At 71.5% G+C, this 55,723-nt stretch carries 55 protein-coding genes and 4 pseudogenes (1 of these 59 cut by a window edge); 19 read left to right on the top strand and 40 right to left on the bottom strand.

Annotation, left to right across the window (positions count from 1 at the left end):
- Positions 1 to 400, bottom strand: the 5' end (the start) of a protein-coding gene (locus ABEB12_RS22670) for an AMP-binding protein (RefSeq protein WP_185060078.1). Its footprint begins 1,169 nt before the window's first position; 400 of the gene's 1,569 nt are visible here — the first part of the coding sequence; the start codon lies at positions 398 to 400; its stop codon lies beyond the left edge, outside the window.
- 99 nt (positions 401 to 499) lie between these two features.
- Here ABEB12_RS22670 and ABEB12_RS22665 point away from each other — a divergent pair, with 99 nt between their 5' ends.
- The gene (locus tag ABEB12_RS22665) at positions 500 to 1,312 is read left to right on the top strand and encodes an SPFH domain-containing protein (protein WP_185060077.1); all 813 of its coding nucleotides are present in this window, start codon (positions 500 to 502) and stop codon (positions 1,310 to 1,312) included.
- Here ABEB12_RS22665 and ABEB12_RS22660 read toward each other — a convergent pair.
- Both ABEB12_RS22660 and ABEB12_RS22655 read right to left on the bottom strand, forming a co-directional pair.
- Positions 1,272 to 1,460, bottom strand: coding sequence for a DUF1707 domain-containing protein (locus ABEB12_RS22660; RefSeq protein WP_185060076.1), 189 nt, complete (start codon positions 1,458 to 1,460; stop codon positions 1,272 to 1,274). The genes ABEB12_RS22665 and ABEB12_RS22660 overlap by 41 nt on opposite strands.
- 31 nt (positions 1,461 to 1,491) lie before the next feature.
- Positions 1,492 to 2,214, bottom strand: coding sequence for an FCD domain-containing protein (locus ABEB12_RS22655; RefSeq protein ID WP_185060075.1), 723 nt, complete (start codon positions 2,212 to 2,214; stop codon positions 1,492 to 1,494).
- 295 nt (positions 2,215 to 2,509) lie between these two features.
- On the opposite strand from ABEB12_RS22655, the gene ABEB12_RS22650 reads away from it, so the two are divergent.
- Together ABEB12_RS22650 and ABEB12_RS22645 are read left to right on the top strand one after the other, a co-directional pair.
- Complete coding sequence (locus tag ABEB12_RS22650) at positions 2,510 to 2,995, top strand: mycothiol transferase (protein WP_185060074.1); 486 nt, start codon at positions 2,510 to 2,512, stop codon at positions 2,993 to 2,995.
- A 52-nt stretch (positions 2,996 to 3,047) separates the two neighbouring features.
- Entirely contained in the window at positions 3,048 to 3,281 is a 234-nt protein-coding gene (locus tag ABEB12_RS22645) for a hypothetical protein (RefSeq protein ID WP_185060073.1), read from the top strand.
- Positions 3,282 to 3,294: 13 nt separating this feature from the next.
- On the opposite strand, the gene ABEB12_RS22640 is transcribed toward ABEB12_RS22645, so the two are convergent.
- From ABEB12_RS22640 to ABEB12_RS22605, 8 genes are all read right to left on the bottom strand, one after another.
- Positions 3,295 to 4,608, bottom strand: a complete 1,314-nt coding sequence (locus ABEB12_RS22640; protein ID WP_185060072.1) for a right-handed parallel beta-helix repeat-containing protein — start codon at positions 4,606 to 4,608, stop codon at positions 3,295 to 3,297.
- Positions 4,605 to 6,821, bottom strand: coding sequence for a right-handed parallel beta-helix repeat-containing protein (locus tag ABEB12_RS22635; RefSeq protein WP_185060071.1), 2,217 nt, complete (start codon positions 6,819 to 6,821; stop codon positions 4,605 to 4,607). The genes ABEB12_RS22640 and ABEB12_RS22635 overlap by 4 nt, the downstream gene beginning before the upstream one ends.
- Entirely contained in the window at positions 6,818 to 8,149 is a 1,332-nt protein-coding gene (locus ABEB12_RS22630) for a glycosyltransferase (protein WP_185060070.1), read from the bottom strand. The genes ABEB12_RS22635 and ABEB12_RS22630 overlap by 4 nt, the downstream gene beginning before the upstream one ends.
- Before the next feature lie 4 nt (positions 8,150 to 8,153).
- Positions 8,154 to 8,993, bottom strand: coding sequence for a hypothetical protein (locus tag ABEB12_RS22625; RefSeq protein ID WP_345703051.1), 840 nt, complete (start codon positions 8,991 to 8,993; stop codon positions 8,154 to 8,156).
- 247 nt (positions 8,994 to 9,240) lie between these two features.
- Positions 9,241 to 10,041 carry a polysaccharide lyase family 7 protein gene (locus ABEB12_RS22620; RefSeq protein ID WP_185060068.1) on the bottom strand — a complete coding sequence of 267 codons (801 nt, stop codon included), beginning with the start codon at positions 10,039 to 10,041 and terminating at the stop codon, positions 9,241 to 9,243.
- Positions 10,038 to 10,781 (bottom strand): hypothetical protein, encoded by a 744-nt coding sequence (locus ABEB12_RS22615; protein WP_185060067.1) that lies wholly within the window; start codon positions 10,779 to 10,781, stop codon positions 10,038 to 10,040. The genes ABEB12_RS22620 and ABEB12_RS22615 overlap by 4 nt, the downstream gene beginning before the upstream one ends.
- Complete coding sequence (locus ABEB12_RS22610) at positions 10,778 to 11,584, bottom strand: hypothetical protein (RefSeq protein ID WP_185060066.1); 807 nt, start codon at positions 11,582 to 11,584, stop codon at positions 10,778 to 10,780. Before ABEB12_RS22610 ends, ABEB12_RS22615 begins: the two co-directional genes overlap by 4 nt.
- Positions 11,585 to 11,603: 19 nt before the next feature.
- Positions 11,604 to 12,218, bottom strand: a complete 615-nt coding sequence (locus ABEB12_RS22605) for a TetR family transcriptional regulator (protein ID WP_185060065.1) — start codon at positions 12,216 to 12,218, stop codon at positions 11,604 to 11,606.
- Between the two features lie 347 nt (positions 12,219 to 12,565).
- Here ABEB12_RS22605 and ABEB12_RS22600 point away from each other — a divergent pair, with 347 nt between their 5' ends.
- Entirely contained in the window at positions 12,566 to 13,360 is a 795-nt protein-coding gene (locus ABEB12_RS22600; protein WP_185060064.1) for a right-handed parallel beta-helix repeat-containing protein, read from the top strand.
- Positions 13,361 to 13,716: 356 nt separating this feature from the next.
- On the opposite strand, the gene ABEB12_RS22595 is transcribed toward ABEB12_RS22600, so the two are convergent.
- A complete protein-coding gene (locus tag ABEB12_RS22595; RefSeq protein ID WP_185060063.1) occupies positions 13,717 to 13,932 on the bottom strand; it encodes a hypothetical protein in 216 nt (71 codons plus the stop codon).
- Between the two features lie 439 nt (positions 13,933 to 14,371).
- Here ABEB12_RS22595 and ABEB12_RS22590 point away from each other — a divergent pair, with 439 nt between their 5' ends.
- Entirely contained in the window at positions 14,372 to 16,132 is a 1,761-nt protein-coding gene (locus tag ABEB12_RS22590) for an HlyD family efflux transporter periplasmic adaptor subunit (protein WP_185060062.1), read from the top strand.
- 27 nt (positions 16,133 to 16,159) lie between these two features.
- Positions 16,160 to 16,570: a hypothetical protein gene (locus tag ABEB12_RS22585; RefSeq protein ID WP_185060061.1), complete on the top strand. Its 411-nt coding sequence runs from the start codon at positions 16,160 to 16,162 to the stop codon at positions 16,568 to 16,570.
- 85 nt (positions 16,571 to 16,655) lie between these two features.
- Here the strand turns inward: ABEB12_RS22585 and ABEB12_RS22580 are convergent, their stop codons facing one another.
- Complete coding sequence (locus ABEB12_RS22580; RefSeq protein ID WP_185060060.1) at positions 16,656 to 17,054, bottom strand: nuclear transport factor 2 family protein; 399 nt, start codon at positions 17,052 to 17,054, stop codon at positions 16,656 to 16,658.
- Between the two features lie 57 nt (positions 17,055 to 17,111).
- Here ABEB12_RS22580 and sigJ point away from each other — a divergent pair.
- A pseudogene (sigJ, locus tag ABEB12_RS22575) lies at positions 17,112 to 17,921 on the top strand (RNA polymerase sigma factor SigJ); the annotation flags it as partial.
- A 14-nt stretch (positions 17,922 to 17,935) separates the two neighbouring features.
- On the opposite strand, the gene ABEB12_RS22570 reads toward sigJ, so the two are convergent.
- Entirely contained in the window at positions 17,936 to 18,571 is a 636-nt protein-coding gene (locus ABEB12_RS22570) for a TetR family transcriptional regulator C-terminal domain-containing protein (protein ID WP_185060059.1), read from the bottom strand.
- A gap of 80 nt (positions 18,572 to 18,651) precedes the next feature.
- Between ABEB12_RS22570 and ABEB12_RS42190 the strand changes: the two are divergent.
- Positions 18,652 to 18,999: pseudogene (locus tag ABEB12_RS42190) on the top strand (nuclear transport factor 2 family protein); the annotation flags it as partial.
- 127 nt (positions 19,000 to 19,126) lie between these two features.
- The gene (locus ABEB12_RS22565; protein WP_345703050.1) at positions 19,127 to 19,720 is read left to right on the top strand and encodes a hypothetical protein; all 594 of its coding nucleotides are present in this window, start codon (positions 19,127 to 19,129) and stop codon (positions 19,718 to 19,720) included.
- 2 nt (positions 19,721 to 19,722) lie between these two features.
- Here the strand turns inward: ABEB12_RS22565 and ABEB12_RS42185 are convergent.
- The 10 genes and pseudogenes from ABEB12_RS42185 to ABEB12_RS22515 all read right to left on the bottom strand — a co-directional run.
- Positions 19,723 to 19,806, bottom strand: a pseudogene (locus tag ABEB12_RS42185) (helix-turn-helix domain-containing protein); the annotation flags it as partial.
- 160 nt (positions 19,807 to 19,966) lie between these two features.
- Entirely contained in the window at positions 19,967 to 21,268 is a 1,302-nt protein-coding gene (locus ABEB12_RS22555; RefSeq protein WP_185060058.1) for an ATP-binding protein, read from the bottom strand.
- Between the two features lie 3 nt (positions 21,269 to 21,271).
- The gene (locus tag ABEB12_RS22550) at positions 21,272 to 21,958 is read right to left on the bottom strand and encodes a response regulator (RefSeq protein ID WP_185060057.1); all 687 of its coding nucleotides are present in this window, start codon (positions 21,956 to 21,958) and stop codon (positions 21,272 to 21,274) included.
- Between the two features lie 65 nt (positions 21,959 to 22,023).
- Complete coding sequence (locus ABEB12_RS22545; protein WP_185060056.1) at positions 22,024 to 22,518, bottom strand: hypothetical protein; 495 nt, start codon at positions 22,516 to 22,518, stop codon at positions 22,024 to 22,026.
- A 162-nt stretch (positions 22,519 to 22,680) separates the two neighbouring features.
- Positions 22,681 to 22,917, bottom strand: coding sequence for a hypothetical protein (locus tag ABEB12_RS22540; protein ID WP_185060055.1), 237 nt, complete (start codon positions 22,915 to 22,917; stop codon positions 22,681 to 22,683).
- A 254-nt stretch (positions 22,918 to 23,171) separates the two neighbouring features.
- The gene (locus tag ABEB12_RS22535) at positions 23,172 to 24,623 is read right to left on the bottom strand and encodes an FAD-dependent oxidoreductase (RefSeq protein ID WP_185061245.1); all 1,452 of its coding nucleotides are present in this window, start codon (positions 24,621 to 24,623) and stop codon (positions 23,172 to 23,174) included.
- The gene (locus ABEB12_RS22530) at positions 24,616 to 26,391 is read right to left on the bottom strand and encodes a DUF3556 domain-containing protein (RefSeq protein WP_185060054.1); all 1,776 of its coding nucleotides are present in this window, start codon (positions 26,389 to 26,391) and stop codon (positions 24,616 to 24,618) included. The genes ABEB12_RS22535 and ABEB12_RS22530 overlap by 8 nt, the downstream gene beginning before the upstream one ends.
- A gap of 3 nt (positions 26,392 to 26,394) precedes the next feature.
- Complete coding sequence (phaZ, locus tag ABEB12_RS22525) at positions 26,395 to 27,189, bottom strand: poly(3-hydroxyalkanoate) depolymerase (RefSeq protein WP_345703049.1); 795 nt, start codon at positions 27,187 to 27,189, stop codon at positions 26,395 to 26,397.
- Positions 27,186 to 28,877 (bottom strand): alpha/beta fold hydrolase, encoded by a 1,692-nt coding sequence (locus ABEB12_RS22520; RefSeq protein WP_185060053.1) that lies wholly within the window; start codon positions 28,875 to 28,877, stop codon positions 27,186 to 27,188. Before ABEB12_RS22520 ends, phaZ begins: the two co-directional genes overlap by 4 nt.
- Positions 28,874 to 30,856, bottom strand: a complete 1,983-nt coding sequence (locus ABEB12_RS22515) for an acetoacetate--CoA ligase (RefSeq protein ID WP_185060052.1) — start codon at positions 30,854 to 30,856, stop codon at positions 28,874 to 28,876. The genes ABEB12_RS22520 and ABEB12_RS22515 overlap by 4 nt, the downstream gene beginning before the upstream one ends.
- Before the next feature lie 93 nt (positions 30,857 to 30,949).
- Here ABEB12_RS22515 and ABEB12_RS22510 point away from each other — a divergent pair, with 93 nt between their 5' ends.
- From ABEB12_RS22510 to ABEB12_RS22495, 4 genes are all read left to right on the top strand, one after another.
- The gene (locus ABEB12_RS22510) at positions 30,950 to 32,212 is read left to right on the top strand and encodes a helix-turn-helix domain-containing protein (protein ID WP_185060051.1); all 1,263 of its coding nucleotides are present in this window, start codon (positions 30,950 to 30,952) and stop codon (positions 32,210 to 32,212) included.
- A 9-nt stretch (positions 32,213 to 32,221) separates the two neighbouring features.
- Positions 32,222 to 32,989, top strand: a complete 768-nt coding sequence (cobF, locus tag ABEB12_RS22505) for a precorrin-6A synthase (deacetylating) (protein WP_185060050.1) — start codon at positions 32,222 to 32,224, stop codon at positions 32,987 to 32,989.
- A gap of 132 nt (positions 32,990 to 33,121) precedes the next feature.
- Positions 33,122 to 34,522 (top strand): amidase, encoded by a 1,401-nt coding sequence (locus tag ABEB12_RS22500; protein ID WP_185060049.1) that lies wholly within the window; start codon positions 33,122 to 33,124, stop codon positions 34,520 to 34,522.
- Positions 34,523 to 34,577: 55 nt separating this feature from the next.
- Positions 34,578 to 36,443, top strand: coding sequence for a hypothetical protein (locus tag ABEB12_RS22495; RefSeq protein WP_185060048.1), 1,866 nt, complete (start codon positions 34,578 to 34,580; stop codon positions 36,441 to 36,443).
- A 32-nt stretch (positions 36,444 to 36,475) separates the two neighbouring features.
- Here the strand turns inward: ABEB12_RS22495 and ABEB12_RS22490 are convergent, their stop codons facing one another.
- The 6 genes from ABEB12_RS22490 to ABEB12_RS22465 form a co-directional block, all read right to left on the bottom strand.
- A complete protein-coding gene (locus tag ABEB12_RS22490) occupies positions 36,476 to 37,279 on the bottom strand; it encodes a hypothetical protein (RefSeq protein WP_185060047.1) in 804 nt (267 codons plus the stop codon).
- 83 nt (positions 37,280 to 37,362) lie between these two features.
- Positions 37,363 to 37,881, bottom strand: coding sequence for a CGNR zinc finger domain-containing protein (locus ABEB12_RS22485; RefSeq protein WP_185060046.1), 519 nt, complete (start codon positions 37,879 to 37,881; stop codon positions 37,363 to 37,365).
- A gap of 4 nt (positions 37,882 to 37,885) precedes the next feature.
- Positions 37,886 to 38,176 (bottom strand): antibiotic biosynthesis monooxygenase, encoded by a 291-nt coding sequence (locus ABEB12_RS22480; RefSeq protein ID WP_185060045.1) that lies wholly within the window; start codon positions 38,174 to 38,176, stop codon positions 37,886 to 37,888.
- Positions 38,110 to 39,774 (bottom strand): bifunctional 3-(3-hydroxy-phenyl)propionate/3-hydroxycinnamic acid hydroxylase, encoded by a 1,665-nt coding sequence (locus tag ABEB12_RS22475; RefSeq protein WP_185060044.1) that lies wholly within the window; start codon positions 39,772 to 39,774, stop codon positions 38,110 to 38,112. Before ABEB12_RS22475 ends, ABEB12_RS22480 begins: the two co-directional genes overlap by 67 nt.
- A complete protein-coding gene (locus ABEB12_RS22470) occupies positions 39,771 to 40,790 on the bottom strand; it encodes a VOC family protein (protein ID WP_345703048.1) in 1,020 nt (339 codons plus the stop codon). The genes ABEB12_RS22475 and ABEB12_RS22470 overlap by 4 nt, the downstream gene beginning before the upstream one ends.
- A complete protein-coding gene (locus ABEB12_RS22465; RefSeq protein WP_185060042.1) occupies positions 40,787 to 41,671 on the bottom strand; it encodes an alpha/beta fold hydrolase in 885 nt (294 codons plus the stop codon). Before ABEB12_RS22465 ends, ABEB12_RS22470 begins: the two co-directional genes overlap by 4 nt.
- An 87-nt stretch (positions 41,672 to 41,758) precedes the next feature.
- Between ABEB12_RS22465 and ABEB12_RS22460 the strand changes: the two genes are divergently transcribed.
- Entirely contained in the window at positions 41,759 to 42,430 is a 672-nt protein-coding gene (locus tag ABEB12_RS22460) for a TetR family transcriptional regulator (protein ID WP_185060041.1), read from the top strand.
- Positions 42,427 to 43,383 (top strand): amidohydrolase family protein, encoded by a 957-nt coding sequence (locus ABEB12_RS22455; protein ID WP_185060040.1) that lies wholly within the window; start codon positions 42,427 to 42,429, stop codon positions 43,381 to 43,383. Before ABEB12_RS22460 ends, ABEB12_RS22455 begins: the two co-directional genes overlap by 4 nt.
- Here the strand turns inward: ABEB12_RS22455 and ABEB12_RS22450 are convergent.
- A complete protein-coding gene (locus ABEB12_RS22450) occupies positions 43,354 to 43,764 on the bottom strand; it encodes a VOC family protein (protein ID WP_185060039.1) in 411 nt (136 codons plus the stop codon). The two genes, ABEB12_RS22455 and ABEB12_RS22450, sit on opposite strands and share 30 nt — an antisense overlap.
- 46 nt (positions 43,765 to 43,810) lie before the next feature.
- Positions 43,811 to 44,503, bottom strand: a complete 693-nt coding sequence (locus tag ABEB12_RS22445; protein WP_185060038.1) for a WHG domain-containing protein — start codon at positions 44,501 to 44,503, stop codon at positions 43,811 to 43,813.
- Between the two features lie 124 nt (positions 44,504 to 44,627).
- On the opposite strand from ABEB12_RS22445, the gene ABEB12_RS22440 reads away from it, so the two are divergent.
- On the top strand, positions 44,628 to 45,083 hold the full coding sequence (locus ABEB12_RS22440) for a nitroreductase family deazaflavin-dependent oxidoreductase (protein WP_185060037.1): 456 nt from the start codon (positions 44,628 to 44,630) through the stop codon (positions 45,081 to 45,083).
- Here the strand turns inward: ABEB12_RS22440 and asnB are convergent.
- A complete protein-coding gene (gene asnB, locus ABEB12_RS22435) occupies positions 45,073 to 46,626 on the bottom strand; it encodes an asparagine synthase (glutamine-hydrolyzing) (RefSeq protein WP_345703047.1) in 1,554 nt (517 codons plus the stop codon). The two genes, ABEB12_RS22440 and asnB, sit on opposite strands and share 11 nt — an antisense overlap.
- A 68-nt stretch (positions 46,627 to 46,694) precedes the next feature.
- Positions 46,695 to 47,897 (bottom strand): helix-turn-helix domain-containing protein, encoded by a 1,203-nt coding sequence (locus tag ABEB12_RS22430; RefSeq protein WP_185060035.1) that lies wholly within the window; start codon positions 47,895 to 47,897, stop codon positions 46,695 to 46,697.
- An 86-nt stretch (positions 47,898 to 47,983) separates the two neighbouring features.
- Here ABEB12_RS22430 and ABEB12_RS22425 point away from each other — a divergent pair, with 86 nt between their 5' ends.
- A complete protein-coding gene (locus tag ABEB12_RS22425; protein WP_185060034.1) occupies positions 47,984 to 48,949 on the top strand; it encodes a fatty acid desaturase in 966 nt (321 codons plus the stop codon).
- Here the strand turns inward: ABEB12_RS22425 and ABEB12_RS22420 are convergent.
- Positions 48,898 to 50,067: an aminotransferase class V-fold PLP-dependent enzyme gene (locus ABEB12_RS22420; RefSeq protein WP_185060033.1), complete on the bottom strand. Its 1,170-nt coding sequence runs from the start codon at positions 50,065 to 50,067 to the stop codon at positions 48,898 to 48,900. The two genes, ABEB12_RS22425 and ABEB12_RS22420, sit on opposite strands and share 52 nt — an antisense overlap.
- 64 nt (positions 50,068 to 50,131) lie before the next feature.
- Here ABEB12_RS22420 and ABEB12_RS22415 point away from each other — a divergent pair, with 64 nt between their 5' ends.
- Positions 50,132 to 51,547 carry an amino acid permease gene (locus ABEB12_RS22415; RefSeq protein ID WP_185060032.1) on the top strand — a complete coding sequence of 472 codons (1,416 nt, stop codon included), beginning with the start codon at positions 50,132 to 50,134 and terminating at the stop codon, positions 51,545 to 51,547.
- Here ABEB12_RS22415 and ABEB12_RS22410 read toward each other — a convergent pair.
- The 4 genes from ABEB12_RS22410 to ABEB12_RS22395 are packed head-to-tail and all read right to left on the bottom strand — an operon-like array spanning position 51,507 to position 54,522.
- The gene (locus ABEB12_RS22410; protein ID WP_185060031.1) at positions 51,507 to 52,196 is read right to left on the bottom strand and encodes a cupin domain-containing protein; all 690 of its coding nucleotides are present in this window, start codon (positions 52,194 to 52,196) and stop codon (positions 51,507 to 51,509) included. The two genes, ABEB12_RS22415 and ABEB12_RS22410, sit on opposite strands and share 41 nt — an antisense overlap.
- Positions 52,193 to 52,615 (bottom strand): OsmC family peroxiredoxin, encoded by a 423-nt coding sequence (locus tag ABEB12_RS22405; protein WP_185060030.1) that lies wholly within the window; start codon positions 52,613 to 52,615, stop codon positions 52,193 to 52,195. The genes ABEB12_RS22410 and ABEB12_RS22405 overlap by 4 nt, the downstream gene beginning before the upstream one ends.
- A 42-nt stretch (positions 52,616 to 52,657) precedes the next feature.
- Entirely contained in the window at positions 52,658 to 53,194 is a 537-nt protein-coding gene (locus ABEB12_RS22400; RefSeq protein ID WP_185060029.1) for a cupin domain-containing protein, read from the bottom strand.
- 23 nt (positions 53,195 to 53,217) lie between these two features.
- Complete coding sequence (locus ABEB12_RS22395) at positions 53,218 to 54,522, bottom strand: cytochrome P450 (protein ID WP_185060028.1); 1,305 nt, start codon at positions 54,520 to 54,522, stop codon at positions 53,218 to 53,220.
- Positions 54,523 to 54,687: 165 nt separating this feature from the next.
- Here ABEB12_RS22395 and ABEB12_RS22390 point away from each other — a divergent pair, with 165 nt between their 5' ends.
- Entirely contained in the window at positions 54,688 to 55,494 is an 807-nt protein-coding gene (locus tag ABEB12_RS22390; RefSeq protein ID WP_185060027.1) for an alpha/beta fold hydrolase, read from the top strand.
- On the opposite strand, the pseudogene ABEB12_RS22385 reads toward ABEB12_RS22390, so the two are convergent.
- A pseudogene (locus tag ABEB12_RS22385) lies at positions 55,491 to 55,723 on the bottom strand (S-(hydroxymethyl)mycothiol dehydrogenase); the annotation flags it as partial. The gene ABEB12_RS22390 and the pseudogene ABEB12_RS22385 sit on opposite strands and share 4 nt — an antisense overlap.

The raw sequence follows: 55,723 nt of genomic DNA, 5'->3' as shown, positions 1-55,723 counted from the left end.
CCCGGACCCGGCGCGGCGGCCGCGCCATGCCGTCCACCACCGCGTCGACCAGCTCGTCGAACACCGGGTCGTGCACCAGCACCGCGGCCCGCGAGTGCTCGAGGATGTAGCGAACCTCGCCGGCCGACAACCGGGTGTTCACCGCGACCAGCGGCACCCCCGCCCACGGCACCCCGAAGTTGGCCTCCAGCAGCACGTGGGTGTTCGGCGCCAGCACCGCCACCGGCCGCCCGCCGGCCAGCGGCGCCAGTACACCGGCCAGCCGGCCGCAGCGGTCGTGCAGCTCCGCGTAGCTGAAGCGCCGCCCGCCGTCCACCACCGCGGTGCGGTCACCGTGCGCGGCCGCCGCCCGGTCCAGGTAGGAAACCGGGGCCAACGGCTCGAACGACAAAGCGTGCATCTCAGTTCCTCCCGAGAACAGCATTACCCCACCCCTCGGCGGGGCTACACTCGAGGTCAGCCCAGCAAGACACCTCGATGACCGAGGAGGGCACCCGCCGTGGCCATCCTGCTCACCGCGATCGCGATCATCGCCCTGGCCGGTGTGGTACTCGCCGGCGCCTCGTTGCGGCAGGTACAGCAGTACCAGCGCGGGGTGGTGCTGAGATTCGGCCGGCTGATGCCCCAGGTCCGCGATCCGGGGCTGCGGATGATCGTTCCCTTCGCGGACAAGATGATCAAGGTGTCCCGCCGGACCGTGGTGCTGGACATCCCGGCGCAGAGCGCGATCACCCGGGACAACGTCAGCATCGGGGTGGACGCGGTCGTCTACTTCCGGGTGGACGACGCGGTCAAGGCCGTGATCAACGTGGAGAACTACCTGCAGGCCACCTCGCAGGTGGCCCGCACCTCGCTGCGCTCGGTGATCGGCCGGGCGGACCTGGACACCCTGCTGTCGGACCGGGAACAGATCAACGGCGAGCTCAAGGGCGTGCTGGACACCCCCACCGACGACTGGGGCATCCGCATCGACCGGGTGGAGGTGAAGGACATCTCCCTGCCGGAGGGGATGCGCCGCTCCATGTCCCGGCAGGCCGAGGCCGAGCGAGAGCGGCGGGCCAGGGTGATCGCCGCCGACGCCGAGCTGCGCGCATCCACCAAGCTGGCCGCCGCCGCGCAGGCGATGTCCGCCACCCCCGGCGCCCTGCAGCTGCGGCTGCTGCAGACGGTCGCCGACGTGGCCACCGAGAAGAACAGCACCCTGGTCATGCCCTTCCCGGTGGAGATGCTGCGCTTCTTCGAGCACGCCACCGGCACCGCCCCGGCAGTGGTTACCACAGACCTCCGGGAAGATCCCGAATCAGCGCGGTGAGCTGCCGATACGTCTTCGCCTGGTAGGCCGAGGCCACCCGCTGGTCGAACTCGTCGGCGGTCAGGCAGCCATCGCTGAATGCCCGACGCAGTCGGTCGACCGTGCTCTGCCGGTCGGCGTCGGAGGCCCTCGGGTCAACCCCGTCCATCTGGCACCTGACCAAGGTTCGGCTGGTCGTCTCAGTCTACGGCGGGCCGCCGGGCGGTCAGGTCGTTCCGCTCGGCGTAGGCGATCAGCTCGCGGGGGGCGCACTCGATGTGCTCGGTCAGCAGCGCGATGCCGGCGTCGGCGTCCCGGGAGACCGCCAGGTCGCGCAGCCGGGCGTGCTCGGCCGGGATGTCCCGGGAGCGGTCGTCGGCCAGCGCCCAGTACCACCGCCGGTACAGCTCCGCGCTGTCCCGCAGCGCGGTGGCGATCTCCTCCAGCCGGGGGCTGCCGCACCCGGCCAGCAACGCCTGGTGGAAGGCCCGGTGCACGACCGACCAGCCCTCGTTGAACTTGCCGTCGGGGAGCATGGCGGGCGTGCGCTCCAGCGTGTGGTGGGTCGCCACTATGGCGGTTTCCCACGCCACGTCACCGTTCCGTACGGCCTGGCCGAACGCGAGCGACTCGATCTGCACCCGCACCTGGGTGAGGTCGGCCAGGTCCTCGACGGACAGCTCACGCACGCGGAACCCGCGCTGCGGCGACGCGACCAGCAGGCCCTGCTCGGCGAGGCGGGTCAGCGCCTCCCGGACCACCGAGATGCTGACCCCGAACCGCTCGGTCAGCTCGGCCAGCTTCACCCGGTCGCCGGGCTGGTACCCGCCGTTGAGGTCCAGGAGCTCGGCCCGCAGCTGGTCGAAGACCTCCTCGGTGCGGGTGCTCCCGCTCCGTTCCGTGGCTGTTCGCTGGGCCGGCATCCGCGTAGGCTAGCCATAATTCCGCGCTTCTGTCGATATTTACCCGGATGTGTCCCTCGAAGGCGCGCGCTCGACGCCACCGTGGAATAATCGACGCGACATCGTCGCCAGATCTGTCCGGCGGCTGACTTCGGATGCGGTGCCAATCTGCCCGCATCGGCATGCGATCCGCGCCTCAAAGCGGCGAGCCCATCGGAAGCCCCGCCATTACCAGGTCGTTCCCAGTTCTGGACGCATCGTCCGCGGTCAAATCGCCAACCAGGCAAACCACGCACGAGAATGGAGTGAAAAGCCCATGAGCACCGACCGGATCACCAACGGCGCCGAGCGAGCGCTCATCGAGGACATGCTCGACCGCAATCGCGAAGCCCTGATCGAGACCGCGCGCGGCCTCTCCGAAGCCGACGCCCGCCGGCGACTCGTTGCGTCACTGACCACACCAATCTCGTTGATCAAGCATGCCGCCGCCGCGGAACGGATCTGGTTCCAACGGTTCTGGGCGGGACTCGACGAATCCGAGTGCGACGGCTACTCGGCCCGGGACGAGGGCACCTTCGCCGTCGCGGACGACGAGTCCTTGGCCGACGTGATCGTCGAGTTCGAGCGCGCCAGCCAGCGGTCGCGGGCGATCGCCGCCCGCTTCGATCTCGACGACACCAAGGACATCCCCCGGGAGGGAACGATCAGCATGCGCTTCACCTTGCTGGCCATGATCGAAGAGTTCGCCCGGCACGCGGGGCACGGCGACATCCTGCGCGAACAGCTCATCTCGACACCGTGATACCCCTCACCAGCGCGGACTCTCACTCATCGGCTGATGCATTCTGTACTTCATGCACTACCAGACCGTCGCCCCCGACAACGCAGAGATGGTCGCGAGCGTCGTCGACGGCTACTACTTCGAGTGCCCCGACGTCGCCACCCTCGATGCGCACCTCGTGGACCTCCGCCACCGGTTCCTCGGGCCCGACTCGAACACCACCGACGAGCGCAAGGCCAAGGCCCGCGCGGACATCGACCGGCTCCTCGAGCGGCGCCTGTACCTCCAAATGGCCGACGCCGCCTGACGACGCTCGCGGGTCAGCGGACCAGCAGGTCGCCCTCCCGGTTGTCCCGCATGGTGTTGTCGCCGGCTGGTTGTTGGTCGGTGTTCTTGAGCATCATCCCGACCTGGCTGCCGAAGATGGTGTTGCCGGTGATCTCGAACGGTCCGCCGCCGTCCACGTACACGCCGTAGCGCGCGTTGTCGCCGATGATGTTGGCCCGCACCTGGGTCTGGGTGGCGTCGCTGACCAGCCGGATGCCGTCCTGCTCGTTGGCCCGCACCTCGTTGCGCTCGACCAGGTTGGTGGCCGACGTGGCGCCGACGCCGATCCCGGACTCGCCGTTCTGGTACACCCGGTTGCCCCGCACGGTGTTCTCGGCCGACTCGTTGATGTTGATCCCCTGCGCCGTGTTGCGGAACGACTCGTTGTCCTCCACCGTGTTCCGGTTCGAGCCCTGGTAGAGCACGATCCCGTGGTGGTGGTTGCGGTACAGGACGTTGCCCCGGATGACGCTGTCGGTGCAGTCCTCGGCGAGGATGATCCCGTGCTTGCCGTTGTCGTGCACCACGTTGCGCTCGATCAACAGCTTGCGTGAGCCGGTGTGCGGGTCGATGCCGTACAGGGTGTTGTCGTGGAACTCGCTGTCCTGCACGGTCAGGCCGGTCACCCCGTAGCTGTAGAAGCCGAAGTGCAGGTTCGACACCACGCTGTGCCGGACGTGCCCGCCGCTGCCCTCGGTGCGCCAGGACAGCCCGTACGACTCGTTCTCCCCGTAACCGAGAAAGCGCAGCTCCGAGCCGTCCACCTCCATCCGGCCGCCGTCGCGGGCCAGCAGGAAGGCGCGCCCGTCGGCCTCCTCGGTGTCGGCCCGCTGCGCGGCGGGGTCCCAGCCGGTGACGCAGGTGCCGTTCAGCCGCAGGGCACCGCCCAGTGCCTTCACCGCCACGAACGCCCCGGGGCCGCTGCGCAGCTTCAGCCAGCGCACCTCCGGCGCGGCCAGGTACACCGACGCGCCCGGCATGATGTCCAGCCCGGCACCGAGCAGCCACTCGCCCGGGGCCACCTGGCGCAGCGCCGCCGGGTTGCCGACCGCCCGGCTCAGCGCGGTCAGCGTGACGTTCCGCCCGTCGGTGAGCCGGATCCGGCCGCCCGCGAATGTCGCCCGCGCCCGCGTCGACTCCGGCAGCTCGGCCGGCTCCGGCTGCCGGATGCACGGCCGGACGGGGTCGATCTTGCCCGGCGCGGCCACCTCCCGGGGACTGAACGGCGGCCGGTCCGGCGTGCAGGCGTTGAGCGGCACGAGCAGCAGCAGGGCGACCGCCGCCGCGCGCAGTATCCGGCCGGTCATCCGGCACCCGCCGGGACGGGCACCGACGGCCGCGGCGGCACCGGCGGCCGCGGCGGCATCGGGGGCGTCCGCCCGCGGCCGGTCCCGCCGGCGCGCACCCGCCGCTGGCGCGCGACGTGCACCAGTTCCAGCAGCAGCGCGAGGGCGATCAGCGGCACGCCGATCGCGCCGAGCACGTTCAGCGGCGGCAGGCTGAGGTCGTTGAAGCCCACCGGCAGCACCTCACCCCGCAGCGCCTCCAGGGCGTGCACCTTCGAGTCGCGCAGGTGCACCGGGCTGCCCGGCGCGGCGTCCACCCCGACGGCCAGCGCCGCCACGCCCAGCCGCTCGGCGGTCACCGGTGCGGCGCCGCGCGACCGGAGGCCGGTGTGCACCCTGGTCACGGCGGTGTCGGTGACGCTGACCGCGGCCGCCGCGACGATCCCGGTGTCGCCGCCGGTGATCCGACCGCCGAGGATCTGGGTGTCCGGGCTGAAGGTGCGCACGGCGTCGTTGCCGACGTTGTCCGCGACCAGGTCGCGCAGCACCACCCGGGTGCTTCCCGGGCTCGCCACCAGCCCGTCCCGGCCGCCGGAGAGGGACAGCCCGGCGGCGGTGAACCCGGCGGCGCCGCGCTCCAACTTGATCGCGGTGCGGGCGCCGGTGACCGACACCTTGGTCAGCGAGACGTCCCGCCCGCCCACGGACATGCCCACGCCGGCCGTCCGGTCGATCCAGGTGTCCCGCACCTGCAGGCCGGTGGTCGACTTCTCGATCAGCATGCCGCGCCGGCCGCCGGCGATCCGGGCCCGGTCGACCACCAGGCCGTTGCTGCCGACGTGGGTGAAGATACCGACCGGCTGGTCGGTGGCGGTGAAGTCGGTGACCACGGGCTGGGTGACGTTGGCCAGGCGCAACCCGCCGGCTCCGTCGCCCTCGGTGGCGATGCCGCTGATCCGCGCGCGGACCAGGCCGACCACCGCCAACCCGTAGGCCTTGTTGCCGGCGGTGCTGATCTCGCTGATCGCCCGGTCCGCCTCCGCGCCCCGGACCAGCACGCCGTTGCCGCCGTTGCGCTCCGCGCGCACCCCCCGCAGCGTGGTAGCGAGGTCACCGAGCAGCACCAGCCCGTCACCGGCCGACTCGGCCAGGGCCAGCCCGTCCAGGCGCACCGACCGGGATCCGGAGAGCCGCAGCCCGACCGTGTTGCGGGCCAGTGTGGTGCGCACCAGCGAACCGGAGGCGCCCTGGTTGAGCTGCACGCCGGTGCGCGGCTCCACGTCGGCGGGCAGGGTTCCGAGGTCGCTGAACGTGGCGTCGGTGGCGTCCAGCCGGCCGCCGTTGGTGACCACGATGAACGGGCGCCCGGCGGCCGGCGGCATGGGGTTCTCCGTGCCGGGCACGGCAGAGGTCACGGTGACCGAGCGGGCGGACAGCCGGCCGCCGCCGGTGTAGATCGACGCCGCCTCCGGCAGGGTCGCCCCGCCGTCCAGGCGCAGCGTGCGCACCCCGGCGAGGTCCAGTGCGGTGCCCGGGCCGAGCACCACCGCCGAGGACAGCCGGGCGGAGTCGCCGGCCAGCGCCACCCAGCCGGAAGGGGCCAGCCGGTTGAGGGCGCCGAGGGTCATCACTCCCCCGCCCCGGGGCACCCGCGCGGCCAGCCGGCCGCCGCTCACCACGTCGACGGTCAGCTCGCGGACCAGCAGCATCCGCCGGGGCCGGCCGTGGCTGTCCCAGGCCTCGGCGGCCCGCCGCTGCGCCGCCGCCAGCTCGGCGGCCGCCTTGGCCGCCTGAGCCGCCGCCTTCGCGGCCGCCTTCGCCGCCTTCGCCTCGGCCTCCGCCCGCTCGCGGGCCAGCCGGGCCGCCTCCTCCCGCGCCGCCTCGGCCGCCTCGGCGGCCGGATCGGGTGCGGGCCGCTGGGTGGCCCTCGGCGGCTCGGGGTCCGGCCGGGGGTCGCGGGTGGGCTCGGGTTCCGAGGTCGGCTCCGGGTTGCCGGTGGGCTCGGGCTCCGAGGGCGGGTCCGGCTCCGGGGCCGGGTCCTGGGCCGGGAACACCTGAGCCGGCCCGGCCCGCCCGGCCGCCAGTACCACCCGGTCGGCCGCCAGCGCCGGCCCGTTCCGGCCGGCCGCCGGCAGCGGCCCGGCCGGGTCGGCGGCCAGCGCCGGTCCGGCGAGCAGGCCCGCGGTCACGGCCAGGCCGGTGACCGCCACGAGGACAATGACCAGCCGGCTCACGCCGCTCCCTCCCGCTCGTGCCACATCGGGGCCGGTCCGCGCCGCTGCCGGGGGATCGGCGGGATCGCCGGCAGCTCGACGGTCGCCTCCGCGTCCGAAACGGTCGCCTCGGCGTCCGCAAAGGCGGCCGGCCCGGGGTCCGGCTCCGTGGTGGTCCGCACGACCTCGCCGTCGCGCACCGCCACCTGCCGGGTCAGCCAGCGCTGCCGGCGCACGGTGAGCAGCGCCTGGAGCTTGATCAACGCCATGATCCAGGACACCACCACGTAACCGGGGATGAAGAAGAACGAGGACGGCCGCCGGCGCAGGTGCGGCAGCATCTTGGCCGACCGGCTGATCTGCCACCAGGCGGCGAGCACCGCGCAGAACACCCAGTTCTGCACCACCAGCGAATAGATCATGAACGCCGGCCCGAACAGCAGGGTGAAGCTGCTGATGCCCTTGTCGACCATGGTGTAGGCCAGGAACGGGTGCCGCCACACCCACCGCCGGGACAGCGCGCGCAGATCGGAGCGCCAGGTGTTGCGGGCCCAGCGCAGCCGCTGCTTCCCGAACACCCGCCAGGTGTCCGGGAACGTCGACCAGACCTGCGCGGTGCGTTGCAGGTAGGTGAGGTGGCCGCGCTCCAGGATCAGCGTGGTGAGCCGCTTGTCGTCGCCGGAGAGGCAGGGCACGCCCCAGAACGTCTCGTTCATGAACTCGTGCTCGACCTCCAGGAGCAGCCGCCGCCGGTAGACCGCGGTGCGGCCGGAGAGGCAGGACATCGCCTTCCCCAGCAGGCTCTGGCTGGCGTTCTCGTCGAAGTAGCGGTGGTCCAGGAACATGTCGGTGATACGGGCCAGGAAGCCCTTCGAGCCGTACACGTTCTGCCGGGTGCCCACCCCGCCGATGCGCGGGTCGGCGAACGGCTTGAAGACCTCCGCTGCCACGTCCGGCGCCCACACGGTGTCCGAGTCGACCAGCGCGACCAGCTCGGTGCGCGCGGCGTTCCACCCCCGGCGCAGCGCGTCCCGCTTGCCCGGGACGTCGGTGACCAGGACCCGCACCGGGTAGCGGGCGGCCACCTCGCGGCAGGCCGCGTCCGACTCGTCGATCACCAGGATGACCTCGGCGACGTCGTTGGCCAGCCAGGACTCGACCGCGGCGGCGAACACCACCGGGTCCTCCTGGTAGACCGGCACGACGATGCTCATCGGCAGCCGGTACGGCTCGGTGAACGGGCGGTAGAGCACGGCGGGGATGCGCCGCACCAGCCAGCACCCCCACCTGACCAGGCCGAGCACGCCCAGCGGCGTACCCAGTACGTAGTAGTAGAGCGGCAGGGACATGACCTCAGACCGTGGCCGGCGTGCTGGCCCGGGCGAACGGGATGGACACCGCGACGTCGGCCTCCTGGTCGACCACCTCGACCATGCGGTCGTTGGTCTCCACCACCGCGCGCAGCAGCGGCATCTCCACCCCGATCTCCTCGGCGTAGCCGAGGAAGCCGCGGGTGTCCTTGGGCAGGCAGACGCCGCCGTAGGGCGCCCCGCCCCGGATGCCGTAGCGGGGGTTCCAGGAGCCCTCGGCGGCGTCGGCGACGGTGGCGGCGATGTCGTCCAGGTCCAGGTTGGCCCGGCGCGCGACCAGCCACAGCTCGTTCCAGAAGCTGATCTTCGTCGCGTTGAACAGGTTGTTCGCGCACTTCACCAGCTCGGCCTCGGCCGGGTCGGAGAACGTGCGCAGCTTGCCGCCGTACGGGGTGAGCAGGTGCCGCAGCTGCGCCACGGCGCGCAGGTCGCGGCTGCCGATGACGGTCATCCACGGGTTGCGGAAGTCCTCCCCGGCGGTCGCCGCGCGCAGGAACTCGGGGTTCGCGGCCAGGCCGAAGCCCTCGCCCTCGGTCCGCCCGGACGAGTGCTCGAGCACCGACCGGACCAGGCCGTCGGTGGTGCCGGGCGGCACGGTCGAGCGGACCACCACGGTGTGCCGCCGGTCGGTCGCGGCCAGCGCGCGGCCCACGGCCGCGGTGCCCTCGGTCAGCGCGCGCAGGTCGTACGCGAGGCCGTCGTTCGGGGTGGGCAGGGTGAGGAAGATGACCGCGTCCGCCGGCTCGTCGGTGAGGTCCAGCTTGGTGCTCGCGTCCAGGCCCCGGGCCTGCAGCTGGCGTACCCGGGACGGTGAGATGTCCACGAAACTGACCCGGTGGCCAAAGGCCCGAAAACCTTCACCGGTGGCGGTTCCGACCACACCGGAACCGACGATGAAGATTCTTGACGAATGCATGAAGGATTCCACGTTTCCACTCCTGGGGAGCTGGGAGGGGTTGGTATCCCGACTTTCGTGAGAATCTGCCGAACCGTTACATATCAACTTGCCCTAGCACATTCCGAAAAACTTATTTGCGCCCGAACGGAGTATTTCGGGAAACGCCATTTGCTCACCGGGAATGCTCCACCCGCAGGCCGTAGATCACGACCTCGCCCACCGCGTCCGGGGCGTCCCCCCGGTCCGGGTTGGACTGCAGGTACGCGCCGGTCTTGAAGTACCAACCCGACCCGCTCTTCGGCACCTCGGCCTTGCGCACGCCGTTGTAGAAGATCTCCACCCGGCCGCCGGCGGCGACCATCCGCAGCTCGTAGACCGTGCCCAGGCGATAGGCCGGGTCGAGCACCGCCTCGCTGTCCCCGTCGTCGTAGCGGACGATCAGCCGGTTGCCCTCCACCCGCACGAGCAGCACGTCGTCGTCGGCGTCGTGGATCTGCGCCGCGACGATCTCGGGTTTCGCCGGGGGCAGCCGGGTGACCGCCTGCCGGACCGTCATGGTGTGGGTCCCGTCACCGTTCGACCAGGACGCCTTCTCCTCGCCGGCCATCTCGCGCAGCTCTGAGCGGGGGTACTTGCTGCCCTTGGTGGTCACCCCGCCGGCGTTCGCGCGGAACACCACGCCGGTGCCGGCGCCGTCCAGGCGGAAGTACTCGCTCCGGTAGCGGGCCAGCGCCGGCTGCTCCACGGTGTCCGGGTCCTTGGGCTTGCCGGTGGGCAGCGTGAGGTACCAGTTCTTCAGGTCTAGAACGTCACTCGGATAGCGGTTCGACCGGTCCGCTCCCGGGTCCGGCGCGGCTATTTCCGGAGGCGTGGCCGGGGCCAGGTCCGGCGGCGGCGCATTCGGAGCAGGCGAGCCGCAGGCAATTGTCGTAACCAACAACACCATTAGCAGCAGAATGGTTTTCGGCGTCATTTTTCGGACGCTAGCAAATTCCTCCGGTGCGGGTGGCGGGAGGTGAGCGGCGCCCCGGAGAGCCATACCTGGCGCAGGTGGACGACCGCCCAGGCGCACGCGGCCACGCACAGCGCCAGGTAGGCCCAGGAGTGGAAGAACCCGCCGCCGAAGAAGCCGATCGAGGCGACCGAGTAGAGCACCGCCATCACGGTGAACCCGATCCACTCCAGCACCGACTGGCCCCGGCCGTCCGGGCGCCGGCCGAGCAGCGCGCTGCCCGACGGGCCGCCCCACAGCAGCGTGGCCATGAAGGACAGCAGATAGAGCGGGTCGTCCAGGGCGCCCTTGAGCAGGGTCCAGCTGATCACCCCGCAGGCCAGCGCGCCCAGCATCCGCGCCGCGTGCGCCGGTGCGGTGAGACCCGGCGACAGCTCGTCGCGGCCGAACCGCACGGTCTGCACGAAGAACGTGGTCTCGGCCAGGAAGGTGACCACGATGGCGAACCAGAACAGCTGCATGAACCAGTGGTCGTAGCGGCCCCACCAGTCGCCGAGGTGCAGCAGGTAGGACCCGTCGTGCGGCCACCACAGCGCGGTCATCCACAGCGCCATCGGGTAGACGCGGTCGCGGGCGCCCATCCGGGCCGCCTCCACGAAGAACACGAACATGGCCACGATCGACAACCCGCCGACCAGCACCACCGGGACGGCGTTCGCGGAGATGGCGTCCAGCGTCGCCCGGGGGTCGTAGCTGGTCACCGGGCCGCCTCGATTCGAGCCGCCGGTTGCGGGGCGTCCTCGGGCGGGCGGGCCACCAGCACGGTGAGCACCCAGACGCCGAGGGCCGCCATGCCGATGGTCAGCGCGGCCGCCAGGTACGTGCCGGGCCACGAGGCCCCGGAGCCGAGCGCGATCCACATGGGCAGGTCCAGGCCGGCGTTGACCATCCCGTCGGCCATCGGCACCAGCGGGACCACCGCGAGCAGGGGCCAGCCGTTGCCCAGCCGAGGGCGGGTGGCGTGGATCAGCGCGCCGGCGGCCATCGGCATGATGGCCTGCACCGCCGCGCACCACAGCGGGAAGCCCCACAGGTTCAGCGGCTGGTTGTCGTAGTAGACGTGGAACCCGGTGAGCACTCCCGGCGTCTCCACCGCGATGTTGGACAGCGCGTACAGCCCCCACAGCCGCCAGATCCGCCCGGCCGAGGGGCGCGAGGCGAACAGGCGGTAGGCCAGGTAGCCCTGGCCGCCGACGTACCAGGGATAGGCGAACACCAGCGCCCAGGGGATCGGCCGGCCCAGCGCGGTGAACGCCGTCTGCTGGCCGATCACCGGGAAGTACAGGTGGCTCAGCACGTCCACCACCGGCTCGGCCATCACCGCCGCCAGCCCGCCCAGGAAGCACAGCAGCAACAGGGCGTCCCGGCGCCGCACCAGGTGCGCCACCGCGACCGCCAGCACGGCCAGCATGGGGACGCCGGTGACGAAGGTGAACATCAGCTGCGCGCCGGCCGGCATGACCGTCGTCTCCAACGGCGGGAGGGGCTGGTTCAGCGGCGGCATCCCGGTCTCCTTCACACGGCTACACGGCGGTCTGGCGCAGGGCGAAGAGGTTGGCCGACAGCCCGGTCTCCACGATCTCGAAGGCCCGCCGGATCAGCGCCTCCACCGGGTCACCGGTGGCCATTGCGGTGCCCAGCGCGGCCCGCAGCGCCGAACTGATCGAGGAAGCCAGCAACTGGCACTCCAGGCTGGTCGCCGGGTCCACCCCCAGCCGGGGGCCGAAGAACCGCGACAGCACGGTCTCCCACTCCAGCACGATCTCCAGGTACCGCCGGCGCGGCTGGGCCTCGGAGAACCACAGCCGGATGCACCTGGCCTGCAGGTCCGGCTCCAGGTCGTCGAGGAACCCGCGCAGGCCGACCGAGACCGCGTCCCGGGCCACCTCCCACGGGTCCCAGCCGGCGTCGGCCGCATCCAGCGTGGCGGCGAGCGTCTCGAGCTTCTCGGCGGCGGTCGGGAAGAGCAGGTCCTCCTTGCTGCCGAAATACCGGTGGAAGGTGCTGCGCGAACAGGTGGAGGCCTGACAGATCTCCTCCACGCTGACCGCGTCGAAGCCCCGCCGCTCGAACAGGTCGACCGCGTTGCGCACGATCGCGTCCCGCAGCAGCGCCTTCTTCCGCTCTCGCAGCTCCACCCATGCCCCCAAGCTGTGACACGATGTCACGATTGACACAATGTATCAGACCCGCCGACTCACCGAGGAATTCGCCTGGACCTCGCGGGCCGGATCGGGCACCAACGTGTTCGAGGAGACCGGATAAATCTTTCGATATCACATGCTACGGTCCACAAATTCCCCGATTTGTGCAAAGGACCGCTGTGGACGTCTTCAAACGAGTGCCCAGAAGTCCGCGCCCCCGCTGGATCGCGATCGGCGCCGTACTCGTGATAGCAATAGCCGCCGGCGTCTACTTCTGGCCGAAGGGCGCGACCCCCGGCGCACAGCGGCCCTATGCCGCGCCGAGCGATTGCATCAGTTCCGTGAGTGACCAGGTGGGGCTGGGGCGCGCGTTGGAGAAGGGCTATCCGGGCGACCGGATCTGCGCCTTCGGCGACTTCGGCGGCGCGCGCCTGGTGATCGCCAAGGGGGGCACCCCGGAGTGGCCGATGCTGATCTTCGGCGATGGGAAGAGCGAGGTCAAGGGGATCACGATCACCGCCGACAACGTGGTTCTCTCCGGCTTCAACGTGGTCGGCGGGATCGCCCCCGGCATCCTGATGCGCGGCAACAACATCACCGTCGAGCACAACACCGTCACCCATCCCACCGGCGAGGACCACGACGGCCTGCGATTCTTCGGCGCGAACCTGAAAATCCTGCACAACACGATCAGCTATATCGACCCGGAACGCACGGACGCCCATGCCGACTGCATGCAGAGCTTCGCCACCGGCCCCGACGCCCCGGCAAGCCAGAATGTCCTCATCGACGGGAATGCCTGCCTGGAAATCGACAACCAGTGCCTGATCGTCGAAGGCCCGCACTCGTCCGCCGGTGACGGCAGCGGCATTGGCGTGACAAAGGACATCACCTTTAGCAACAACTTCTGCGACGCCAACGCCTCACAGGCGGTACAGATCGACGACGTCCAGAATGTCCGCATCACCGACAACGACATCAACGCCGGCGTCCGGAAGGCGTTCAGCTTCCAGAACAACTCGACCGGCGCAGTGATCGAGGGCAACGACATCTCCCCCTGCGTGAAGTACGAGATCGGCATGGACGCGAGCTCGCGCCGCGACTACCGGGGCCCCGACATCGGCGGCCGGCCCTAGCCGGCCCGCCGGCCCGGAGCGACGCCCGGGCCGGAGCGACGCCCGAGCCGGCGCCGGGCGCCCATCCCCGACGTCGGGGAGTCCGCACGCGGGACCCGAGGCAAGCCGGGCCGGCCGGGCGGCGCCGATGCCCCCGGAGGCTTTCGTGCGCCGGCCCGGCAGCCCGTTCTAAACGTCATTCGATAAGTATTTCAACCTACGCCGTACCGGCATTCACGTTAATCACTTCGATATAGCACCGGCGGTCCGCCAGAATCCTGTCCGAGGATTCCGGTGTCGAACCGAGTCGAACCCCTCGGCCGACCCCGGCGAAGGCAACCCGAGGCGTTGGGGGATGCGACACCTGGAGGTCGCCGTCAATTCGTCCTAAGTTCCTTCGCATTGCGAAGGAACTTAATCACTTCTGACGCATCTTCAACGCCGCCCGGCGCAACCATCGACATGCCGTGAGTCGATATTTCACCCGGCAGGCGGCGCGCCGAAACATCTTGCCACCCACGTGAGTGAATCACAGTCGACCGGTCGTTGCGGATACCAACCTTCTCCTTGATCGGGTCGCCGCCGCCGCTCAATCGTTTTACCGCAGGTCAGAGCCCTGGAACTACCTTTCCGATCAACGAAGTGTCGCTGTCAACCCATTCGGCCATTTTTTTGAGTCAACTTTTCGTAATCGAAATCCCCCTGTGGGTAGTGCCCTATCAGGTTCTTCTCATGTTCGTCATCGCCTATCGTGACATCCACTTGTTGCGGGCCGTCCCCCGTCCGTTTTCTTAGAGTTCACCTGCTGTTCATCTTCCAAGCCGTATTCGGCCACTTTTTTCTCGTTGGACGATCCGGAACCGAGTTGCACTCGGGCGATTTCGGCTGATTAGGAAAAGAGGGGTCGGAGTGTCAGAGGCGGGTACAGGCGGGCGGTGGGCGTTGAAGCGAGCGGCTTTCGTATCGATACCGCTCGTCGTGCTAGTGAGCGCGGGCGCCCTCGTTGCCGTGCACGGCGCTTACGACGCACCCATGACGTTGACGTCATCGGTGCGCGAAGGCCAGGTGTCCAACATGGTTACCGCGAAGGGGGCGGTGTCGGCGGCTAAGTCGGCGAACCTCACCTTCAACCGTGGCGGCAACGTCAAGAGCATCGACGTGAAGGTCGGAGACAAGGTCAAGAAGGGCCAGAAGGTCGCCGAGCTGGGTAACGGCGGTGCCAAGCGTGCGGTGCTCCAGGCCCAGCAGACGCTGGCCCAGCAGCAGGCCGCGCTGGACATCATTCTCAACGACGTGAACCCGGACGGCCTGCGGAAGATCTACGAGTACAACAAGAAGTCGGTCGACCAGGCCCGCAAGAACATCGACCTCAAGGAAGAGGCCGACCGCGACATCATCGAGCGCCAGGAGCGCGGCCTGCGCCAGGACCGCGACGCGGTGCAGAAGGCGAAGGATGCGCGCGACGCGATCCCCGGCTGCCACAAGGGCAGCCCGCTCGCCGACACCATTCCGGGGTGCTCAGCTGCCCTTAAGGCCGTCGCCGATGCGGAGAACAAGTACTACGCCGACAAGACGACCTACATCAACGCGATCAACAGCCTGAAGGTGAACCGCGGCGTGCTGCGGTCGACCTACCGGGCCGCGCGGACCTCGGCGGTTACCGCGTACAACACCTGGAACATCGCCAAGACCAACCGGCCGAACCAGATCCTCGCCGCGCGCGCCCAGGTGGCCAACGCGCAGGTGGCCGTGGCGAACGCCCTCGGCTCACTGGGTGACGGTTTCGTCTACGCCCCGGCCGACGGCGTGGTCTCCGCCGTCAACGGCGCGGTCGGCGAGTTCAGCCCGCCGTCCAGCGGCGACAGCTCGGTGACCCCGAACAGCCCGGGCAGCCAGGGCCGGATCCCCAACGTGGGTGACCTGGCCAGCGCGGACCAGAAGGCGCTCACCGGCGGCCAGTCCCCGAACGCGGGCCTGCAGGCCGTGCTCCCCGCCGGCAGCACCCTGATCCAGATCAGCGGCATCGACACCTTCACCGTGGTGGCCGCGTTCCCGGAGAAGGACGCGGTCCGGATCACCTCCGGCGCGCAGGCCAAGGTCACCTACGAGGCCCTGGCCGGCAAGGAGACCGACGGCACCGTCGCCTCCATCGCCCCGGTCGGTTCCCCGGGCGTCAACGCGGCACCGGTGTACTACGCCACGATCCTGCTCAAGGACGCCCCGAAGGAGCTCAAGGCCGGCCTGACCGCCAACGTCTCCGTGGTGACCAACACCGTGGAGAACAAGGCCATGGTCGTGCCCACCTCCTCGGTCACCGAGGACGACGGCAAGACCTTCGTGCACGTGCCCGGCGCCGACGGCAAGCCGGTCATGAAGGAGTTCACCCGGGGCAAGGCCGGTGACGACAACACCCAGGTGCTCTCCGGCCTGAACAAGGACGAGAAGGTCTTCGTCCCCGACAGCGGCACCCTGCCGCTGCCGGCCAGCGACGACGTCCCGGACGTGCCGGCCGAGCAGCCCCTGACCGTGGACAGCAAGGACCCGGAGCAGAAGGCCGCCGAGCGGGCCAAGCTCGCGGTGCCCGCCGCCGTGCCCGCCGCCGCGCCACCCGCCGCACTGCCGATGCCGGAGGGCAACACCTTCCCGGGCGACCCCGGTGAGCTCCCCGCCGAGCCGGGCGACATGGGGTCCGCGGTACCGGGTGACCCGAACGCCGGAACGGCAGGGACCAACCCGTTCGCGCCGATGAACAACGGTGCGAGCAACGGGTCGATCACCGGACCCTCGAACTGACCCCCGGCCTCAGGTAAAGGAACCAAAATGCGCATCACCTCAAGGCTCCTCGCCGCGGCGGCCGCCGCGGTGCCGGTGGCCGTACTGATCCCGGCGGTGGCCATGGCCGCCCCGGCGCAGAACCCCGCTCCCCCGCCCCCGCCGACCACGCCGGCCTACATCTGCGACATCCTCGTGTCGGTCCTGCCCGGCGTCGTCGCCACCACCAACTGCGAAGCCTTCGGCGGCATGCAGACGACCGGCTACATCCCCGAAGACAAGTCCTACACCCTCGTCAACCGCACCGGCGACATCCAGAAGTTCAGGTGCAGCGGCGGCACCGTTGACGCCCCGACCGGGGTCGCACCCAAGAAGTGCACCCCGCTCGGCCCCAGCGTCCCCGCGTCGCTGGCCCCCCCGCCGGTCCCCTACGGCGGACCCGGCGGCGTTGCCCGCTAGAACCCGCTAGAACCGCCCGACAACCGAGCGCCCCGGTCCCGCCGCCAAAGGCAGGGCCGGGGCGCTCTGTTTTGTCGTGAGACGCCTACAACATGCCGTGTGGGTTGGCCGGTCGGTCGGGGATCGGCTGCACCACGTCCCAGTGCTCGGCCACCAGGCCGTCGCGCAGGCGCAGGATGTCCACCACCGCCACGTCCGGCGGCTCCGGCCGGCTGATCCGGCTGTGCACCACCACGTGGTCCTCGTCGGCCACGATCCGCCGGACCTCGCTGTGCGCGGCCATCAGGCGCCGCCCGGCCGGCGTGCGGAAATACTCGCCGAACGCCAGCTTGCCGCTGGTGGTGGCCGGGTCGTGCGGCACCAGCGGGTTGTGCGAGACGAACCGGTCGTGCAGCAGTTCCAGCGCCGCGTCCACGTCCCGTGCTTCGAAGAGGCGGCGCAGCAGCTCTTCGACGACCTTCCGGTGCTGTTCAGGAGTGCTCATACCGGTACGACGAAGGACGGAGGTGCTCGCGTCACGCGGTCAATACGCTCGCGGGCGATGGACGACACCTTCGAGGCGCACCGGGCCGAGCTGTTCGGTGCGGCCTACCGGATGCTCGGCATCCGGGCCGACGCGGAGGACGTGCTGCAGGAGGCCTGGTTGCGCTGGGGGCGGGTGGACCGGGCGACCGTGAGCAATCCGCGCGCCTACCTGTTCCGCCTGGTCACCAACGAGGCGATCGACCAGCTGCGGCGGGTGCGGGCGCGGCGCGAGGAGTACCTGGGGCCGTGGTTGCCCGAGCCGCTGGTGGAGGCGGCGGCGCCGGGTGAGGCGGTCTCGGTGGGCCTGCTGGTGGTGCTGGAGACCCTGTCGGCCGACGAACGCGCGGTGTTCGTGCTGCACGAGGCGTTCGCCTTCGCCCACGCCGAGATCGCCGAGATGCTGGGCCGCACCGAGCGCGCCGTCCGCCAGCTGGCCTACCGGGCGCGCCGGCGCGTGCAGGCCCGCCGCCCGCACCGGCGCCCCAGCCGCGCCGAGCACCGCGAGCTGACCGCGCGGTTCGTGGCGGCCGCCGTGGACGGCGACGTGACCGCGCTGGTGCGCCTGCTGGCGCCCGGGGTGGAGTTCCGCGCCGACTCGGACGGCCGGCGGGAAACCCCACGCGAGCCGATGTTCGGCGCGGCCGAGGTCGCCGCCTGGTTCCGCACCGCCGCCCCGTTCTGGCCGGACCCGCTGACCGTGCGCGTCGTCCCGGTGAACGGCGCCCCCGGCGCGCTGGTCCTCGGCGGGGACGCCCCGTTCCTGGTGTTCGCCCTCGAGTACGACGAGGACGACCGGGTCGCGGCGGTGTACGCGGTGCTCAACCCGGAGAAGCTCCCGGTTCAGAACCCCGACTCGGCCATCAGCCCCCGCACCAGCCAGCCCAGCGCCCGGCCGAGCAGCGCGGAGTCGACGTGCTCCGGGTCGGCCAGCTTGTGCAGCGAGAAGCCGTCGACCAGCGACTCGATCACCAGGGCCACGTCGGCCGGGGACGCCGCGACCGAAAGTCCGTAGGCCCGCTGGTACTCCTCGATGACCTTGGCGACGGCGGCGTGCAGCTGGCGCAGCGAGTCCGCGAACCGGGGCCGCAGCTCGGGCTCGCGCAACGCGTGCGACCAGAACTCGATGAACAGCCGGAACAGGTCCGGATCCCGTTGCAGGAACTCGATCCAGAACTCGCCGGCCTCGGCCGGCACGTCCCCCAGGTCGGCCGCGCCCCGGGCCCGGGCCGTGTACCCCTCCAGCAGGCGCGCGAAGTCGCGGTCCCACAGCGCGAGGAACACGCCCTCCTTGCCGCCGAACTGCGAGTACAGCGCGCCGATCGTGCGGCCGGCCCGCTTGGCGATCTCGTAGATCGAGGAGTTCTGGTAGCCGTGCTCGACGAACACCTCGCGGGCACTCCCCAGCAGCAGCTCCCGGGTCTGCTCGGCGGCCTCGGCCCGGGTCAACCGGCGCGGCGCCTCACCCGGAACTGACATAGCCCGAACTATACAAACAGCCTTGACATAGTTTCAGCTATCTGAATAGTTTGAGCTATGTCAAAGCCGAGGAGGGTCAGATGAGCAGCACGGACAGCGCGGCGCCACCGAGCGCCGAGGCCTGGGTGAGTGTGTTCGCCGACGGGTGGCGGGCGCCGGCCAGCGCGGAGGAGTTCGTCGACCACTTCCGGCCCTGGCTGCAACCGGACTACCGGTTCAGCCAGCCGCTGATCGGCGCCGGCGTGGGCATCGACGAGTTCGCCGAACGGTTCGCGCGACCACTGTTCGCGCTGGTCCCCGACCTCCGCCTGACCGTGCGGGACTGGGCGGCGCGCGGCGGGACGCTGTTCGTCGAGGTCCTGGTCGAGGGCACCATCGGCGGCCGGCGGGTGGTCATGCCCGGCTGCGACCGGATCACCCTGCGGGAGGGCCGGGCCGCCACCCGGGTCACCTACGCGCCAACCCGGCGCCGCTGCTGCGCGCCCTCGCACGCACGCCCCGGCTGTGGCCCCGCGCCGCCGCCGCGCTGCTCACCGACCTCGTCCGGAGCAGGCGATGATCCCCCGCGATGCGCGCGCCTTCATCGCCCGCGCCGAACTGGCCACCAACAGCAACGACCCCGAGTGGCCGCTCACCGAGGCCTACGCGCCGGAGGTCCGCCTGGAGCTGATCGGCGACGGGGTGCACCAGGTCTGCCACGGCATCGCCGAGGCCGGGCCCGCGGTGCGCGCGCTCTACGACTGGATCGCCGCCTCCCGCGGCCGGGTCGCCAAGACCCTCATCGGCACCTCGCCCGACACGATCGTCAACGAGGTGGAGGGCCGCCTGTTCAACGGCCGGCACGTGACCAGGGGCACCGAGATCTGGCGGTTCGACGAGCACGGCCGGGTCGTGCACAACGTGATCTACAGCGCGGTGGACGCCAAGCCGCCGACCAACCCGGCGGCCGCCCTGCGCATGCTCATCGGACATCCCCGCATGGCGCTGACCTATCTCGCCGCGCAGCTGCGGGAACGCCGCCGCGCGGGTCCACGGGGCACACCTCAGGCGCCGGGCTCGGGCAACTGGACCGTCCAGTTGCCCTGCGCACCGGCACGCAGGAGGGCGCGAACCGATTCTCGGGGCACTCGGAAACGCCCGTCCTGCTGAATGGCGGCGAGCTGGCCCTCGTGTATCAGACGATATACCGTCATCTTGGACAACCGCAGCGCCTGGGCTACCTCGCGCACCGTCATAAGCTTTTCGGGATCGGCATCCGAGGCATCAGACACATTCTTGTCCCGACCTTCGGACGAAACCACGACAATCCCCCGGAAAGCTCTTTCGATTACGACGTCGAAACGTTATCCGCGAGGCCTAAGATAAACAAGAGAAAACACACTAAGCCAACGTTGGCTAACGGTTAAGCCAACGATAAGGCCGCTTCCGCCGCCCGGATTCGCCCTCGCCACCGCCCAGCACGAGCTCCACCCGGGCACCGCCGAGCGGCGAACGGGCCAGCCGCATCCGGCCGCCCGACTCCTCCGCCGTCCGGCGGGCGATGTCCAGCCCGAGGCCGGTGGACGCGCCGTGCGAGCGGCCGCGCTGGATCACGCCCGGATCGGGGAAACCCGGCCCGCCGTCGTCCACGGTGAGCGTCACCTCACCGCCGGCGACCCGGACGGCCAGGCGCATGGGGACGCCGTCGGGGGTGTGCGCGAAGATGTTGCCGAGCAGGGCGTCCAGCATCGCCGCCAGCGTCTTCGGGTCGGCGCCCACGAACGCCGGCCCGGGCGGCAGATCACTGCCGATGGTCCGCCCGGTGTCCTCGGCGAGCACCGACCAGAAGGCGACCCGCTCGCGCACCACCACGGTCAGGTCGCCGCCCGCGCCCCGGCTCTGGCTGGCCGTCCGCCGCGCGGCCCGGATCAGCTCGTCCAGCGCGCGGACGAGCGCCTCGTAGCCGTGCACCAGGCGGGGCGCGTGAGCCGGCGGCAGCGCGTCGATGTCCAGCCGGAGCGAGGTGAGCGGCGTGCGCATCCGGTGCGCGAGGTCGGCGGCGTGCCGGCGCTGCTCGTCGACCAGGTGGTCCACCCGGATGGCCAGCCGGTTGAGCTGCGCGCCCACCCGGCGGATCTCGCCGGGCCCGTCCGGGGTGACCCGGGCGTCCAGCTCGCCGGCCGCCATCCGGTCGGCCACCGCCGCCAGGTCCCGCACGGAACCGATCAGCCCCTTGGCCAGCCGTTCGGCCAGCAGCACCCCGATCAGCAGCAACCCGGCCGAGAGCGTGAACAGCAGCACCAGCAGCTTGGTGCTCTCGCCGCGCAGCGCCTCGTCGGTGGCCAGCACCCGGACCACGCTCGGGCAGCCCGCGACCCCGGGGACCGGCACCAGGGCCTCGGCCCCGCTCGCCGTCACGCCCCGGACCGGCTCGCAGCGCGCCGCCTTCCCGACGGCGGGAGTGCGCTCCGCCGGGACCCCGAGCACCCGGCCGTCCGGAAGGAACACCGAGGTGGCGAACCCGTCGACCGGCGCCGCCGGCAGCGACCGGGTGGCCAGTGAACCGCCCAGCGCGGCGATCGCCTCGGCCCGCTCGGTCGCCATGGCCATCGCCCGGTGCTCGGCGTCCCGCTGGACCAGTACCACCAGCGGTACCAGGAACACGATCAACACCAGGCCCATGGCCGCAAGCACCACACCCGCCAGGTGCCGGCGCATGCGCTAGCCCGGGCTTTCCAGGCGCAGCCCGACGCCCCGGACGGTGTGCAGGTAGCGGGCGTCCCTGGCGGTCTCGCCGAGCTTGCGGCGCAGCCAGGAGACGTGCACGTCGACCGTCTTGTCCGTGCCGCTGTACGGCACCCGCCACACCTCGGTGAGCAGCTCCCGCTTGGCGACCACCTCACCCGGCCGCCCGGCCAGGTAGTAGAGCAGGTCGAACTCCTTCGGGGCCAGGGACAGCGGGCGGCCGTCCAGCTCGGCGGTGCGGCGCGCGCCGTCCAGCGCCAGCCGCCCCACCACCAGCCTGGTGTCGGAACGGACGCGCATCTCCTGGCTGCGCCGCAGCACCGCCCGCACCCTGGCCACCAGCTGGGCGCCGCCGAACGGCTTGACCAGGTAGTCGTCCGCGCCCGCCTCGAGCACCGCGACGATGTTGCTCTCGTCGTCGAACCCGGTCGCCACGATGACCGGCACCCGGCTGACCGCGCGGACCATCCGCAGGACTTCCTCACCGGAGAAGTCGGGCAGGCCCAGGTCCAGCACGATCAGGTCGGGCCGGCCGGCGATCGCCGTCTCCAGGCCCGCCACCCCGGTGGCGGCCGATGAGGTGGCGAAGTCGCTCTCCTGGAGCGAGCGCAGAAATCCGCGCCGGACGTCGGCATCGTCCTCGATCACAAGGACATGGGGCACCGGCGTAGCCTAGCGCCGTTGGATGTCTGTCAGCTGATACCCCTGCCCGATTCCCCGGCGGGCGCTCACGGCAGACCGGCACCCGGGAAGCCGGGCATCCGGCCGGACCAGCCGGTCCAGTCGCACGTCATGTCCCGGGCGAACTCGGAGCCCGCCTCGCCGGGCAACCGCTTCTCCTCGGTCGAGGACGACCGGCCGCTGTCGCCGGAGGAGTCGTCGTCCTTCTCCTTCGACCCGGCCTTGGCCGGAGCGGGGCGCGCGGGCGGGGCCGCGGCCGACGGGCGGGGAACTTCCACCGGCGCGGGCGGCGGCGGGGCGGTCACCACATTCGCCGGGGCCTGGATGACCAGCGGGGCCGCCCCCCGGTCGTCGCTCAGCAGCAGCGCGAGCAACACGATGGCCAGCCCGAAAAGACCGAACACCCCGGCCAGCAACACGTACCTGACCAGGCTCCTCGGTGCGGTGGAACCGACCGCGTGACGCGTCCGGTCCCGTTGCCACGCAGCCTGCCCGGCTATGGGCACGACGCCCAGCCGGTCCGTGCGCGCCGTCGCCCTCACCTGGTCGACCACCTGGTCGACGGGGACGGCGAGAGACGGTCGGCGCCTGCTCCGCGACGATTGCTCGGCCGCGGGCCCAACACTCCAGGTTGGCGGCATGATTCGCACTATATGGCAGGCCAACCGACGTCTCCCCGCCGCCTCGCGATATAACATTACGTTCTACTTGCGGACGACCCAGCAGTCGTCATGCTTCCGGTAGTCACGCCGGTGGACCGAGTACTCGCCGTCGTCGTCGTCCGAGTCCTTCTCACCGGTCACCGAGTAGTAGCCGTCCTCGCACGCCACCACCCGGTTGAAATCCGGCCCGTGGTCGTGCGGGAAGTCGAACCAGTTGTCCGACGCCCAACTCGGCGCGGTGAAAACCAGTGTTCCGGCCACACCCAGTGCACCGGCCAACCCAATCATCGTGATACGCCGCATTTAGTTCCGTCCCTTTCCTGGCAAGCTGTGAACCAATTGCGGCACGCTATCCCGATCAACGGTTAACGCATCGCTAAGCCCGCCATAGGACTTCTCTAACCCGGGCGGCAAGGCCGTTCAGTTACGGATCTGGGCCTGTCGTCAATGCCGGCGCGCCTCGGCTGGGGTGCCCGCCCCGGCCGGGGTGATCGCCGTCCGTGGCGGTCTAGCGTCGACTCAACGGCTTGGGGTCAGCGGAGGTGGCGCAGGGCGAGTTCGGCGGCGTTGGCGCCGCACATTCCGTGCGCGCCGGGGCCGGGGGGCGTGGCCGCCGAGCAGATGTACATGCCGGGCACACCGACCTCGTAGGGCGACAACGACACCCGGGGCCCGAACACCAGCTTCCGGATGTCGTTGGCCCCGGTGAGGATGTCCCCGCCCACGTAGTTCGGGTTGTACACGGCCATCTCGGTGACCGACCGGACCGCCATGCCGACCACCCGCTCCCGGAACCCGGGGGCGAACCGCTCGAACTGCGCGATGATCGCCTCGGTGGCGTCGCCGGTGTACCCGTTCGGCACGTGCGCGTAGCTCCACACCGGGTGCACGTCGCCGACCGACCGGCCGGGGTCGGCCAGGTACTGCTGCCCGACCAGCACGAACGGCCGCTCGGGCATGCGCCCGGCACAGACGTCCCGCTCCGTCGCGGCGATCTCCTCGAACGGGCCGCCGAGGTGCACCGTGCCGGCCCGGCGAGCCTCCGGGTTGGTCCACGGCACCCCGCCGGACACCGCGAAGTCGACCTTGAACGCGCCCGGCCCGTGCCGGTAGCGGCGGTAGGCACGGGCGGCCCGCGCGGGCAGCCGGGAACCCAGGATGTCCGCCACCGCGCCGGGGGCCAGGTCGAACATGGTCACGTCGGCCGGCGGCAGCTCGGCGGGACCGGTCACCCGGACCCCGGTCTCGATCTTGCCACCCAGGTCGACCAGCAGCGCGGCCAGCGCCGAGGTGATCGTCCCGGAGCCGCCGGCCGCGACCGGCCAGCCGTAGCGGTGGCCGGCGGTGACGATGCCCACCCCGATCGCCGAGGTCATCGGGAGGTGCAGCGGCCGGAACGCGTGCGCGGCCACCCCGCCCCACAGCGCGCGCGCCCGCTCCGTACGGAACAGACGGGCGAACACCGAGGCCGGCAGCACTGTCGGCGCGCCGAACCGGGCCATGGCCAGCGGGTGCCGGGGTATCCCGACCAGCGGCCGCATGATGTCCTCGGCCAGCTGGTCGAACCTCGCCGACGGCCACTTGAACAACGCCCGCCAGCGCGCGCCGTCCGCGCCCAGCCCGGCCGCCGTCTCGTCCACCGAGCGGTGCAGCACGCCGGCCTGCCCGCCGTCCAGCGGGTGCACGCAGTCGATCTCCGGCAGCCGCCAGGACAACCCATAACGCGAAAGGTCCAGCGAGGCCAGGAAGCTCGACCCGACGGCCATCGGGTGGATGGCCGAGCAGTTGTCGTGCAGCAGGCCGGGCACGATCGCCTCGCCGGACCGCGCCCCGCCGCCGACCTCGTCGGCCGCCTCCAGCACGGTGACCTGCACGCCGGCCCGGGCCAGGGCCACGGCGGCGGCGAGCCCGTTCGGCCCGCCGCCCACCACTACGGCTGTACTCATGACTCGACCCTGGCGAGCAGGTCTCGTGTGGTCATGCAGCCGGCTCTCGGTCGGGGCCCTTGCGCGACCAGGTGACGTGCAGCGGGATCGGCCCGTTGGGCAGCCAGGGCTGCTCGTTCACCGCGTCGGCCACCTTCCAGCTGCCCCGCTCGATCACCCCAAGCGCCGCGTCGATCACCTTGTACTCCTGGTAGTTGCGGTGCGCGGACTGCGACTCCACCCACGCGATGACCAGCTCGCCGGGCTCGAACCGGGCCTGCCGCTGCACGGCGTTGACCAGGTCCTCGTCGTGCAGGTGCCCGTCGCCGAAATTGAACCCGATCAGCGTGTTGCACAGGAACTCGGCCTCCCGCACGGTCCGCCGGTCCAGGTCGGGCAGGTGCTTGATCAGCAGCGAGAACAGGCCCCGGCCCTGGCTGTGCATGGTGCGCCAGGCCAGTGTCTGCTGCATGGTGACCTCGGCGACGTCCGGCTCGTAGCCCAGCGCCTTGAGCTGGTCGATCTGGTTCGGCGCGGCCCGCACCACGGAGTTCAGCTTCTCCTCGGCGCCCGGCGCGAACGCCCACACCGCCGACGCCCAGTTGCCCGCGTACTGGCGCATCGAGGGCAGGAAGGACACCAGGTCCGGGCGCAGGTTGCCCAGCACCGGGAAGAACAGCAGCCCGGCCACGAGCACCGCGAGCAGCCAGCCGGAGGACATGTCGGTGATCCCGTAGCCGGCCTCGTTGGGGAACCCGGCGAACAGGAAGATCGCGGCGTAGGCGAACAGGATGTTCCACTCCAGCGGCACCGCCAGCGGGAACGTGGACACGATGAACAGGTGGAAGACCACCATGATCGCCACCGCCGCCAGCGACAGCCACCGGTTGTGGGAGAACAGCAGCACCAGCGGCACCAGGATCTCCACCGTGGTCCCGCCGACGTGCGCCATGAAGTCGCCCACCCGGGACGGCCGGATGTCCCGAGGGTAGTCGCGGTAGTGCGCGCGCTTGAGCCACTTGAACGGGATGGCCGGGCTGTTGCTCACCATCGGCGGCACCACGTTGGCGAAGTGCTTGCCGAACTTGGAGAAGCCCGCGCCCAGCCAGACGACCACGATCAGCAGCTTCAGCGCGATGATCATGTCCGTGAAGGGCAGCACGGCGAAGAAGAACATCGCCGGCAGGTACTGCTCACCCCGGGCGGCCAGGAAGATCGTCTTGTCCCGCAGTCCCATCAGGATCAGCAGCACCATCGGCACCACCACCAGTGAAGGACTCACCAGCCCGGAGGTGTTGTCCGGCAGCGCGGCCAGCAATGCCTCCGTGGCGACCCCGGGCATCACCAGCACCAACGCCAGGCTGGCCAGCAGCACCACGTAGAGCGCCACATCGAACCAGGTGCGCCGGTCGCCCGCCGTGAACGGCACCCGCCGCCACGGCCGCAGCCGGATGGTGCCGGGCCGCACCCAGAACCGCACCCCGCCGGTCATCGGCTTGAACTTGCCGACCAGCGGCCCCCAGGACCCGGCCAGGTTCATGCACTCCAGCAAGACCGTCCACAGCACCGCCTTCTGGTAGACGATCGGCTCGTCCCACCAGGTCGAGACCTCCCAGAACCGCAGGCCCGAGGTCGCGGTGGCCAGGACGACGCCGCCCAGGATGTAGAAGAACAGCAGCTTCAGGATGTAGATCACGTGGATGACCTTCGGCGTGCCGAAGCCGTTCTCCACCCAGTTCAGCGCCAGCGTCCTCAGCCGCTCCATGAGTGGCTGCTGGAGGAAGGTCGGCGGGTCGACCGGTGGGAAGTCGGGTTTGGTGAAGCCCATTGGTCAGCTCCTTTGCGTTGGTTCGGTGGGTTGGGCGAAGAAGCGCTCGATCGCCGGGACCAGCCGGGGCGGGTCGCAGACCAGCTCGAGATGGCCACCCGGGTAGATGTGCCGCTCGGCGCGCGGGATCAGCGTGCGCAGCAGCCACGAGTTGGCCAGCGGGATGATCGGGTCGTCGTCGCCGGCCAGCACCAGGGTGGGTTGGGTGATCAGCGGCAGCAGCGGCAGGCTGGTCCAGCCGGCCCCGGCCAGCAGCTGGTAGGCGTAGCCGGACGGGCGGCCCTTGTGCAGCAGCCGCTCGACCATGTCCGGGTCGGCCCGGGCGCTGCCGCCGTACAGCGAGCCGGACACCTCGCGCAGGTAGCCGGTGTCCAGGTAGCGGCGTGGGGTGAGCATGTGCCGCAGCACCCCGGGCCGGGCCGGCACCATCAGCGAACCGGTGCCGGTGGCCACCAGGACCAGGCGCCGGACCCGGCGGCGCTGGGTCAGCGCGAACTGCTGCGCCAGGCCGCCGCCCCAGGAGATGCCCAGCACGTCCACCTGGTCGTGGCCGAGCTCGTCGAGCAGCCGGGCCAGCCGGTAGGACAGCGTGGTGAACCGGTAGGGCACCCGCGAGGGCACCGCACCCCCCACCCCCGGCGGGTCGAACCGGATCACCGGGATCGCCGGGTCCAGCGCGTCCACGAAGGGTTGCAGTGCCTCCAGCCGGGCTCCGATGCCGTTCATCAGCAGCAGTGGCGTGCGGTCCTGGTCGCCCGGGCGGACCACCGCGTTCAACCGGTTGAGCTGGGCGGTCACCGGGCCACCACGTACCGGCCCGGGGCCGGGTCCGACGCCGGGTGGTCCGGCCCGCCCGGTTCGGCCGGGGCCGGCCGCTCCGGCCCGGACCGCTCCCCCAGCCAGCTCACGAAACTCGGCCACCACGACCCCTTTGTCGTCGGCGCGCCCGCCTGCCACTGCTCGGCCGGGTCGCTCCCGGCGAGGGCCGCGCGGTAGTTCGCCTTGGGATTGTCCGGCGGATTGACGATCGAGGCGATATGTCCGCTGCTGGACAACACGAACGTGACGTCCCCGCCGAACAGCTGGGCGCCCCGGTAGCAGTTCTGCCAGGGCGAGATGTGGTCCGCGATCCCGGCCAGCATGTACCCGTCGGCCTTGACCGCCGAGAGGTCCACCGGGGCGCCGAGCATGCGCACCGCGCCCGGCTTGGTCAGCCCGTTCTCCAGGCCGACGTCCACGAAGTCGTGGTGCAGGCCGGTGGCCATCCGCACGGTGTCCGCGTTCCAGTACAGGATGTCGAAGGCCGGGGGCTTGCGGCCCTGCAAATAGTTGTTCACCCAGTAGCTCCACACCAGGTCGTCCGGGCGCAGCCAGGCGAACACCTCGGCCAGCGCGCGGCCGTCCAGGTACCCGCGCACCGAGGAGGCGAGTTTCGCCAGGGTGGCGGTGCGGCGGTCCATGAACGCCCCGCTGGTGCCGGCCCGGCTCTGGTCCAGCACACAGACCGCGAGGCTGAACGCGGCCACGTTGTCGCTCTGTCCCTTCGCCGCCAGGGCGGACAGCACCATGGAGAGCAGCATCCCGCCGGAGCAGAAGCCCAGCGGCAGCACGGCGTCCGCGCCGGTGATCGTCCTGGCCGCGTCCAGCGCGCGCACGATGGCTTCCCCGTAGGTGTCCATGTCCCAGGCGCGGTGCCTGGCCGCCGGGTTGCGCCAGGAGATCATGAAGACCTGCTGGCCGCTCTCCACCAGATACTCGATCAGGCTGCGGCCCGGCGCCAGGTCGGCGATGTAGTACTTGTTGATCACCGGCGGCACCACGACCAGCGGGCGGGACCGGACGGTAGCGGTGCGCGGGGTGTACTGGATCAGCTCGAACACCTCGGTGCGCAGCACCACCGCGCCCGGGGTGACCGCGAGATCCCGGCCCACCCGGAACGCGTTGGGATCCACCATGCTGGGCACCCGGGGCGCCTCGGCCAGGTCGGAGAGCAGGTTCCGCGCCCCGGCCAGCGCGCTGGCCCCCCTGCTCTCCACCGCCGCGCGCCAGCCCAGCGGGTTGAGCAGCGGGTTGTTGCTCGGCGCCAACGCGGCGATCAGGTTGTCCAGCGCGAAGACCAGGCGCTCCCGGTCCCGCCAGTCCAGGTCCGCCCCGGCCACCAGGTCCTTGCCGGTGGCGGAGGCGGCCAGGTAGGCCTGCAGCGCGCGGTGCAGCACCGGGTTGTCCCGCCAGGCCTGGTCGGCGAACCGCCGGTCCTTCGGGTGCGCGGCCAGCTCGGAGCTGCCCTGCACGATCTTCCCCAGTTCCTCGAGGAGCTCGACCAGCCGGCGGGCCGTGCCGCCGGGGTGGCGGGCCAGCTCGCGGGCCAGCCGCAGCAGCGCGTTCGCCGGCAGCATCCGGGCCAGCGGGGACAGCGCGCCGTCCACCAGCAGCATGTCCAGCGCGGCGGCGTGCTCGTCGGCGCGGTCGTAGACGTCGCTGCTCATCGCGCGACCGCCTTGGTCTGGTCGGCGTAGTCGATGAACCAGTCCAGCGCACCGGGGTTGGCCAGCGTGGCCCGGTTCACCGCGCGCTCGGGCGCCACTCCCTGGAGCAGCCGCTTGATCGGCACCTCCAGCTTCTTACCAGTGATCGTCATCGGAATCTCGGGAACGGCGACAATTTCGTCCGGCACGTGCCGGGGCGACACCCGGCTCTTGATCTCCGTGCGGATCCGGCCGAGCAGCTCGTCGGTCAGCTCGGCGCCGGGGGCCAGGGTCACGAACAGCGGCATGAAGTAGCCGCCGTCCGGCTGCTCGGCCCCGATGACCAGGCTGGACGCCACGCCGGGCACCCGGTCCACCACCGCGTAGATGTCCGCCGAGCCCATCCGCACGCCGCCCCGGTTGATCGTGGAGTCCGAGCGGCCGTGCACCACGTAGCCGCCGTAGCGGGTGACCGTCATCCAGTCGCCGTGCCGCCACACGCCCGGGTAGGTGTCGAAGTAGGCGTCCCGGTAGCGCTCGCCGTCCGGGTCGTTCCAGAAGCGCACCGGCATGGACGGCATCGGCTCGGTGATCACCATCTCGCCCACCTCGTCGACCAGCGGCTTTCCTTCCGGCGACCACGCCTCCACCCGCACCCCGAGGTAGGGCGCCTGCATCTCGCCGGCGTACACCGGCAACAACGGGTTGGTGCCGATGAACGCGGCGCACACGTCGGTGCCTCCGCAGTCCGAGCCGAGCAGCAGGTCCCGCTTCACCGCGTCGTAGACCCAGTGCCAGGTGGACCGGGGCAGCGGCGATCCGGTGCTGCAGATGGCCCGCAGCGCGGACAGGTCGTGCCGGTCCACCGGCCGCACCGCCGCCGCCTGGCAACCGGTGAGGTAGGCCGCACCGGTGCCGAACCTGGTCACCTCGTGCTCGGCGCAGATGCGGAAGAGCTGGTCGACGTCGGGCTTGGTCGGGTTGCCGTCGTAGGTGACGATCGTCGCCCCCACCCCCAGCGCGGTGACCAGCACGTTCCACACCATCCACGCGGTACTGGCGTAGACGAACACCCGGTCGCCCGGGCCGCTGTCGAAGTGCAGCGCGTGCGACTTGAGGTGTTCCAGCAGGATGCCGCCGTGCGAGTGCACGATGCCCTTCGGCACGCCGGTGGTGCCCGAGCTGTACAGGATCCACAGCGGGTGGTCGAACGGCACCTGCGTGTAGACGGGTTCGACGTCCCCGGCGGTCAGCACGTCGAAGGACAGCGGCACCCGTGAGTGGCGAGTGTTGCTATAGCCATACAAATCACTCACGGGCGCCGCCTCGCGGCGCAGGTTCTCGACGACGATGACGTGCTCGACCGAGGGAAGCGCGGCGACCAGCTCGGTGAGCACGTCCAGGCGCTCCACGTCCCGGCCGCCGAACCGGTAGCCGTCCACCCCGATCAGCACGGTCGGCTCGATCTGCCGGAACCGGTCCAGCACGCCGTCGGTGCCGAAGTCCGGCGCGCAGCAGGACCACACCGCACCCACGGCGGCGGTGGCCAGCAGCGCGATCGCCGCCTGCGGCAGGTTCGGCAGGTAGGCGGCCACCCGGTCTCCCGGTTTGACCCCCATCTCGCGGAGGGCCGCGGCCAGGCTGGCCACCTTCCGGGTGAGCTCCTCGCCGGTGATCGTCACGGGGTCCACCCCCTCGCTGACCCCGATGATCGAACCCGGGTCGCGCAGGATGTTCTCCGCCAGGTTCAGCCGGGCGCCGGGGAACCACTCCGCGCCGGGCATCGCGCGGCTGGCCAGCACGGCGTGGGGTTGCGCGGAGGCGATCACGTCGAAGTACGACCAGACCGAGCCCCAGAAACCTTCGAGGTCGGTGACCGACCATTGCCACAGCTCGTCATAGTTCTGGCAGTCGTTCTGGCGGTCACGGTTGACCCAGTCCCGGAAGTCGCCCATCCGCGTGGGCCGCTCCCCGGGCATCCACAGCAGTTCCCGGTCCATGTCCAGCTCCTTTGCCTCGCTGTCAACCTAGGAACGACCGGTGCTGGCGCACATCGGGTTGCGGTACCAAGATGTCCACGTTTGTTATGCGCTGTGCCCAAACTGGGGGATCCGGTGGAGCCGATCGACGAGGAAGCGATCGACGCGCGCCTGTTCGAGCTGGGTGCGGCGATCTCCGACGGCTTCGGCGGCGTCGGCCGGGGGATCACCGAGCTGCTGCTGGCGGAGATCCCCGAGCTGCGCGGCGACGAGATCGTCGAGGGGCTGCTGAACGCCAGCGTCGAGGAGAACGTCGGCGCCATGCTGAGCCTGCTCGGGCTGCGCGTGCCGGTGGAGAGCATCGCCGTGCCGGGGGCCGCCGCCGAGTACGCCCGCCGGCTGGCGCAGCGCGGGGTGAGCGTGATCCCGCTGGTCCGGGCCTACCGCCTCGGGCACGCCAGCTTCCTGGACTGGTCCATGGACCAGATCGCCGCCCAGGAGAAGGACCAGGCGATGTCCCAGGCCATCACCCGGCGGGTGATGCGGCTGAGCTTCGACTACATCGACCGGGTCTCCGAGCAGGTGGTCACCGCCTACCAGTCCGAACGCGACCGGTGGCTGCTCACCCAGACCGCGGTGCGGGCGTCACGGGTGCGCAAGCTGCTGGCCGGCGACGAGGTCGACGTGTCGGCGCTGGGCTACCGGCTGGCCCAGTTCCACGTGGCGGTGATCGGCTGGGTGCCGGAGCCGACCAAGGCCGGCGAGGGCCTGGTCCGGCTGGACCGGGTGGGGCAGACCCTGGCCACCGAGCTGGGCTGCACCGGGCGCCCGCTGTTCGTGCCGTTCGACGAGGCCGTCGCCTGGTTCTGGCTGCCGTTCGGCAACCGGCCGGAAGTGCGCTGGTCGCGGCTGGACATCGCCGGCATCGACCCGACCGCGCACGTCGCCGTCGGCGAGTTGGAGCAGGGCACCGACGGCTTCCGCACCAGCCACCAGCAGGCCGCGGTCGCCCGGCGGGTGGCGCTGACCGCCCGGCCGCCGCACCGCGTGACCCTCTCCGAGCGCATCGGCCCGATCGCGCTGATGTGCGGCGAGCTGGACGCCACCCGGGCCTGGGTGCGCAAGGTGCTCGGCCAGCTGGGCACCGACGAGAGGAACAACGCGGTGCTCCGCGAGACGCTGCGGGTGTTCCTGGAGCACGGCGGCAGCTACTCCACCGCCGCCGAGACGCTGAGCCTGCACCGCAACACCGTGCAGTACCGGCTGAACAAGGCGGCTGAGCTGCTGCCCGGCCCGATCACCGAACGGCGGGCCGACCTGGAGCTGGCGCTGCGGGCCTGCGACCAGCTCGGGTCGGCGGTGTTGGCGCACGGGTAGTCTGCGGCGGTGACGCGCACCCTGTTGGCCATCGGCATCGGGGTCGGCGACCCGGACTACGTCACCATCCAGGCGGTCGAGGCGCTGAACGCGGTGGACGTGTTCTTCGTGTTCGACAAGTCCGAGACCACCGGCGACCTCGGGCCGGCCCGGCGGGCGATCTGCGACCGGCACATCCGGGGCGGCGACTACCGGGTGGTCGAGGTGCCCGACCCGCCCCGCGACCGGGCCGCCCGCGACTACCGGGGCGCGGTGCGGGACTGGCGGGACGAGCGCACCCGGGTGATGGAGCGGGCGATCGCCGAGGAGCTGGCCGACGGCGAGTGCGGCGGCTTCCTGGTCTGGGGCGACCCGGCCCTCTACGACGGCACCATCCGGATCATCGAGTCTCTGGTCGAACGGAGCACGCTGGACCTCGACTACCAGGTCATCCCCGGGATCAGCAGCGTCTCCGCGCTGGCCGCGCGGCACCGGGTCACGCTGAACCGGGTGGCCGGCCCGGTGCTGATCACACCCGGCCGGCGGCTGGCTCGGGGGATGCCGGAGGAGGTGCACGACGTGGTCGTGATGCTGGACTCGGACCTGGCCTGCGCCGCGCTGCGCGACCAGGACATCACCATCTACTGGGGCGCCTACCTGGGCACCGAGGACGAGGTGCTGATCGCCGGCCCGCTGGACAAGGTGATCGACGAGATCGCCGACACCCGGCGCGCGCTGCGGGAGCGCCACGGCTGGGTGATGGACAGCTACCTGCTGCGGCGGGCCGTCACGGAGTGACGCTCAGGGGGTGAACCTCACGGAGGCGAACCTCACGGCGCGAACCTCACGGGGTGAACCGGCGGAAGCCGCCCTCGGCGTCCGGCTCGGCTACCGTCGCGAGCGGTGTCCGAGCGACGGGTAAGGAGCGGGATGTCCGAACGCGGAGTGCATGCCTTCACCGACGACGCGCTCGCCGACCATGACGCGGTGGCGCTGGCCGGGCTGATCCGGAGCGGTGAGATCAGCGCGGCGGAGGCGGCGAAGGCCGCGCTCGCCCGGGCAAGGCAGGTCGACCCGGTGCTGCGCGGCGTGGCCTTCTGGGGTGAGCCGCCGTCCGGCCCCGGAGCCGAAGGCCCGCTGGCCGGCGTGCCCACCTTCGTCAAGGACAACACCGACGTGCGGGACATGCCGACCAACCACGGCTCGGCCGCGTTCACCGCGAAACCGGCGCCCGCCACCGGCCCGTTTGCCGCGCAGCTGCTCGGCACCGGCCTGGTCAACCTGGGCAAGAGCCGCATGCCGGAGTTCGGGTTCAACGCGACCACCGAGTTCATGGCCGAGGAACCGACCCGCAACCCGTGGCACACCGCGTACTCCAGCGGGGCCTCCTCCGGCGGCGCGGCCGCGCTGGTTGCCGCCGGCGTGGTGCCGATCGCGCACGCGAACGACGGCGGCGGGTCGATCCGGATCCCGGCGGCCTGCTGCGGCCTGGTCGGCCTGAAGCCGACCCGGGGCCGGCACCTGGAGAGCGCGCAGGCCCGGCAGCTTCCCATCAAGATCATCTCGGAAGGGGTGGTCAGCCGCTCGGTGCGCGACACCGCGACGTTCTGGGCCGCCGCCGAGCGCTACCACCGCAACCCCGCGCTGCCGCCGCTGGGCCTGGTGGAGGGTCCGGCGAGCCGGCGGCTGCGCATCGGGCTGCTGCTGGACTCGGTCGGTGGTGTGCGGAGCGACGCCACGACCCGCGCCGTGGTGGAACGGACCGCGAAGGCGCTGGTCGGCATGGGCCACGAGGTCGAGCCGACGCGACTGCCGGTCGGCGACGAGTTCATGCGCGACTTCACGCTGTACTGGGGACTGCTCGCGTTCCTGGCCGGGACGTTCGGCCGGCGGACGTTCGACCCGTCGTTCGACACCAGCCGGCTGGACGGGCTCACCGTCGGGCTGCGCGCGCTCTACCGGCGCCGGTTCCCGCACACCCCGGCCACGCTCTACCGGCTGGCCAGGGTGAAGGCGGCGTACCGGCGCATGTTCCTGCGCCACGACGTGGTGCTCTCCCCCGTCCTCGCGCACACCACCCCGGAGCTCGGCCACATCAGCCCGACCGTGCCGTTCGACGAACTGCTGCACCGGCTCACCCGGTACGTGGCGTTCACGCCGCTGAACAACGTCGCCGGTAGCCCGGCCATCTCGCTCCCGACCGGATCGACCGACGAGGGTCTACCGGTCGGAGTGCAGCTGTCCGCCGCCCACGGCGACGAGCGGACCCTGCTGGAGCTGGCGTTCGCCCTCGAGGCCGAGACCCCCTGGCGGCGCATCCAGGACCAGTGAGCCGCGGTCGCCTGAACCGCCCAAAGTGTCGGTGGTCGAACATATAATCGAATACGTGGACGGCGGGCTGGGTGAGCGGCTGGCGGGGACCCCCGCCGGCCCAGCGCTGGGCGCGCTGTTGGCCTCGATCGATGTGACGGCGGTGCCGAACGGTTCGGTGATCGATTATCTGCAGGCGTCCGCGCGGCAGCGGGCGCATACCGACGGGGTGTATCTCGGGGCGGTCGCCTCGACGCTGGAGCGTGACGCTTCCGCCGGGCCGGATTCGGTGGCGTGTCTGGCCGAGCCGGATCGTTATGCGGCGGATGAGGTGCGGGCGGCGTTGGTGATGACGCGGCGCCAGGGGTGGAACGAGTCCGAGTTCGCCTACCTGCTGTGTCGGGGTTTGCCGGTGGTGCATGCGGAGATGCTGGTCGGTCGGGTCGATCGGGATCGGGCGTTGGTGTTCGTCCAGCACCTGGCTGGCCTGCCGGCCGAGTTGGTCGCCAAGGTGCTGGACGCGGTGTTGGTGGCGGCGCCGGGGTTGACCACGGGGCAGCTGCGTGCCCGGATCCTGAAACTGATCATCACCGCGGATCCGGACCACGCCCAGGATGCTTACGAGCGGGCGCTGGCCGAGCGGGCGGTGGTGGGTTATCTGAACCCGGACGGCACGGCGGTGATCAGCGCGTCGGGTTTGCCGCCGGATGAGGCGGCCGCGGCGACCGAGCGGATCGCCGGGTTGGCCCGGGCGGCGAAACGGGCTGGGCATCCGGGTCGGGTGGATCAGTTGCGCGCGGATATCTACCTGCGCTTGCTGGATGGCCGTTTCCATCACCTGACCCGGGCGGAAATGATCGCCGCCCTACTCGCCGAAGCCACACAAACCCAAACCCCACCGGCCGAAGTCTCCACGGACGCCGCTGTGGCGACCGAAGGCCCGAGGTTCCCTGGGGCGGATAGCGTCAGGTCGGACAGCACTGAGCCGGGCAATGCCAAGCCGAGCACCACCGAGCCGAGCACCACCAAGGCCAACAACGCCGAGCCAGACCGGGGCCACACGGACAGCGCCGATCCCACCAGTGCCGAGCCGACCAGTGCCAAGCCGGTCAGTGCCGAGCCGGCCAGTGCCGAGCCGATCTGTGCCGGATCAGACCACGCCGAACCAGACCAGGGCAGCCCGCGCGACCACCAGCCGGCTCCCATCCCTGGACCGGCGGGCAGCGAGCGCGAACCAGTCGGGTCGGTGACCGGTATCGAGGTCCGTGCCCGGCTCGACAGCCTCGCCGGGGTCAACGAGTTGCCCGGCGAACTACCCGGCTGGGGTCCGATCCCCGCCCAGGCCGCGCGACGGGCAGCGGCCCGCCAACACCGCGGCCAGTGGCGGTGGGCGGTCACCGACCACGAGGGCTACCTGCTCGCCGAAGGCCTCACCCGCCGAAGACCCACCACCGGGCCACCCGGACACCACGCCGAGGGCGGGATCGTCGAGCTGGCCATCCCGGCCACCGTCCTGGCCCGGCTCACGAAAGACCCACCACCAGCCTGGGCCGGGGTGATCGGCGACATCGCCACCCAATACCAACACACCCGCACCACGCCGAGCACCGACCCGAATGCCCAACCGGGGCGACGGTTGCCCGGGTGTGGGCTGCGCCGGTATGTGCAGATCCGCGATCGCACCTGCACCGCACCCGGCTGCCGACGCCCCGCCACCCAATCCGAACAAGACCACACCCACGACCACCAACACGGCGGCCCCACCACCCACACCAACCTCGGACCCGGCTGCAAACACGACCACCGACTCAAACACGAAGGAGGCTGGACCGTCACCCAACCCCAACCAGGGAGGTTCATCTGGATCAGCCCACTCGGCCGCCGCTACCACACCAGAGGAGAACCCATCACCGACCCAGAACCCGAAGCACCACCGTTCTAGGGACAGGCTCGAGGAGTCGAGCATCTCGGTCGCTAGGCACGCCAGGCCAGGTCAGGGATCCAGCCGGCGGACACGCTCAGGATGTACAGGTCCGCGACCATGACCAGCACCAGGGAGATCCAGGCGAACTGCATGTGCCGGGCGTTGAGCGCGGACAGGCGTGTCCAGAGCCAGTACCGGGCGGGGTGGCGGGAGAAGTGTTTGAGCCGGCCGCCGCACAGGTGGCGGCAGGCGTGACAGGACAGCGAGTACAGCCACAGCGTGATCACCATGGCCGTGAGCAGCAGCGAGCCGACGCCGATCCGGAACCCGCCGGACGGAGGAAAGTAGGCGAGCACGGCGTCGTAGGTGTTGACCAGCAGCAGCACCGAGGCCAGGTAGAAGAAGTACCGGTGCGAATTCTGCAGGATCAGCGGGAACGCGCTCTCACCCCGGTAGCGGGCCGCGGGCTCGCGCACCGCGCACGCCGCCGGTGAGCGCAGGAACGCGCGGTAGCCGGCCTTGCGATAGTAGTAGCAGGTCAGCCGAAAGCCCCCGATCACCGGAAAGACCAGCATCGGCAGCGGTATCGCAAGCGGCAGCGCGGGCAGCGGCGTGCCGAAGTGCGCGGAACCGGGCAGGCAGGACCGGCTGAGGCAGGGCGAGAACAGGGGCGTGAGGTAGCCGCCCTCGGGGAACCAGTAGAGGTCCCGCATGAACAGCCGCACGGTCGTATAGACGATGAACACGCCCAGGACGCAGGCGACCAGCAGCGGGGAGAGCCACCAGCGGTCCGTGCGCAGCGTCCGTGCGCCGATCCGCGCCCGCCCGGCAGGGTTGCGCGTGGTGGATGGCATGGCAACGGTTGGTACGCCGCCACCGTCGTTACGTCAAATGCATGGCTCTGTGATCACCAATGTCCCACGACTATCAACGCAGGTCACATTCGGTGCGCCTGTTGGCGGGCTCGCCAGCCGCAGGGGTCCTCAGCGTGCCAGCGGCGGGTGCGCGAGCGGGTGGTGTCGTAGAAGAGCAGGTCACACTCCGGGCGGGCACAGTGGCGCAGGCGCGCGGGTTCCAGCGCGTCCAGCTCGTCGACCAGCCGGCGGGCCAGCGCGGCCGCCGGCGACGGGTCGACCCACACCAGCCGCCGCCTGGGCACCCCCTGGTCGACGGTCAGCTCCGGGCGCGCGGTGCTGGCGGCGGCCAGCGCGTTGATCGGGCCGCAGTCCGGCGCCGCGCCCGCCGCCAGCGCCTCGGCCGCGTCGAACGCGGCCCGGTGCAGCCGGCGCAGGTCGTCCAGGTCGGCGGTGGTGATCGGTCCGTCCAGAACGTCCGCCAACTGCGCGGACGCCACCTCGGCATCCGGCAGCGCCGGCTCGGCGCGCGCCGCACGCGCCCCGGCCGGCCGCCGGGGGCGGCCCAGGTTGGCCAGCAGCAGCAGCGCGGTCGGCGGCACCGGGTCAGCGGGCGCGGCTGGCAACGATCCGCCGGCGCGGCTCGCTGACCAGGTCGTTCGCCGCGCGCGCGTTCGGGTGGTCGGCGTAGCGCCGCAGCGTCTCGTCGGCATGCTCCCGGCTGGCCCACTGGCTGACCACCACCAGGTGTCCCGGGTCGTCGTCGTCCACCAGCAGCTCGTGGCTCAGATAGCCCTCGAAACCTAGCATGTCCCGCCAAATTGCCTCGGTCACCGCGCGGCCGTCGGCCGCCCGGTCCGCCGGGAACCTGTGCTCCCAGATGGAGTAGATCGACATGGCTCCTCCTTGTCACGGTCTAAACTGATAATAGACCGTGACAAGGGGCGAGCGGAAGACGTCAGCGACGAGCCCGGCGCGGCGGCGCCGTAAACCACGCCGTCCGGCCGCACGGCCAGCGCACCGGCCCGATGTGCCCGCATCCAGTCCACCAGGACGTTCTCCACGTCGACCAGCGCACCGGACCCCGGGGTCTCGCCGGCTGGGCGAAGCTCGTGCACGCGTACGCCCGCGCTCCGCCACGCCTCGAAGCCCGCGCCGGTCCCCGTGGCAGTGCCGACGCCGGTGCCGGTGTGCAGCACTGCCCAGGCCAGGTTGCCCAGGGCATCGTCCAGCCGGACCCGCCGACCGAGAGAGTCGAGCACCCAGGGCTGCGGGATGTGCCGGCCGACCGCCCGGCGGGCACCCCGGAGCCCGGGCGCCTCGGCCAGGAAGCCTCGCCGGTACCGGGTGACCGGGAACCAGCGTCCCTCGCGCACGAACGACCCGAGCCCGGGCACCAGGCACAGCCCGCGCAACAGCGGGTCGCGCAGGGCGGTCACCACCCGGCGGCGCTCGGTGATCACCCGGCCGACCGCGACCGCCGCCCTGGTCAGCGCGCGCACGTGCGGCATGCGTTCGGTCTCGTAGGAGTCCAGCAGCCCGTCCACGTCGGCGCCGGAGAGCGCGGCCGCCAGCTTCCAGCACAGGTTCTCCGCGTCGCGCACGCCGGAGGCCATGCCCTGGCCGACCCAGGGCGGCATGACGTGCGCCGCGTCGCCGGCCAGGAACACCCGGCCGAGCCGCCACCGGTCGGCGAACCGCACGTGGTGGCGGTAGATCACCGCCCGCAGCACGTCCACCCGCGACGGGCCGATGCCCTGGTTGGCCAGCAGGCCGAGCACGCCGTCGGGGGTGACCAGTGCGGCCTCGTCGTCGCCCGGCAGTACCGGGAACTCCCAGCGGTGGTGGCCGAGCGGAGTGGGGCAGTCCACGGCGGGCCGGGCCGGGTCGCAGTGGAACCGCATCCGGTTGACCTCCGGCCACTCCCGCCGGACCTTGGTGTCGATCACCACCCAGCGCTCCTCGTAGGTGCGGCCGGCGAACCCGATGCCCAGCCGGGTGCGGGTGGGACTGGACCCGCCGTCGGCGGCGATCACGTAGTCCGCCCGGACCTTCCGGGACGCGCCGATGGTCAGCTCCACCCCGTCGGCGTCCTGGCGCAGGTCGGTGCACTCGTGCCCGAGCAGCACCTCGACGTGCGGGTATCGCCCCACTCCGGCCCGCAGGGTTCGCTCCAGCGCCGGCTGGTAGAGGAACATCTGCGGCGGGTGCCCGTTGCCGAACGTCTTCGGGGTGAAGGAGAGGAACGTCCGGCCCTCGGCATCCACGAAGTCGATGGGCTTCTCGGCGATCATGTCGGCGGCGAGCGGGTCGGCCAGCCCGACCCGCTGCCAGATCCGCACCACCTCCTCGTCGGTGGAGATCGCGCGGGCGCGGGAGTAGACGTCGGCGTCCCGCTCCACCACCAGCACCCGGACGCCCAGCCGCCCGAGCAGGTTCGCCGCGGTGGCCCCGACCGGGCCGTAGCCGATGACCGCCACCTGGTAGTCGTTCATCGCCGGGTCCCCCGGGCCACCGAGGAGAGCGCCGGAACGGTCTCCTCGGGCGCCCGCAGCGACCGCGCGGCGGCCTGGATGCGTCCGAGCAGCACCATCACGTTCTCCCCCACCGGGGTGTGGCCCCAGTCCGAGATGCTGCGGTAGTCGGTCGGCTCCCAGGTGGCCTCCAGCTCCGGGGTGATGGTGATCGGGTTCCAGCCCACCTCCAGCTCGAACCCGGACGGCGTCACGCAGTAGTAGGACAGCTCGCGGTCGTTGGTGTGCTGCCCGACCGACCAGGCCATGGCGAAGCCGAGCTCGGTCACCCGGTGGAAGCTGGCCAGCAGGTCGTCCAGGTCGGCCACCTGGATGTTGATGTGCTGCACCCGCGTGCGCACCGGGTCCACCGGCAGGCCGGCCACGTTGGCCAGCGCGATGCTGTGGTGCCGCTCCCCCGCCCGCAGGAACCGCACCCGCAGCAGCGCCGGCCCGATCCGCTCGGTGATCCGGTCGGTCAGCCGCAGGTCCAGCAGGTTGTTCCAGTACGTGTGCAGCTGTTCGGGGTTCCGGGTGACGAGCGCGAGGTGCCCCAGGCCGGCCCGGCCGGTGACGAACTCCCTGGTCCGCATCCGCGACGGCGTGTCGCCGGTCAGCGCGCGGGTGAAGACCTCGGTGGCGATGCCCTTCGGTCCGGGGAACCGCCACAGCCGTTCCACCCCGCGCAGCGCGGCCTCCTCCTCGGTGCCCTCGGCCACGGGCAGCCCGGCCGCCCCGACCCGGCCCAGGATCACCTCGAACGTCTCGTGGTCGTCCACCTCCCAACCGGTGGCCACCACGTCCTCCGCCCCGCCCCGATTGATCAGGAACCGGCATTCCCTCTGGTCCATGCGCAAGCGCAGGGTGTCCCGGGTCAGCTCGTCGACGTGCAGGCCGATGGCGTCCGCGCCGAACCGGTGCCAGTCGGTCAACTGGTTCGACTCGACCACCACGTAGCCCAGCCGCGCGGCGCCGAAGATGTCCGGGCGCGCGCTCACACCGCACCGTCCAGCCAGCCGAGCACCAACCGGTTGAACCGGTCGGCCTGCTCGAACTGCGCCCAATGGCCGGTGCGGGCGAACAGGTGCAGGTCGCATTGGGGCATGGCGCGGGCCAGGTAGGGACCACCGGAGGGCCGGTTCACCCGGTCGTTCACCCCCCAGACGACCAGCGTGGGCACCGCGCAGCGGGCCAGCCGCGCCCGGTCCCGGGTGAAGTCCATCCGCAGCGCGGTGCGGGGCGAGGAAGGGCGGCGCAGCGGCGGGTTGGCCACCACCTCCGGGTCGATGCTGGCCAGGAAGCGCTGCTCCACCGTGTCCTCGGACAGCTGCGACGGGTCGTGGACCAGGTAGTCGCGCAGGAAGGTGCGCAGCTTGGCCCGGGTCGGCCCCTCGCCCCGGTAGTAGTTCAGCAGCGCGTTCAGCCCCTTGGTGGGCAGCGACCGGGTGGTGCCGACTCCGCCGGGTCCCATCAGCACCTGCCGGGCCACCCGGTCCGGCCGGTCCAGGGCCAGGCGCAGCGCGGCCGCGGCGCCGTAGGAGTTGCCCATCAGGTGCGCCCGCTGGGTTTCCAGCTCGTCCAGCAGGCCCCGGACGAACACCGCGAGGTCGCCGAACGGGTCGGACTGGTCCAGCCGCTTCGACGAGCGCCCGTAGCCGGGCAGGTCCGGGACGACCACCCGGTAGCCCGCGCCGGCGAACGCGTCCACGTTCCGCGCGTAGTTGGACATGCCGCTCGCGCCCGGCCCGCCGCCGTGCAGCAGCACCATCGGCTCGGCCCTGGTCACCCCGCCGGCCGGCACCACCTCGGTCAGGAAGATCTCGCGCGCGCCGACCCGGACCGTGCGCTCGGACCGCGTCACCTCGCCCAGCTTCCGCATGCCCGTCTCCCGTAACTGGAATGTTCACTACAATTGGAACGAGTGCTACGGTAAGACCGTCCGAACGGCACGGTCAAGGGAGGAGACGTGGCTAACACCCGACGTCCGGCGAGCCAGCGTTCGACGAGCCAGCGTTCGACGAGAAAGCGGCGCGCCGACGGGGAGGAGTCGCGGCGACGGATCCTGGATGCCGCCGCCGAGATCGCCGGCGAGCGCGGTTACGACGGCACGAGCATCGGCGAGGTGAGCGCCCGCTCCGGGCTGCCGGCCAGCTCGATCTACTGGCACTTCGCCAACAAGGACGAGCTGATCGCCGCGGTCATCGAGCGCAGCTTCGAGCGCTGGCTGGCCGCGGTCGAGCTGCCCGGGCCCGAGGTGGGCGACGCGGGCGAGCGGGTGCGCACGATGGCCGTCGGGCTGGCCAAGGCGCTGCTGGACACGCCGGACTTCCTGCGCCTCGGCCTGATGCTGGCCCTGGAACGCCGGCCGGCCGAGCCGACCGCGCGCACCAAGTTCCTGCAGGTCCGCCAGATCACCAGGGAACGGATCGCCGAGGCGATCCGGGAGCTCACCCCCGAGCTGCCGGAGTCCTCGGTGCGCGCGCTGACCACCTACGCCATGGCCGGGGCCGACGGGCTGTTCATCGCGCACGAGCTGGACGGGGACGACACCGACCTCGTCGCCCTGTTCGAGCTGCACGCCCGGAGCCTGTCCGACGCCACCGCCCGCGAGCTCGACACCCATCGGAGCAACCCATGACCGGACGCATCGACGTACATCAGCACCTCATCCCCGCGCCCTACCGCGAGGCGCTGCGCGAGGCCGGCATCACCGCCGCCGGCGGTCGCCCGATGCCGGACTGGAACCCGGAGGAAGCGCTCGGGCTGATGGACGAGGTGGGCATCGCCGCCGCCGTGGTGTCCGTGTCGACCCCCGGCACCACGTTCGCCGACGATCCCGCCGGGCTGGCCCGGCGGGTCAACGAGTTCGGCGCCGAGCTGGTGGAACGGCACCCGGACCGGTTCGGCCACTTCGCCACGCTGCCCATGCCGGACGTGGCCGCCGCCCGCGCCGAGGCGGTGCACGCGCTGGACGTGCTGCACGCGGACGGGGTGGTGCTGCTGGCCAACAGCCGGGGCGTCTACCTCGGGGCCGAGGGGCAGGACCCGCTGTTCGCCGCGCTGGACGAACGCCGCGCGGTGGTGTTCGTGCACCCCGCCGAACTGCCCGGCCCCGAGGTGCCGGGCATCCTCCCGTTCGCCGCCGACTTCCTGCTGGATACCAGCCGCGCCGCCTACCTGCTGGTCCGCAACGGCGTGGTGCGACGCTTCCCCAACATCCGGTTCGTGCTCTCCCACGCCGGCGGGTTCGTGCCGTACGCGGCGCACCGGATGGCCCTCGGCATGTCCTCCGACACCGGCGCCGACCCGCGCGACATCCTCACCGACCTGCGCGGCTTCTACTTCGACACCGCGCTCTCGGCCACCGCCGCCGCGCTGCCCAGCCTGCTCGCCTTCGCCCGGCCGGAACGGATCGTGTTCGGCAGCGACTGGCCGTTCGCGCCGCCGGCGGCGGTCCACTACTTCGCCGCCGGCCTGGACGAGCACCTCGCGCACACGCCGTTCGGGAACGCGATCGGCGCGGCGATCAACCGGCGGAACGCGGCGGCGCTGTTCCCCCGCCTAATCGACCGCGTGAGCGCAGACCTCTAGCTCCATGCCGTCCGGGTCGCGGAAGAACAGTGACCACTCGCCGCCCAGCCGCTGGATCTCACCGATCTCCGCGCCGGCGGCCACCAGCCGCTCGCGCAGCGCCTCCAGCGTGGCGTGGGAGTCCACGGCCAGGCCGAAGTGGTCGATCGGGCCGCGGCCACCCATCTTGCGGCGCTCCCCGATGATCGTGTCCTCGGCGACCTCGAACACGTTCAGCGCGGCCCCGCCGCCGAGATCGATGATGGCCATTCGCGGGTGGTCGTCGGTCGCGGCCATCTCGAAGGTGACCTTGCCGTCGAACGCCTCGCCGTAGAAGCGGATCAGGCGGTCCAGGTCGGGGGTACAGGTGGCCACGTGGTTGAAGCCGTGTGTGACAGGCATGGCTCGATCCTGGCAGCCGGGCAGGACCGGCGACAGCGGGAAAACCCTAGGCCGGGAGGCCGATGAAGCGGGCCATCCGCTCGGTGGTGTGCGCGAAGAACTCCTCGCTCGGGTCCACGCTGCCGATCAGCTGGCCGAACAGCTCGAAGCTGATCATCCCGAACAGCTGCGTCCAGGCGATCAGCGCCCGCGCCAGCACGGCGTCGGGCAGGCCGGGGGCGGCCATCTCGGCAACCTCGCGCAACTGGGCCCGCAGCACCGGCGAGGCGGGCGGCGGGTCGTCCCCCGCGTCGAGGACGCCGGCGGTCCAGGCGTCGCGGACGATGGCGACCAGCGCGAGCGGGATCCGCGCGGCCGGAGGGACGGTGGTGCGCGGCGCCTGGTAACCGGGCACCGGCGAGCCGTAGATCAGCGCGTACTCGTGCGGGTGGGCCAGCGCCCAGCCCCGGATGGCCGCACACACCGCGCGCCACCGGTCGGCCGGCGGGCCGCCCCGGTCCGCCGCTTCGGCGGCGTCCGCCACCGCCTCGTAGGCCTCCACGATGAGCGCGGTGAGCAGGTCATCCCGGCTGGGGAAGTACCGGTAGAGCGCGGACGAGACCATCCCCAGCTCGCGGGCCACCGCGCGCAGCGAAAGCCCGTTGGCGCCCACGTCGGCCAGCTGCCGGCGAGCCGCGTCGGCGATCTCCCTGGTCAGCTCCGCCCTGGCCCGTTCCCGCACCGTTCGTCCCGCGTTCATGACGGCCAGCATGCCTTACTTGAGAGCACTTCTCAAATTCGAGAGCACTGCTCTTGACGAACGTGCGACCCAATGGTTCACTGCTCTTAAGCGAGAGCGCCGCTCTCGAAAATGAGGAGGAACGATGAACAACACCGAGTCCCGCTACGTCCAGCCCGGCCGGGCCACCGCGGTGTTCAACCGGGTGATCGGCGGACTCACCCGCGCCGGGGTGAGCGTCTGGGGTTCGCGGATCCTGCGGGTGCGCGGGCGCAAGACCGGCGAATGGCGCACCACCCCGGTGAACCTGCTGACCCACGACGGCGTGCGTTACCTGGTGGCACCCCGGGGACAGACCCACTGGGTGCGCAACCTGCGCGTCCAGGGCACCGGCGAGCTGGTCGTGGGCAAGCGGGTGGAGCCGTTCCGCGCCACCGAGATCGCCGACGCGGACAAGGCGGCCGTGCTGCGCGCCTACCTGCGGCGGTGGAAGTTCGAGGTGGGCGTGTTCTTCGACGGCGTCGGGCCGGACGCCTCGGACGAGGAGCTGCTGCGCGTCGCCCCCGGCCACCCGGTCTTCCGGGTGGGGCCTACGGAGTAGCGAACGGGGTGAGCGTGGCGTTGGCCCGCACGCCGCGGAAGTGCCGGCGCCAGATCTCGTAGTAGAGAACCTCTTCCTCGCTGCGCAGTTCCCACGCGTCGGCCGGCGTCTCGCCGACCCAGCCGGCGCCGACCGCGGCGGCCCGTTCCCCGGCCAGCGCGGCGAGCACCGTGCCGGCCCCGGAGCCGTCGCCGAACTGCTCCTTCTTCCGCCAGAGGATCTCCTCCGGCAGCCAGCCGGCGAACGCCTCGCGCAGCACCGCCTTCTCCGGCCGGCCGCCGGTGAGCTGCTTCCACTCCGGCGGCAGCGCCAGCGCGACCCGGATCAGGTCGGTGTCCAGGAAGGGCTCGCGCGCCTCCAGGCCGTAGTACATCGTGGTCCGGTCGCAGCGTTGCAGGTTCAGGTTGTGCAGGCCCTCCAGGTTGCGCACCAGCTCGGCGTGCAGCACGTCCGGCTCGGCGAAGTCCGGGCCGTGCAGGTAGCTGTAGCCGGCGAACAGCTCGTCCGCGCCCTCCCCGGTGAGCACCACCTTCACCTTGCGCGCCGCCGCCCGGGCCAGCAGCAGGTTCGGCACCGAGCTGCGCACCAGCGCCGGGTCGAAGTGCTCGATGACCCCGACCGCCTCCTCCAGCGCCTCCGCCAGATCCTCGGCCGTGACCAGCACCTCGTGGTGCTCGCTGCCGATGAAATCGGCCACCAGCCGGGCGGCCCGCAGGTCGCCGCTGGTCGCGGTGCCGACGGCGAAGCTGGGCAGCACCTCGCCGCGCGCGGCCGCCTCGCGGGCGGCGATGGCGGCCACGATGGCCGAGTCCAGGCCACCGGAGAGGAACACCCCCACCCCGACGTCGCTCATCATCCGCCGGCGCACCGCGGCCACCACCGCGTCGCGCAGCTCCTTGAGCACCGCTTCGTCCCAGTTCTCCTCGCTGGCCCGGTGGGCCGGGCGCACCTCAACCGGGACCGGGTTGGCGTAGCGGACCACGCCGGTGGCCGGCGCCCACAGGCAGCCGGGCGGGAAGAACTCCGCCGCCGGCCGGTCCTCGGCGTCGAAGGCCCGCAGCTCGCTGGCGAACAGGGTCACCCCGTCGCGGCTGAGCCAGTAGAGCGGCTTGACCCCCATCGGGTCGCGCGCGACCAGCCCGGAGCCGTCCTCCCCGGCCATGGCGAAGGCGAACATCCCGTTCAGCTCCTGCACGGCGGCCGGACCGGTGCGCATGACCACGTGCAGCGCGGCCTCGGTGTCGGACTTGGTCCGGACCAGGCCGTCCGGCAGGTCGGCGTTCAGGCTGCGGTAGTTGTAGATCTCCCCGTTGCCCACGATCCAGGTGGTGCCGTCCGGGTCGGCCAGTGGCTGCCGGCCGCCGCTGACGTCCATGATGGACAGCCGCTGGTGGCCCAGCCAGGCCCGGTCGAGGGCGCAAACCCCCGTGTCATCCGGCCCCCGGTGCTGGATCCTGGCCAGCATCCGCTCGCACTGCTCGGTGTCGATGGCTCTGTCACTGGCGCTGTCGGACTCGGCAAAAGCGGCGACAATCCCGCACACATGTGCACCTTTCCTCACCGGCCATCCTCTCATCCGCCGGCCCGCGAGGTCGGGTGAGTGGCGTTACGTCAGGTGCGGCCGCTGAGGGCGAGGATCAACTGCAACGTGGTGGCGCGGTGCAGCAGCGTGTCGCCGTAGAGCTCGCGCAGCTGGGTCATCCGGTAACGCACGGTCTGCGGGTGCACCGTCAGGTCGCGCGCCACGTCCTCCCGCCGCCCCTGGTGCAGAAGCCAGGACAGCAGGGTCTCGGCGAGCCGGCCCGCGGTGGCCGCCGGCAGGTCGTTCAGCGGGGCGAGCACGCGCGCGCGCAGGTCGGCCACCGCCTCCGGGTCGGCGTTAAGCACCAGGTCGGTGAGGTGCCGCTCGGTGTCCACACCACCCGGAGCGGGTCCGTGCATCAGCAGCACCCGCGCGGCCCGGGTGTACGACTGCCGGGCGTGTACCCAGGGCCGGCAGGGACCGACGATGGCCGGCTCGTTGCCCAGTGCCGCCCACACCGTCGACCGGTCGTCCCCGGTATTCGGGACCAACAGGATGCGCACGTGGTCGGGCAGCTGCCGATCCTCGGCGACGTCGGCGGCGAGGGACAGCGTGCGGCCGCCCAACACCCCGGACAACAGCCGGGCACGGTCGGCTCCGACCAGCACGACGGTCAACGTGCGTGGCGGCTCCCATCCCGCGCGCTCGGCGTAGGCGATCAGCTGGTCGACCGGAGCCCCGGCCAGCAGCGCGCGCCCCAACCGCTCGCGCTGCTGCTCGCGGGCCCGGCCGCTCTCGGTCAGCTCGTCACCGTGACCGGCGACGCTGGCCGCCGAGAGCTGGTCGATGTAGGCGAACAACCGCTCGGCGAACCGCACCATCTCTTGCGGAGAGACGTGCTGCTCCACAGCGGTGGTCCCCCACTCCCGCCAGGCCACCCGGGCACCGATCCGGTAGGCCGCCAGCAGCGAGTCGATGCTGCGCCCGGAACGCGCCTCGCCTCGACCCAACGCGTAAGCCCCGTCCAGCGCGATGGCGAGCTCACCGCTCGGCTGCTTGCCGCCGGTGGCGGGCTGCGCCATTCGCAGGAACCCGTCCAGAGCCAGTCGGACGGCGTTGGCAATGTTGGCGGCCATGTTGCCCTGCTGGAGCGGGACGGCGTACTCGGCCACCTCGTGCACCACGGCACCCACCACACTCTGCGCCACAGCGGGCAGCCTGGCGCGCAGCGCCGCGAAGACGATCGGCTGAAACGTCAGCTCCGGTTCGTCATGCGTTCCATCCGTCGACATCAACTGTCCTTTGCGAACAAATTCATCATTAACATCCACACTCGGTGGCCAAGATTTATCTTCACCGCAGCGTCAGACTAGTACTCATGACCGTCATCGACCCGCGCCACGCCAATCCCGGCACGCCCCCGCGGAGTGCGCCGGCGCAGAGGCCGGACGCCGACCCCCACCCCAAGTCCCGGCTCGACCTGATCCTGCTCACGATCTTCATCGTGCTGCCGTTCATCGCGCTGCTCGCCGCGGTCCCGTTGGCCTGGGCCGCCGGGCTGCTCGGCTGGAGCGATGTGCTGATCGGGTCGGTGATGTACGTGGTCACCGTGCTCGGGGTCACCGTCGGGTTCCACCGGTTGTTCACCCACGGTTCCTTCAAGGCCAAGCGCCCGCTGAAGATCGCGCTGGCCGTCGCCGGCAGCCTCTCGCTGGAGATGACCGTGGTGGACTGGGTGGCCACCCACCGCCGCCACCACAAGTTCTCCGACGTCGAGGGCGACCCACACTCTCCATGGCGTTTCGGCACCGGCTGGAAGGCGCTGCTCAAAGGCCTGTTCTTCGCCCACGTCGGCTGGTTGTTCACCACCGAACGCACCAACCGCGCCAAGTACGCCCCCGACCTGCTCGCCGACGCCGACATCGCGCGCATCCACCGCGTCTTCCCCTGGCTGGTGCTCGGTTCGATGATTGGTCCGGCCGTGCTCGGCGGCCTGATCACCTGGTCCTGGATGGGTGCACTCACCGCGTTCTTCTGGGCCAGCCTGGTGCGGGTGGCGCTGGTGCATCACGTGACCTGGTGCATCAACTCCATCTGCCACGTGTGGGGCGACGAGCCGTTCGCCACCCGCGACCGGTCGCGCAACGTGTGGTGGCTGGCCATCCCCTCAGCCGGCGAATCCTGGCACAACCTGCACCACGCCGACCCGACCTGCGCCCGGCACGGCGTGCTACCCGGCCAGATCGACATCTCCGCGCGAGTGATCCGCTGGTTCGAGCAACTGGGTTGGGCCTACGACGTGCGCTGGCCCAACGCGCAGCGACTCGCCGCCAAACAGCGGTAGTCCCGAACCGCTTCGGTGACGGCGTCCAGGTCGGTGCGGTCGTTGTAGTAGTGCAGGGACAGGCGCAAGACACGGCCCCGGGGAGCGGTGACGATCCGCCGGCGGGCCAGCCACTCGGCCAGCGCATCCGGGTCCTCGTCGACCAGCGCCACCTGCGGCCCCCGGCCGGCGTCGTCGGTCGGGCTGGCGACCAGCTCGCCGGCCTCGACCAGCCGCTCGGTCAGCTCCCCGGTCAGCTCGGACACGTGCCGGGCGACCTCGGCCCGGTCCAGGGGTTCCAGCAGGTCGAAGCCGGCGTTGGCGGCGTAGGCCGACGGGACCGGCGGGGTGCCCACCTCGAACCGGCGGGCATCGGAAGGGAAGTCCAGCGTTCGGGGGTCGAAGGCGAACGGGTCGCGGCGGCCGAACCAGCCGGTCAGCTCCGGGTCACGCTGATGCGAAAGGCCGCCCCGGACGTAGAGGAACGCGATGCCGGGCAGCCCGAGCAGGTACTTCAGCGACCCACTGACCAGGTAGTCGCAGCCCAGCTCGCGCACGTCCACCGGCAGCACGCCCACCGCCTGGTAGGCGTCCACGAACACCCGGGCGCCGCGCTCGTGGGCCAGCCGGGCGATCTCCCGCACCGGCGGGCGCGCCCCGTTGCCGTAGCAGGCCAGCGGCACGGAGACCAGGTTCACCCGCTCGTCGATCCGCTCGGCGTAACCGTCCGCGTCCACGGTGGTGCCGTTGTCCCCGGCCACCCGCACCTCGGCGCCCCTCGCGCGCTGGGCCAGCCACACCTGGGCGATGGACGGGAACTCCAGGTCGGTGGTCACCACGCCGGCCCGCCGCGACCAGTCCAGGCTCGAGGCCACCTGGAAGGCCGCCTCGGAGGCGCAGGAGAGCACGGCGACCTCGCCCGGACCGGCGCCGATGAACCGGGCGAAGCGCTCCCGGGCGCGGTCCACCTGGGCCGTCCATTCCGCCCACGGCGCGCCCTTGTCCCGCAGGGAGAAGCCGATCTCCTGCAGCGCGTAGGCCAGCCGGGAGGACAGCGCCCCCTGGCTGCAGCTGGCCAGGTGCACCGTGTCCGCCAGCGCGGGGAACTGAGCGCGGAACCGCGCCGGATCATCGCGCATGCCGCCGACGCTAGGCGGCGATTTCACTGTGGTCAAATCTCTTTAGTGTGACTACCCTCAGGCGATGCACCCCGCCGGGGACCGCCCGAGCACCACCCAGGAGACCGGCCTGCGGCGCGCGCTGACCGGGCGCCAGCTGTCCATGATCGGCCTGGGCGGGGCGATCGGCACCGGGTTGTTCCTCGGGTCCGGGTTGGCCATCTCGCACGCCGGGCCGGCCACTGTCCTGGCCTACGCGGCCTGCGCGCTGGTCGCCTTCGTGCTGGCCTGGGCGCTGGCCGAGATGGTCACCGTGCACCCGGAGGCCGGCTCCTTCGGCGCCGTCGCGCAGCGCTACCTGGGGCCGCTGGCCGGTTTCGTGCAGCGCTGGACCTACTGGACGATCCAGGTCATCGCCATCGGCGGCGAGGTCGTCGCCTGCGGGATCTACCTGCAGTTCTGGTGGCCGCAGCTGCCGCTGTGGCTGCCCGTGGTGGTCTGCTCGGCGGTGGTGCTCGGGGCGAACGCGGCGGCCGTGCGGTTCTTCGGCACGGTGGAGTACTGGCTGGCCATGGTCAAGGTGGTGGCCATCGCGGTGTTCATCCTGCTGGGCGTCGTACTGATCACCGTCGGGCTGCCCCGGTCGCCGGCCACCGGGTTCGGCAACCTCACCGAGCACGGCGGGTGGCTGCCCCACGGGGTCTCCGGGCTGTTCCTGGCCATGGTGTTCGTGCTGTTCAGCTACGTGGGCACCGAGGTCGTCGCGGTCACCGCCGCCGAGTCCGAGAACCCCGCGCGGGACATCCCGCGCGCCGCGCGCCGGATGGTGGTGCGGCTGGTGCTGTTCTACGTGCTGGCCATGGCCGTGGTGCTGACCGTGGTGCCGTGGACCACCACCGCGGCCCGGGGCGGGACCATCGAGGCCAGCCCGTTCGTGCGGGTGTTCGCGGACGCCGGGGTGCCGGCCGCGGCCACCATCACCAACTTCGTGGTGATCACAGCCGCGCTGTCCAGCGCCAACACCAACCTCTACCTGACCACCCGGATGCTGCACTCTCTGGCCCGCGACCGCTACGCCCCGGCCTGGACCGGCCGGGTCTCCCGCGCCGGCGTGCCGCGCAACGCGCTGCTGCTCAGCGCCCTCGGCCTGGCCCTGGCGGCCACCCTGTCGGCCACGGCGGCGGACAGCGCCTACATCGCGCTGTTCGGCGTCTCGGTGTTCGGCGCGCTGGTCGTGTGGATCCTGATCCTGGTCACCCACTGGGCCTTCCGGCGAGCCGGCGCCGATCGGGACGCGCCCGCCCGGCTGTGGGGCGCGCCGTACACCAGCGGGTTGGCCGCGCTGTTCCTGTGCGCGGTGCTGGTCTCCACCGCGTTCATCGAGGGCCTGGAGGCGGCCTGGCTGGCCGGCGTGCCGTTCTTCGCGCTGCTGGTGGTGGTGTTCCTGGTGATGCGCAGGCTCAGGCCGGACTGTTCTCCGCCGGACTCCCGGCCGGAGTGAACACCCCGAGCAACTCGAGGAACCCGTCGCCCAGGTTGGCCACCTGGTGCGGCAGCCCGGCCGGCAGGTAGAAGCAGCAGCCGGGCCCGATCGCGGACACCTCGCCGTCGATCTCCACCTCGCCCCGCCCGGCCAGCACGAAGATCATCTCGCTGTACGGGTGGAAGTGCCGGGGCGTGCGGATCGGCGGGACGTACCCGACGAACTGGGTCACGCCGGAACACCCGGTCTCCGGGCCGAACAGCATGCGGAACTCGCGCTCGCTGACCGCGTCCTCGGCGACCTGGCCGGCCAGGTCGATGGTCGGCCGCCGGGGGCCACACGCCACTCCCGCCCGCTCCGAAGCGGCCACCGAGACGATCACCAGCTCCTCGGCGGCGCTCACCGCGCATGGCTCCTCACCCAGGCGCAGCGCGGCGACCTGGGCATTCAGCGGGTGATCGGTGCCGCCGGCGGTGAGGGTGCCCCGGCCGGACAGCACGTACAGCGTCTCCAGGCGATCTACGCCCGGCCCGGCCAGCTCGGCCTCGCCGGTGAGCCGGTAGACCGACTGGCGCAGCCCGGTGGCCGGGTCCTCGTGCACGGCGTGCACCGTGAGGCCGCCCCTCGACGGGCCCGGCGCGGACCGCCAGTGCCGCACCCGGCTCATTCCACGACCACCGAGAGCTTCACCTCGGCGGTGTAGAGCAGCCGCACCGGACAGCTGCGCTCGGCCTGTTCGGCCAGCTCACGGACCACCTCCGCGGCGACCCCGGGCACCCGGGCGACGCAGCTCAGCTCGATGGTCGGGATGCGGAACCCTTCCTCGGTGCCCACCAGGTGCACGGTGGCCCGCGCGTCGATGCGCTCGGCCGGGGTGGACCGCTCCTCGCACAGGTTGGCCAGCGACATGGCGAAACAGCCGGCCAGGGCGGCGCCGAGGAGCTCCTCCGGGTTGGTGGACGGGCCTTCCGAAACCCGGCTGCGCAGGCTGAACGGCAGCGACACCTCGCCGAGGTCCAGGATGCCCTCACCGGCGGACGCGGTCCCCCGCCACGCGGCGCTCGCGGTCTTCCGGATGCGCGTCACCGGACCCCCTCCGCTTGTGAAGTTTGTTTAGTGTAGTTGAAATCAGTAGCTGGGCGGGGTGATGGAGAGCAGGAAGCGGACCGGCTTGGCGGTCTCGTTCAGGTAGCGGTGCGGGGACCGGGAGTCGAAGGTCGCGCTGTCCCCCGCGCGCAGCTCGTGCCGGGCGCCGTCCACCTCGGCCACCAACCGGCCGGTGAGCACCACCACGCACTCCTCGGACGGGTGGCTCCACGGCTCCTCGGAGGACGCCGCCCCCGGTTCCAACTGCCCCTCCAGCACCTCGATCTTGCCCGTGCCGGCGGAAAGCCGCTGGTAGGTGATGCCCCCGTGCGGCGAGCGCACGAACATCCGCGCGTCCTTGCGCACCACCGCCACCCGCTCGCCGTCCGCCTCGGCAAACAGGCCGAACAGCGGGGTTTCCAGGGCCATCGCGATGCGCCGCAGCGTCTCCAGGCTGGGGTCGCTGATCCCCCGTTCGACCTGGCTGATCAGGCCCACCGAGACGCCGGCCGCCCGGGCGAGCTCGGTGACCGTCATCGCGCGCGCGGTCCGGAGATCGCGGATACGTGGCCCAATCACGCGCCCGACAGTAACCCCGGCGCCTAGCCCAACCGGACAGGCAGGCCCTGGCGCATCCGGGGCAGACCCCGCCAGGTGATCCCCGGGGCGTGCCCGGGGGCAAGCCGCCAGGTCGACCGGCGCAGCAGCCGGTGCATCACGGCCTTCATCTGGGTGAACGCGAAGTGGGTGCCGATGCACGCGTGCACCCCGCCGCCGAAGGGGATCCACAGGTACTCGTGCGCGGTGTGTTCCATGCGGTGCGGGGCGAACCGGTCCGGGTCGAACCGCTCGGGTTCGGCCCAGTACTCGGGCAGGCGGTGGTTCAGGTACGGGGAGACCACGACCACCGACCCGCGCGGGATGTGGAAGCCCAGCAGGTCGACGTCGTCGACCGCGGTGTGCGGCAGCGCGTACACCGGCGGGACCAGGCGCAACGACTCCCGCGCCACCAGGTCCAGCGAGGTCAGCCGGGCCAGCTCGTCCTGGCCGGGCTCGTCCACGCCGAGGGCCAACGACTCGCGCCGGCACCGCTCCTGCCAGTCCGGGTTCTCCGCCAGGTGCCGGATCATGGTCAGCAAGTTCATCGCCACCGGGTCGTAGGACGCCATCAGCAGGAAGATCATGTGGTTCACGATGTCCTCGTCGCTGAACATGGCGCCGTCCTCGGTGCGCGCCCGGCAGAGCACGGCGAACAGGTCCGAACCGCCCCGCGCGCGCACCACCGGGATCCGCTCGCGGAACAGCTCCTCCAGGCGGCGCCGGCCGGCCAGCCCGCGCGCCCACCGCCCGCCGGGCACCGGGAAGCGCAGGATCGCGCCGGTGGCCCCGGTGCAGGCGAGGAACGCCCGCTCGATCGCGGTGGCCTCGGCGCCGAGCCCGCCGCCCATGAACACCCGCACCCCGGCGCGCAGCGTGGTCGCCCGCACGAACTCCTGCGCCCGCGGCGTCGTCCCCGGCGCCCACGCCGGCAGGTCCTGCTCGAGCACCGCGTACATCTGCTCGAGGTAGCCGTCCACCCGGTCCCGGGTGAACGCCTGGGCCAGCAGCTGCCGGTGCTGGGCGTGCTCGTCGAAGTCCAGCAGCATCAGGCCCCGGTCGAAGAACGGCCCGATCCAGGTGGTCCAGGCGGGGCCGTTGGCGAAGTCCCGGTGGTTGCGGCCGAGCACCGCCTCGGCCTCCTTGGGCCCCACCGCCAGCACCGAGTACTTCCCGATCAGCGTGAACCGGGAAACTGGCCCGTACTTCTGGTACCGCCGCGTGTAGAACTCGGGCGGGTCGACCAACAACCGCGCGGTGTGTCCCACGATCGGCGGGCCCGCCGTCCCAGGCACCGACTCCAGCGCCATCGCCCCTCTACCTCAGCCAGTCTCCACTCCGAGGCCGCGACTTCCCCCGCGCGGCCGGCGCCCCTGCCGTCCCCCGTTGCCTGTGCAACATCCTATCTCTGACGTACCCACGCGGCGTCAGCTGACGGTCGCGGCGACGGCGTTCTCGTTCCTAACGTCCACCCCATGAGAGTCAACAAGGTGCTCGCCCTGGTGTTGGGCCTGGCGGCGGCGACCACGGTGATCACCGTGACCACCGGGTGTGCCGGCGCGCGGGTGGCCGGGCCGGCCGGCGGGAAGCCGACGGTCGTGCTGCTCAGCGGGGCGTTCGAGGACGGTTCCTCCTGGGGCAAGGTGACCCGGCAGCTGCAGGCCGACGGCTACCCGGTGCTAGTGCCGGCGGTGCCGCTGCGCGGGGTGGCCACGGACATCGCCGCCGTCGCCGGCCAGGTGCAGGCGGTGCCCGGGCCGAAGGTGCTGGTCGGGCACTCCTACGGCGGCCTGCTGGTGAGTGGGCTGGCCGGCCAGCTGCCGGACGTGACTGCGCTGGTCTACGTGGCCGCCTTCATCCCGGAGGCGGGCGAGACGGCCGGGCAGCTCAACTCGAGCTTCCCCGGCTCGCTGATCGGCCCGGCCACCACGCACACCGTGGCCGGCCCGGACGGGCCGGAGGTCCTGGTCAACCCGGCCAGCTACCGGGAGATCTTCAACGCCGGCGCCGATCCCGCCGACGCGGCCGCCGAAGCCGCCGCGCAGCGCCCGATCCGAGCCGCCGCGTTCGACGAGAAGGTCACCGCCGCCGCGCCGGCCGCCACGCCCAAGTACGCCGTGGTGGCCACCGAGGACAAGGCGATCTCCCCGGACGCGGAGCGGTTCCAGGCCCAGCGGGCCAAGGCGGTGGTCACCGAGGTGCGTGCCCCGCACGCCGTCCCGGCGGCCGACCCGGACGCGGTCACCAAGGTGATCCGCCACGCGTCGGAACCGAGGCCCTAGATCAGGACCACCGAGCGGAGGACCTCGCCGCGTTCCATGCGGTGGAAGGCCTGCTCGACCTCGCCCAACCCGATGGTCTCGGACACGAACTTCTCCAACGGCAACCGCCCCTGCAAATGCAAATCCACCAACATCGGGAAATCCCGCGACGGTAGACAGTCCCCATACCACGACGACTTCGTCGCCCCACCCCGACCGAACACATCGATCAACGGCAACTCAACCGTCA

Origin of the sequence: Actinospineispora eucalypti, assembly GCF_039543365.1 — a bacterium.
Lineage (GTDB): Bacteria > Actinomycetota > Actinomycetes > Mycobacteriales > Pseudonocardiaceae > Pseudonocardia > Pseudonocardia eucalypti.
Note: the sequence above shows the minus strand (reverse complement) of the source record. Positions and strands in the feature narration are given on the sequence as shown.

Coding starts and splice junctions, on each gene's coding strand:
- ABEB12_RS22660 (WP_185060076.1), bottom strand. CDS start 1,460: ATGGACGGGGTTGACCCGAGGGCCTCCGACGCCGACCGGCAGAGCACG.
- ABEB12_RS22415 (WP_185060032.1), top strand. CDS start 50,132: ATGCACCCCGCCGGGGACCGCCCGAGCACCACCCAGGAGACCGGCCTG.
- ABEB12_RS22630 (WP_185060070.1), bottom strand. CDS start 8,149: ATGTCCCTGCCGCTCTACTACTACGTACTGGGTACGCCGCTGGGCGTG.
- ABEB12_RS22445 (WP_185060038.1), bottom strand. CDS start 44,503: ATGAACGCGGGACGAACGGTGCGGGAACGGGCCAGGGCGGAGCTGACC.
- ABEB12_RS22500 (WP_185060049.1), top strand. CDS start 33,122: ATGTCCGAACGCGGAGTGCATGCCTTCACCGACGACGCGCTCGCCGAC.
- ABEB12_RS22520 (WP_185060053.1), bottom strand. CDS start 28,877: ATGAGCAGCGACGTCTACGACCGCGCCGACGAGCACGCCGCCGCGCTG.
- ABEB12_RS22650 (WP_185060074.1), top strand. CDS start 2,510: ATGAGCACCGACCGGATCACCAACGGCGCCGAGCGAGCGCTCATCGAG.
- ABEB12_RS22465 (WP_185060042.1), bottom strand. CDS start 41,671: ATGCGGAAGCTGGGCGAGGTGACGCGGTCCGAGCGCACGGTCCGGGTC.
- ABEB12_RS22490 (WP_185060047.1), bottom strand. CDS start 37,279: ATGCCATCCACCACGCGCAACCCTGCCGGGCGGGCGCGGATCGGCGCA.
- ABEB12_RS22450 (WP_185060039.1), bottom strand. CDS start 43,764: ATGCCTGTCACACACGGCTTCAACCACGTGGCCACCTGTACCCCCGAC.
- ABEB12_RS22515 (WP_185060052.1), bottom strand. CDS start 30,856: ATGGACCGGGAACTGCTGTGGATGCCCGGGGAGCGGCCCACGCGGATG.
- ABEB12_RS22645 (WP_185060073.1), top strand. CDS start 3,048: ATGCACTACCAGACCGTCGCCCCCGACAACGCAGAGATGGTCGCGAGC.
- ABEB12_RS22585 (WP_185060061.1), top strand. CDS start 16,160: ATGCGCATCACCTCAAGGCTCCTCGCCGCGGCGGCCGCCGCGGTGCCG.
- ABEB12_RS22530 (WP_185060054.1), bottom strand. CDS start 26,391: ATGGGCTTCACCAAACCCGACTTCCCACCGGTCGACCCGCCGACCTTC.
- ABEB12_RS22590 (WP_185060062.1), top strand. CDS start 14,372: ATGACGTTGACGTCATCGGTGCGCGAAGGCCAGGTGTCCAACATGGTT.
- ABEB12_RS22425 (WP_185060034.1), top strand. CDS start 47,984: ATGACCGTCATCGACCCGCGCCACGCCAATCCCGGCACGCCCCCGCGG.
- ABEB12_RS22610 (WP_185060066.1), bottom strand. CDS start 11,584: ATGCCGCCGCTGAACCAGCCCCTCCCGCCGTTGGAGACGACGGTCATG.
- ABEB12_RS22570 (WP_185060059.1), bottom strand. CDS start 18,571: ATGTCAGTTCCGGGTGAGGCGCCGCGCCGGTTGACCCGGGCCGAGGCC.
- ABEB12_RS22640 (WP_185060072.1), bottom strand. CDS start 4,608: ATGACCGGCCGGATACTGCGCGCGGCGGCGGTCGCCCTGCTGCTGCTC.
- ABEB12_RS22655 (WP_185060075.1), bottom strand. CDS start 2,214: ATGCCGGCCCAGCGAACAGCCACGGAACGGAGCGGGAGCACCCGCACC.
- ABEB12_RS22480 (WP_185060045.1), bottom strand. CDS start 38,176: ATGTCGATCTACTCCATCTGGGAGCACAGGTTCCCGGCGGACCGGGCG.
- ABEB12_RS22430 (WP_185060035.1), bottom strand. CDS start 47,897: ATGTCGACGGATGGAACGCATGACGAACCGGAGCTGACGTTTCAGCCG.
- ABEB12_RS22410 (WP_185060031.1), bottom strand. CDS start 52,196: ATGAGCCGGGTGCGGCACTGGCGGTCCGCGCCGGGCCCGTCGAGGGGC.
- ABEB12_RS22420 (WP_185060033.1), bottom strand. CDS start 50,067: ATGCGCGATGATCCGGCGCGGTTCCGCGCTCAGTTCCCCGCGCTGGCG.
- ABEB12_RS22395 (WP_185060028.1), bottom strand. CDS start 54,522: ATGGCGCTGGAGTCGGTGCCTGGGACGGCGGGCCCGCCGATCGTGGGA.
- ABEB12_RS22565 (WP_345703050.1), top strand. CDS start 19,127: ATGATCCCCCGCGATGCGCGCGCCTTCATCGCCCGCGCCGAACTGGCC.
- ABEB12_RS22555 (WP_185060058.1), bottom strand. CDS start 21,268: ATGCGCCGGCACCTGGCGGGTGTGGTGCTTGCGGCCATGGGCCTGGTG.
- ABEB12_RS22455 (WP_185060040.1), top strand. CDS start 42,427: ATGACCGGACGCATCGACGTACATCAGCACCTCATCCCCGCGCCCTAC.
- ABEB12_RS22475 (WP_185060044.1), bottom strand. CDS start 39,774: ATGAACGACTACCAGGTGGCGGTCATCGGCTACGGCCCGGTCGGGGCC.
- ABEB12_RS22440 (WP_185060037.1), top strand. CDS start 44,628: ATGAACAACACCGAGTCCCGCTACGTCCAGCCCGGCCGGGCCACCGCG.
- ABEB12_RS22580 (WP_185060060.1), bottom strand. CDS start 17,054: ATGAGCACTCCTGAACAGCACCGGAAGGTCGTCGAAGAGCTGCTGCGC.
- ABEB12_RS22620 (WP_185060068.1), bottom strand. CDS start 10,041: ATGACGCCGAAAACCATTCTGCTGCTAATGGTGTTGTTGGTTACGACA.
- ABEB12_RS22390 (WP_185060027.1), top strand. CDS start 54,688: ATGAGAGTCAACAAGGTGCTCGCCCTGGTGTTGGGCCTGGCGGCGGCG.